Here is a 41,447-nt window from a genome sequence, read left to right as displayed (position 1 = left end):
AATTATTTTAAAGGAAAAGGAGCTTTTTCATGAAACACGAACTTCCTATTGTACATGCACTTCAACGTCACTTAGATCGAACGCCCATCTCATGGCATGTTCCTGGACATAAGAATGGAACTCTGACACCTCTTCCTGACTTTTTTAAATGGGACGTCACAGAATTACCTGGTCTAGATGATTTTCATCATCCGGAAGAGGCTATTGCAGACGCAATAGCTTTGCTTCAAAAAGTCTACGATGCAAAAGCGAGTCATTTCCTTGTGAATGGTTCGACTGTTGGGAACTGGGCGATGCTTGCAGCTGTAGCAATAAGAGGAGAGCGTGTTTATGTACAGCGTAATTCGCATAAATCGGTATTTAATGCACTCGAATGGTTAGGAATCGAACCGATCTTTCTTGAACCAGATACCCATAAAGAAACGGGAATCAGTGGTCATGTTTCACGTGAAACATTAAAGGAAGCGTTTACGAAATATCCAGGAGGAGTTGGCGTGTTTATCACTTCACCGACATATTACGGAGAAGTGGCTGATATCACGTCACTCGTTCAGCTCACGACGTCGCACGGACTCCCTTTATTAGTGGATGAAGCACACGGTGCACACTTCGGTAAAGCATTTGGTGTTCGTTCTGCATTTGAATTAGGAGCAACCGCTGTTGTCCAGTCTGCCCATAAAACGCTTCCTGCACTGACGATGGGAGCATGGATGCACGAGCGATTTTCGGAAAAGATGAGAAGAAAGTTACAGCGAGCGCTCCAAGCGTTTCAAACCTCAAGTCCTTCGTATTTGTTACTGGCTTCATTAGACTATGCCCGTTCCTATCGTGAACAATGGACAGTTGAAGGTATGTCAGATATTCAGGTTAGTCACGATGCGTTTATCGAATCACTTCAACGGTTCGATCATATGACCGTCCTTCGCTTTGATGATTGGTCACGGATGACATTAACGTATGAGGGATATTCAGGAGATGCGTTGTTGCACGCGTTACGAGCTGTTCAACTCGATGCGGAATTTGCTCTAGGAGATCACGTCGTCTGTATTTTGCCACTTCGTCCGCTAGCAAAGTCTGAGCAGGATGACTGGGTTCATCGTGTCGAACGCGCTATTCAAATGATGAAATCAGAAGGAATTCCTTTGAAAAGGTATATCGAGCAACCAATTATGGGTAAAATACAGGTATCTGCTTTAGCTTGTTCTTATGAACAGTTAGAACAAGCAACAGGTACGTTCCGTCAGCTGGATGAGTGTATCGGTCATGTTTCACTCGAAACCATTATTCCGTACCCGCCAGGCATTCCATTGATCGTCAGAGGCGAACGCATTACGGCGGAACAGGTACTACGTTTACGACATTATCAAACCGTAGCCGTTCATTTGCAAGGGGGCGAACAATTGCAACAAGGAGCGTTACGCGTCATAGAGGAAGGGTTTGAAAGATGAAAGGTACGTTCATTACTGTCGAAGGACCGGATGGTGCCGGGAAAACGACACAACTACAATTGCTTAATGATGTGTTAAAAGAAAAGGGCTATAATGTCATGATGACCCGTGAGCCAGGTGGCACACGCGTTGGGAACGAAATTCGTTCATTGATTTTAAATCCTGATTTTGAAGAAATGAAAGAGATGACGGAAATTCTGCTGTATGCAGCGTCTCGTGCCCAGCATGTCGAAGAATTGATTCGACCGGCGTTAGAGGCAGGCACAATCATCTTATGTGACCGATTCGTTGATGCCTCACTTGCCTATCAAGGATATGGGCTTGGACATCCGATTGATCTCGTGCGTCATATTAATGATTCTGCAACAGGTGGATTAGCGCCAGACCGGACGTATTTATTTGATTTAACGGTAACGGATTCTAAAAAACGAATGATGGACCGGGGAGCACTTGATCGAATCGAGCAACGAGATGATGCGTTTCGTGCCCGTGTCTATGATGGTTTCAAACAGATTGCGGCATCGGACCCAGAACGGGTACAGATTGTACAAGCCAATCGATCGATTGAAGTGATTCATCAGGACTTAGTGGAAGATGTCATTACGTATTTAGAAGAAAAGGAGAGATTCTCATGAAAATGGTCATTACGATTGTTCAAGATAAAGACAGCTTACGTTTGGCGGAAGCGCTTGTCGAGCATGATTTCCGAGCAACGAAACTAGCAACGACAGGTGGTTTTCTTAAAGAGGGAAACACGACGTTCATGATTGGTGTACAGAGTGAGCGTCTCGATGATCTGTTAAGATTGATCAAAAAGAATTGTTCGAGTCGTGAACAGATGGTCTCTCCAATCTCACCAATGGGTGGTCATGCCGATTCTTATATCCCGTACCCTGTTGAAGTCCAGGTAGGCGGGGCAACGGTCTTCGTCTTGCCAATCGAAGGGTTTCACCAATTCTAATGCAGACGTTTCATGAACTGGAACAGACACAATCGGTCATTTCGACGATTCTTCAAAATTCGTTACGAAACGATCGAATCAATCACGCTTATATCTTCACTGGAGACTATGAGCCGCTTCTACTTGAAGCGGCTCACTTGTTCGCGAAAAGCCTTTTTTGTGAGACCCCGGTCGATGTAGAGCCGTGTGGTGTCTGTCGTAGCTGTCGGCGGATGGAAAGTGGTAACTTGGTCGATTATTATGAAATCGAACCAGATGGCGCGACCATCAAAAAAGAACAGATTCAACAATTGATGCATGATCTCTCACTCCGAGGACTTGAAGGCGATCGTCAGATTTATGTCATTACACAGTCCCATAAGATGACTCCCCAAGCAGCGAACAGTTTGCTGAAGTTCTTTGAGGAACCAGGAGAAGGAAAAGTGGCCTTATTGTTGACGAATCAACCTCAACTCCTTTTACCTACGATTCGATCGCGGGGACAGTTATTAAGTTTTCGTCCAGCGGATCGTCAAATGATTGGCGAGGTTTTATCTGAAAAAACGGGACGGGACCACGAGTTGACGCAACTGGCAGCGCGTGTCTATCCAAAAGTCGAGGATGCAGAAGAAGCATTACTCGAAGACTGGTTTGTAAATGCGCGAGCGTCAGTGTTACAATTGATGGAGGAATTAGCGAATCGTCCGGCTGATTTACCACTGTTCGTACAAGAGAAATGGATGGGACAATTCAAGAACCGTCAGGATGTCCGAATTGGCCTTGAACTCGTCACTTGTTTCTTCGAGGATGTCTTACGCCTGAAACTGAATCCGGCGTGGGAAGGTATGACCTATACGAATAGTAAACCCCAACTTGAACAGATGGGGTCCAAGAGCCAGACGACGATCACCCGCTGGTTACAAGCTGTGCTTGCCGCAGTCCGACGGGTCGAAGCGAATGTTAATCCCCAATTAACAGTTGAGCGTCTCATGTTTGACTTACAGAAAGGGTAGAGCGACATGCTAGAAGTAGTAGGCGTTCGCTTTAAAGAAGCGGGCAAAATTTATTATTTTGCACCTGGACAAGAGTCATTATCACGAGGACAAGCAGTCATCGTTGAGACGGTACGGGGCATTGAATATGGCGAAGTGGTCATCGCCGATAAACAAATGGACGAAGAAGATGTGGTGTTGCCACTGAAATCCATTCTTCGAATTGCTGACGATAAAGATGCAATGATCGTCCGCGAAAATAAAGTCGCAGCGCTTGATGCGCATGCGGTATGTGTCGAAAAAATCCGTGAACATAAACTCGATATGAAATTGGTCGATGTCGAGTACACGTTTGACCGCAATAAGGTCATCTTCTACTTCACGGCAGAAGGACGTGTTGACTTCCGTGAGCTCGTCAAAGATTTAGCGGCTGTTTTCCGGACACGCATCGAACTCCGTCAAATCGGTGTTCGAGATGAAGCGAAGTTACTTGGAGGCATTGGTCCATGTGGTCGTGTCTTATGTTGTTCATCTTTCCTTGGTGAGTTCGAACCGGTCTCGATCAAGATGGCAAAAGATCAAAACCTGTCGTTGAATCCGACGAAGATTTCAGGGGTGTGTGGTCGTTTAATGTGCTGTCTAAAATATGAGAACGATACGTATGAAGAGATGCGCCGTGACTTGCCGGACTATGGAAAACGTTTGACGGTACCTGAAGGCGAAGGACGCGTCGTTGGCTTGAACATCCTCGATCAAGTCGTTCAAATTGAACTGAAGGATCGTTCCCGCGTCTTGACGTATTCGATGGAAGAACTATTATCCGTTGGTGCCGTAAAACCAAAACGACCAAAAGAATAACGGGGTGCATACGCGTGGAGAGAGTCGATAAAAAAGAAATCATTACGCGTGTCGATGCGATTGAGCAACAGATTCATTTGCTGACTGAGCATCTGAGCGTGTTAAAGGATCAGCTGGCTTACATGATGGAAGAGAACCAACATCTGTATCTGGAGAATCATCATCTTCGGGAAAAAGTCGAACGCGATGAACAACAGCCGGTCACGGAAGCGGAAGAAGCGGAAGCAGGCGTTGGTGCGGGCTATGACAATCTCGGACGATTGTACCAGGAAGGGTTCCACATCTGTAACTTGCATTATGGACAAGTGCGAAAAGACGGCGATTGTCTCTTCTGCTTATCCATGTTAACGAAACATTGAGAGGCTGACTTCTACATGAGTCAGTCTTTTTTTCGGAAAGGAAGGCACGACATGTTTGAACTATTACCAGACGAACGACTTGATTATCTCTTAGGACAAGAAGGGAAAATCATTCAAAGTCCATCCGTCTTCTCCTATTCACTCGATGCGGCATTGCTCGCACGATTTGCATGGGTTCCAATTCAACAGGGGCGGATTGCCGATCTTTGCTCTGGGAACGGTGCGATCCCACTCTTTTTATCCTACCGGACGAAAGGGCAGATCACGGGTCTTGAAATTCAGCCGCGACTAGCGGAGATGGCGCGACGTAGCATTAACTTGAATGAACTGAACGATCAGATTGAGATGATTGATGGTGACGTCAAAGAGGCGGGGGCACGTCTTGGATACGGCATCTATGATGCTGTCACCTGTAATCCGCCTTATTTTTTAGCCAACGAGACATCAAACCAAAACCAAAGTGAACATTATACGATCGCAAGGCATGAAGTCCTCTGTACACTTGAAGACTGTATTCGTGGTGCATCTGATTTGTTAAAACAAGGCGGAAAGGCAGCGTTCGTCCATCGACCGGAACGACTGCTCGATATCGTCACTTTGATGCGAACATACCGCTTGGAACCGAAACGGATGCAGTTGATTTATCCGAAGGCAGGGAAGGAAGCGAACATGCTTTTGATCGAGGGGATCAAGGATGCAAAACCTGGACTGAAGGTTCTTTCCCCGTTCATCGTCTATGAAGCGGACAACTCGTATGCGGCTCAGATGAAGGAACTGTTCGATGTCTGAGCATGCAGTCTATATCGTTCGTTGCCAAGATGATACGTATTATACGGGTTACGCAGTAGACGTCACGCAACGCATCGCAACACATAATGCAGGCAAGGGGGCGAAGTATACACGTGCCCGTCTGCCGGTCGTCCTCGTTCATGAGGAAATTTTCGCGACAAAATCAGAAGCGATGAAGCGGGAATACGCGATTAAACAATTGACACGTTCACAGAAAGAGCGTTTGATTCAAGGAGGAACCTCATGAAAGCGACAAGTAGCTATCAACAGCAAGGAGTCGGTCTCTATATCGTCCCGACACCAATCGGCAATTTAGAAGACATGACGTATCGAGCTGTCCGGATCTTACAGGAATCTGATATCGTCGCAGCAGAAGATACCCGGCAGACGATGAAACTGTTTCGGCATTTTTCGATTGAGACGAAGCTGGTCAGTTACCACGAACACAATAAACAAACAAGTGGCGAACGACTACTCGCTGATTTAGAGGCGGGAAAGCAAATTGCCCTCGTCTCCGACGCCGGGATGCCCGGTATTTCGGACCCGGGAAGCGATTTGATCCGCCAAGCGATCGCAGCAGATATTCCTGTCATCGTTCTTCCGGGTGCGAACGCTGCATTGACAGCCCTTGTCGCGTCCGGTCTGTCGACAGAACGCTTTTTGTATTATGGTTTTTTGCCACGAAAGAAAAAAGAACGCCGCGAAGCGTTAGAGCAATTGAAATACGAATCAGGAACACTCATCTTTTATGAAGCACCGCATCGATTGAAAGAGATGTTGCAAGGGATCGAAGAAATACTTGGTGATCGCCAGGTGACGTTAGCCCGAGAACTAACGAAACGGTATGAAGAGTATATTCGTGGAAGTGTGAGTGAATTACGCGCTTGGGCAGCAGAAGACGTTCGAGGTGAGTTCGTCGTCCTTGTCGAAGGATCAAACGAAGAACGACCGGATGCCGTCATTCAAGACAGTGATCCGCTCGAGCAAATCCGTCGGTATATCGAAGAGGGCGAAAAGCCGAATGCAGCGTTGAAGCGTGTCGCAAAAGAACGAGGACTGGATCGTCAGGAACTGTACCTCGCGTTTCACGAAGCAGATTAAAAAAAGAAGCCCCGTTAAGGAGCTTCCTTTTTTGTTTATTCGTTGCTTGCGTAATGACGATCGAGGAAATCTTTTAATTCAACGAGAACGCGTTGTGCGCCATCTGGTGAAAGAATCAATTTACCATCAGCCAATTTGAAGTTATCTTCTGATACTTCACCTGTCACTTGGCAAGTCATGTTTGGTTTATATTTTTTAAGGATGATCTGTTCGTTGTCGACATAGATCTCGAGGGCATCCTTTTCTGCGATTTGAAGTGTACGGCGTAATTCGATTGGAATTACGACACGACCGAGCTCGTCTACTTTACGTACAATACCTGTTGATTTCATTTTGTTGTTCCTCCTTTGATGTCATGGATCTCTTTTTCTTTTGAAAAATCGTCAAAATTCGACATCGTTTCTATAGAATGTAGAATACTAGACTTTCCAAAAGTAGTCAACCAATCTGAATAGCTTGAAATCAAAATGTCATTTATTTCTCAAAAAACCCATATTTGAAACGATTTATTAATATATTTTCCCTTTTTAAAGGAAATGAAACTATAGAGTGTGTTTTTTTGTAATTTGATGTCTGATGTCAAAAAATGTTTCGATTCGACAAAAAGTGAATTTCGACATCAGTCCCGTAACAGCGTATAATAGCCTATAATGAAGATGGAAATAAGAGAACGGAGGAATAACATGGCAAAGACATTTTATATCACGACCCCGATTTATTATCCAAGTGCAAAACTACATATCGGTCACGCGTATACGACGGTGGCTGGAGATGCAATGGCACGGTACAAACGACTTCAAGGATTCGACGTCCGGTATTTGACAGGTAGCGATGAGCACGGTCAAAAGATCCAGGAAAAAGCAGCAGAAGCAGGTATCTCGGAACAGGCATTCGTCGATGGTGTCGTCGAGCAGATTAAAGTCTTATGGGATCGTCTCGACATCTCGTACGATGATTATATCCGGACGACAGAACCACGTCACAAGAAAGTCGTCGAAAAAGTGTTCGAGACACTTCTTGAATCAGGCGATATCTACCTAGGTGAATACGAAGGTTGGTATTCGATTCCGGATGAGACGTACTATACGGAATCACAACTCGTCGACGGAAAGAGCCCCGATAGTGGACACCCAGTCGAACTCGTTCGCGAAGAATGTTACTTCTTCCGGATCAGCAAGTACGCGGACCGTCTGCTTGAGTACTTTGAAGCGAATCCGTCATTTATCTTGCCAGAATCACGTAAACACGAAATGATCAATAACTTCATTAAACCGGGTCTCCAAGACTTAGCGGTCTCACGGACGACATTCAACTGGGGTGTACAAGTCCCATCGAATCCGAAGCACGTCGTCTACGTCTGGATCGATGCGTTGACGAACTATATCTCGTCACTCGGTTATGGTACGGACGATCATGGTAATTTCGATAAGTACTGGCCAGCAGATGTTCATCTCGTCGGAAAAGAAATCGTTCGTTTCCACACGATCATTTGGCCGGCACTCTTGATGGCACTTGATCTCCCATTACCGAAGAAAGTCTTCGCACACGGTTGGTTGTTGATGAAAGACGGAAAAATGTCGAAATCAAAAGGGAACGTCGTTGATCCGATCCCATTGACGGATCGTTACGGTCTTGACGCCCTTCGTTATTACTTGTTACGCGAAGTTCCATTCGGTTCAGATGGTATGTTCACACCTGAAGCATTCGTTGAGCGGATGAACTACGATTTAGCAAACGACCTTGGGAACTTACTCAACCGAACGATCGCGATGGTCACGAAATACTTTGACGGTGAGATCCCAGCCTATACAGGCAATGTGACACCGTTTGATGCGACACTCTCGGATCTTGCAAAAGAAACGGTCACGAAAGTCGAAGCATCGATGGAACACATGGAATTCTCTGTCGTGCTATCGAACATTTGGCAATTAATCAGCCGTGCCAATAAATACATCGATGAGACACAACCGTGGGTTCTTGCAAAAGACGAATCCAAAACGGCGGAACTCGGTTCGGTCATGGTGCATCTCGTCGGCGTCTTACGTCACGTGGCGATCATGTTGCAACCGTTCATGACGCGTTCACCAAAAGAGATCTTCGCGCAACTTGGTCTCTCCGGACAAGCGATGGACTGGGCAGCGCTCGAGAAATTCGCAGACATCACACCAGGAACAAAAGTTGGTACAGCGACACCGATTTTCCCACGTCTTGATGTCAAAGAAGAGGTCGAAGCAATCGTCGACATGATGCATCAAGCTTCTGCAGCACGTGTGGAGGAAGAGGAAGTCGAAGAGGCTGATGAAGACATTCGTCCGGAAACGACGATCGATGTCTTTGATCAGATCGAGTTACGTGTCGGTGAAGTCGTGACGGCTGAAAAGATCAAGAAGGCGAAAAAACTACTGAAGTTACAAGTCGATATGGGCAAAGAAACACGCCAAATCGTCTCTGGTATCGCGCAGTGGTATGAGCCGGAAGATTTAGTCGGACGTAAGGTCATCGTCGTAGCGAACTTAAAACCGGTCACGTTACGTGGCGAACTCTCACAAGGAATGGTCCTTGCTGCTGAGAAAGCAGGAAAACTTGAACTCGCGACGGTCCCATCAACGATGGCAAACGGCGCAAGCGTAAAATAAAACCGATGCCTGTGGACTTCATGTCACAGGCATTTTTTTAAAGAAGGAGTCGAATAAGATATGTTAATCGATACACACACTCACTTGAATGCAGACCAATTCGCGGAAGACGTTCATGAAACGATCGAGCGGGCACGTGCAAACGGCGTTTCACCGATGATCGTCGTCGGATTTGATCATAAGACAATCGACCGCGCGATGGAACTCGTCGAAGCGTACGATGATCTTTATGCGGTCATCGGATGGCATCCCGTCGACTCGATTGATTTTGATGAGGAAGCCTATCAAAAGGTCGAACGATTGATGGATCATGAAAAAGTCGTTGCGCTTGGAGAAATCGGACTCGACTACCACTGGGATACGTCACCGAAAGACGTCCAACAGGAAGCTTTCCGCAAACAGATCCGTCTCGCGAAGCAGAAGAAAAAACCGATCGTCATCCATAACCGGGAAGCGACAGAAGATACGTTACGAATCCTTGAAGAAGAGGATGCAAAAGAAGTCGGTGGTATTTTGCATAGCTACAGTATGAGTGCTGAATTGTTACCGCGTTGCCTAGCGATGAACTTCTATATTTCACTTGGTGGACCTGTTACGTTCAAAAACGCGAAAATGCCAAAACGTGTTGCACAGGAAGTACCGCTCGATCGTTTACTCGTTGAGACGGACTGTCCGTATCTGACACCAACACCACACCGCGGTAAACGCAACGAGCCGGCTTACGTTCGGTTCGTCGCTGAAGAAATTGCGCAGCTCCGTGGCATGATGTATGCCGATGTGGAAGCAGCAACGACGGAAAATGCAAAACGGGTCTTCCGTTTGCCATGATGCGTTCGTTGACGTTCATTACAATCGGGTGCAGCCTGCTACTTGCGGCTGCACTCGTCTATGGGATGATGGATCATCCACGAACCGTGACAGTTTTGATTGATGGACAAGAGCAGCAGGTGAAGACAACGGCTGATTCTGTTTATGGCGTTCTCAAAGAAGCCGGCATTACGACGCGTGACAATGATGTGATTGAACCGGCTCTTAGTGCCGACCTGCCGAAAAAACGATTAATCGTCATTCAGCGGGCAAAAGAAATCACATTGATCATGGGCTACGGTGAGTCCCGTCGCGTCCGGACGCAGGCGCGTCAAGTAAAGGATCTACTTGCAGAGCGCGGTATCAAGAAAGCCGACACGGATGATATCTATCCGTCTTCTGACTCTGTATTGACGAGTGGTATGACGGTGCGGTACCGCGAAGCTTTTCCCGTTGATCTCGTCGTCGGGGGAAAAGCCCGACAACTCTACACGTATGAAACGACGGTCCGCGAATTGTTAGGACGGGAAGGAATCCGTCTTCAAAAGGAAGATCGGGTCGCTCCAAATCCCGATACCCGCGTGACGGAAGGGACGTTGATTACGGTCAACACGACACGTCGTGCGATGTTGACTCAGGATCAACTCGTTCCGTTTGAGATCGAAGAAGTCGAGGATCCGACCTTACCGGAAGGCGAGCAACTGGTGACGACATCAGGTCGTCCGGGTGTCCGAACGAAAAAGTATCAATTGACGTTAGCTGACGGTCTTAGTAAAGAGAAAAAACTGATTGATGACCAAGTGACACGGACGCCGATCAAACAAGTCGTCAAAGTCGGGACAAAACCGATTGAGACACCAATCGAAGCGCCCGTCTTCAACGAAAAACAAGCGACCAATCCGCTAACTGAAACACCGAAAGCCGATGCGGATCTTGATTTTGAGAGTGCGAAGAGCTTGATGGTCGAAGCGACAGCGTATACGAACGACCCAGCTTCGAACGGCAGTCGTTTGTACAATGGTCGTGCCTTGACAGCGACCGGGTATGACGTGACCGATACGATCACCTATCAAGGTTTGCCGATCATCGCGGTTGATCCGAAGGTCATTCCGCTTGGCACGAAGGTCTACGTCGAAGGGGTTGGTCTTGCGATCGCTCTCGATACAGGTGGTGCCATTAAAGGCAATAAGATTGATATTTTAGTCGATGGTGAACAAAAAGCAAAGACGTTCGGTCGAAAACAACTGCAAGTCTGGGTCATTCCTAGTGCAACGGAAGCGGACACGTGACGCTTCCTTGTTTTTTTCGTGGAAACAGGTACAATTACGAGAGTGTTTGAAGAAGGTGGAGAGATCATGCGGAAACGCTTAAAAGAAGTCATCGTCGTCGAAGGACGAGATGATACGACACGATTACAAGAAGTTTTTGATGTCGATACAATTGAAACGAACGGTTCAGCCGTTAATGAACAGACGATGCAACGCATTGAGAAGGCCCTCGAACGACGCGGTGTCATCATTTTCACGGATCCTGATTTTCCAGGAGATCGTATCCGTGCCCGAATCAATGAACGTGTACCAGGCTGTAAACATGCCTATCTTCCGCGTGCTCAAGCAAAAGATAAGCGCGGTAAAATTGGTGTTGAACATGCCTCACCTGCCGCAATCGAAGAGGCGCTCGCTGCTGTCTATGAGACGGAAGAAGCACCGGTTGCCGAAGTGACACGTGAGATGATTTTGGCAGCTGATTTGATTGGTGGACCAGCAGCCTCGATCCGTCGTCGTCGTCTCGGTCAGATTCTTGCGATTGGTGAACCGAATGCAAAACAACTCGTCAAACGTGTCGCATCGATCCGAATCACGCTGGCGGAATGGGAAGCAGCGTTGAAACAACTAGAGGAGGAAGAAGTTTGAAAGACATTGCTACATTGCACCGGACGAAAGAAATTTTAGCGAAACATGGCTTTTCGTTTAAAAAATCGTTAGGGCAAAACTTTTTAATCGATTTAAATGTATTAGGAAACATCGTCGGAGCAGCTGGATTAACGCCTGAGAGTGGTGTACTCGAGATCGGACCAGGAATCGGCTCATTGACGGAACAATCGGCGAAACAGGCGAAAAAAGTCGTTGCTCTTGAAATTGATCAACGATTGTTACCGATTCTTGATGATACACTTGCACCATATCCCCATACGAAGGTCATTCACGGTGATGCTCTTGAACTCGATCTTTCGACGATCGTTGCTGAAGAGTTCACGCAAGAAGGCATCACCGACATTGCCGTCGTCGCGAACCTCCCGTATTATGTCACGACACCGATTATCATGCGGATCCTTGAAGCGAAAGCACCGTTTCGGACGCTCGTCATGATGATTCAAAAGGAAGTCGCTGAACGAATCGGTGCAAAACCAGGCACGAAAGCATATGGATCTCTATCGATCGCGATTCAATACTATGCGGAAGCTGAAGTCTGCTTCACGGTCCCAAAACAAGTCTTCATTCCAGCACCAAACGTCGATTCAGCAGTCATCCGCTTGAACATTCGAAAAGAGCCGGCGGTACAGACACAGGATGAGGCACTCTTCTTTGAAATCGTCCGAGCAAGTTTTGCACAACGTCGGAAAACGATTTTAAACAACTTGACGACACACTTCGGGAAAACGGAAAAAGCGGCGGTCGAAGCAGCGTTGTTAGAAGCTGGAATCGAACCGCGTCGTCGCGGAGAAACGCTCAGCCTGCAGGAATTCGCACAGTTAGCGGATGCACTTTTGCCAATTAAAAAACGTTGACGGATACGAGTAGAACAGATATAATATTTCCCCTTTCTAATATTTATTTAATATGCTATAATAAATATTAGTGAGGTGAAGCGTATGCCAAAGACGTTGAACGAAATCAGACATGTTTTCGAAACACATGTTGGTGAAAGACTGACGCTAAAAGCAAGCGGCGGTCGTAAAAAGGTCGTAACCCGAATCGGAACGCTCGTTGAGACGTATCCTTCGGTGTTTGTAGTCAAGCTAGACGCAGAGCGCCACAATGTCGAGCGAGTTTCTTATAGCTACGCCGACGTGCTAACAGACTCCGTACAAATCGAATTTGCGAATTCGTAAACTTACCTTCCGAAGCGGACAAAATGTTCGCTTCTTTTTTTGTGGAAAGGTTGATACAATTCCTACAGGAAACGAACTAGAGGAGGAACGGCACGATGACGATTATTGTAAAGGCTCCGGCCAAGATCAACCTAGTCCTGGATGCGACGGCAAAGCGCCCGGACGGCTATCACGATGTACATATGGTGATGACGACAGTCGATTTGGCAGACCGTCTAGAATTGACGGAGCTGCCGTCAGGAGAAATTCGAATGAATGCCCAGCATGCTTACGTTCCGAACGACGAACGTAATCTTGCTTATAAAGCAGCAGCGATCTTAAAAGAAAAATACGACGTCAAGACAGGAGTAGAGATCTTCTTAGAGAAACACATTCCAGTTGCAGCCGGACTCGCTGGTGGATCCAGTGACGCGGCAGCGACGTTACGCGGATTAAATGAGTTGTGGCAACTCGGTTTGACGCTTGAAGAGTTGGCGGAAGTCGGCGCAGCAGTGGGCTCTGACGTCCCGTTTTGTGTCATGGGTGGAACAGCGATTGCAACGGGTCGCGGAGAGAAGCTAGAAAAACTTGTCTCACCACCCCCATGCTGGGTTGTTCTTGCTAAACCGACGATCGGTGTTTCAACAGCTGACGTCTATGGTGCCCTCGATTTGAACACGGCAAAACGTCCGAACGTCGAAGCAATGATTGATGCGGTGAAGGCGCAAGATTTCCAAGCCATCTGCCAATCACTCGGTAATGTTCTCGAAGCGGTCACGTTGCCGATGCACCCAGAAGTCGAGCAAATCAAGGAATTCATGGCAAGTTGTGGCGCAGAAGGCGTCTTGATGAGCGGAAGTGGTCCGACGGTCTTTGCTCTAACGGAGCATGAAAATCGGGCACAACGTCTCTATAATGGATTACGCGGCTTTTGTAACGAAGTCTACGTCGTTCGTCTTTTAGGCGAAAACCATTGATAATATCCGTATGAAAATGATATATTCACTATTGAATATTCGGAATTACGGAGAGGTGGAACGAAACAAATGAAAATTCGGAGAAGTGGTCGATTGGTCGACATGACGCGGTACTTGCTTGACCATCCCCATCATCTCGTCTCATTGACGATTTTTGCAGAACGTTATAAATCGGCGAAATCGTCGATCAGTGAAGATTTAGATATCGTCAGCGAGATGTTAGAACATGAGGGAACAGGTCGTCTCGTTACAGTACCAGGTGCTGCGGGTGGCGTCATGTTCATACCGACGTGGAGCAGTAAGAAGGCGTTACCGTTCATCGATGATCTATGTGAACGTGTCGCTCGTCCAGACCGACTGTTACCGGGGGGATACCTTTATTTGACGGACTTACTTGGAGATCCGAAGATGGTCAAACAAATGGGACAAGTGTTTGCATCTGTCTTTAGCCAAAAGAAAGTCGATGTCGTCATGACGATCGCAACGAAGGGGATTCCACTTGCTTATGCAGTCGCTGAGCAACTTGGTGTACCGTTCGTCATCGTGCGTTCAGATAGTCGTGTTACGGAAGGATCAACAGTCAGCATCAACTATGTCTCGGGTTCTTCAAAAGCGATCCGGACGATGGCACTCGCGCGTCGAAGTTTACCACGTGGAGCGAATGTCTTATTGATTGATGACTTCATGAAAGCCGGCGGAACGATTCGCGGAATGATGAGTCTCTTAAGCGAGTTTGAAGCAAAGGTCGCAGGTGTTGGTGTTTTGATCGAGGCAGAAGGTGCTGAGAAGAAGATGGTCAACGAATACGTCAGCTTAATGAAATTAGCGGACGTCGACGTCGATCTTGGTCAAATCCAAGTCAAGCGTGGAAACGTCGACCACTATTTCTCGGAAGCTGAGACTACCTGAAATTGACAGCCGCATGGATTGTAACTATACTGTAATTATCAAACTTTTGGAAATTATGCGTAAAAAGATTGGGAAAGACTAAACCTTTGTTTGTTTTAAGCCGTAAGTAGAAGTAGACAACGAAGAGTTGTGACAACGGTTAAAGGGGTGCGGACAAAATGAACGTTACGGACGTTAAAATTCGTCGCGTCGTAGCAGAGGGTCGAATGAAAGCACTTGCCTCTATTACGCTCGACCACGAATTCGTGGTACATGATTTGCGTGTCATCGAAGGGAACAGTGGTCTCTTCGTCGCCATGCCAAGCAAACGAACGCAAGAAGGTATCTTCCGGGATGTCGCTCATCCAATCAATGCATTAATGCGAAAAAAGGTCGAAGATTCAGTACTCGAAGCCTATGCGGCACGTGAGGATCAAGAAGAAGGCGTCTGTTACGAAGTCTCTTCTGCCCAAACGACAGATCAAGCATAAGAAAAAGACAGGTTTCTCTTCTTGGGAAAACCTGTCTTTTTCTCGTTTTTTCATCGATTCCGCTTCGTCCCATCATTGAATAACGATGCCATTTTCGTTATAGTTGGAACGAGTGTACTATTTCAGAACGAAATCAACACTAATTTACGTGGAGGAGCGACAAGGATGAATCATTTCGCGGTAATTCTAGCAGCGGGTAAAGGAACTCGGATGAAATCTAAGCTTTACAAAGTACTTCACCCAGTCGCTGGGAAACCTATGGTACAGCACGTCGTCGATCAATTAGCGACGCTCGGCGTCAAGCGACAGGTCGTCATCGTCGGTCACGGTGCGGAATCCGTCAAAGAAGTGCTTGGCACATCGGTGGAATACGCACTTCAAAGTGAGCAGCTTGGCACAGGACATGCTGTTCAAATGGCAGAACCCGTACTCGGGAACGAACAGGGAGCAACGCTCGTCGTCTGTGGCGATACACCACTCTTGACGAGTGACACACTGGCTTCATTGTTACAACATCATGCGGAGACAAACGCAAAAGTGACCGTCTTGACGGCACTCGCTGACGATCCGACAGGTTACGGACGTATCGTTCGTGGCGAAGACGGAAACGTCTCGAAAATCGTCGAGCATAAGGATGCGAATGCAGAAGAGCTCGCGATTCGTGAAATCAATACCGGTACGTATGTATTCGATAATGAGATGTTGTTCGCGACGCTGAAGCAGGTTAAGAATGATAATGCGCAAGGTGAGTATTACTTACCAGACGTGATTGAGATTGCAAAGGCAGCAGGCGAGACGATCGCAGCGTATGCGGCACCTACGTTCGAAGAGACGATCGGTGTCAATGACCGCGTCGCACTTGCACAAGCAGAAACATCGATGCGCAAGCGAACGAATGAGTACTGGATGCGTCAAGGTGTCACGTTCGTTGATCCGTCTTCGACGTACATCGGACCAGACGTCACGATTGGTTCAGATACTGTTCTCTATCCTGGTACGCAGTTGCTCGGTCAGACGGTCATTGGTTCAGAATGTACGATTGGTCCGAACTCGGATATCCGTAACAGTGAAGTGGCAGATGGCGCCATTGTTCGTCAATCCGTCGTCACGGATAGCAAGATTGGTCCAGCGGCACAAGTCGGTCCATTTGCGCATTTACGTCAGCAAGCGGTTCTCGGTGCGAACACACGCGTCGGAAACTTCGTTGAGATCAAGAAATCAACATTTGGCGAAGGTAGCAAATCAGCCCACTTGAGCTATGTCGGAGATGCAACAATCGGAGCGAACGTCAACCTCGGTTGTGGATCGATCACGGTCAACTATGATGGAAAAAATAAATTCCAGACGATCATTGAGGACGATGCCTTCATCGGCTGTAACGTCAACTTGATTGCACCGGTCACGGTCGGCAAGAATGCCCTTGTTGCTGCCGGATCAACCGTCACGGATGATGTGCCGGAAAACGGTCTCGCGATCGCAAGGGAACGTCAAACGACGAAATCCGATTATCGTTAATTCATTACTTGTCGCTCTACTCGTCTAAACCCAAACAAATGGAGGCCACCTACACATGTCTACTGTCTTAGAACATGAAATTCGTATTTTCGCACTCAACTCGAACAAACCACTGGCAGAGGAAATCGCTAAAGTCATCGGAATCCCGGTGAGCGAAAGTTCAGTCAAACACTTCAGTGATGGCGAAATTTCGATGAACATCGAAGAAAGTGTCCGGGGGGATGATATTTACATCATTCAATCGACAAGCCAACCAGTCAACGAAAACCTGATGGAACTTCTCATCATGATCGATGCACTGAAACGGGCGTCTGCACGGACGATCAACGTCGTCATTCCGTATTACGGTTATGCGCGTCAAGATCGCAAAGCACGTTCACGTGAGCCAATCACGGCGAAACTCGTTGCGAACTTGCTTGAAGTAGCAGGGGCGACACGCGTCGTGACGATGGATCTCCATGCAGCACAAATCCAAGGGTTCTTCGATATTCCAGTAGATCAATTGATGGGTGTACCGCTTCTCGCTTCATATTTCGAGAAAAAGAACATCGATCCAAACGAACTCGTCATCGTTTCTCCAGACCATGGCGGTGTCACACGGGCACGTAAATTAGCAGAGCAATTAAAAGCACCAATCGCGATCATCGACAAACGCCGTCCGAAACCGAACGTCGCAGAAGTCATGAACATCGTTGGTCAAGTCGATGGCAAGATTGCCATCATCATCGATGACATCATCGATACAGCGGGTACGATCACACTTGCAGCGAACGCTTTGATCGAAAACGGAGCGAAACAAGTCTATGCATGTTGTACACACCCTGTTCTTTCAGGTCCGGCAATGGAGCGAATTGAGAACTCAGCGATCGAAGAACTCGTCGTCTTGAACACGATCGATTTAACACAACGCGAATGTGCAAGCAAAATCAAACAAATCTCTGTGGCACGCTTGCTTGCAGAAGCAATCATCCGTGTACACGAACAGAAATCAATCAGCCCGCTCTTCAGCTGATTGCTTATGCATACGAACGATGTGGTCCGGTTTATTGAAATCGGACCCTTGTTCGTTTACTTTTTTAAACAGAAATGAGGAATCGATATGAAATGTATCGTCGGATTAGGGAATCCTGGCGCGAAGTATGCGAATACGCGCCACAACATCGGTTTTCTTGCGATCGATGCCTTAGCGGAGAAACACGGAATCACGCTTTCAGAATCGAAGTTTAAAGCCCTCTTCGGAACGGGAATGATAAACGGAGAACGTGTCGTGCTCGTCAAGCCATTGACGTATATGAATTTATCAGGTGAAGCGGTGCGACCGTTACTTGATTTCTACAAGATCGCGGTCGAGGATGTGCTCGTCATCTATGATGATCTGGATTTACCACTTGAGAAATTGCGCTTGCGTTCGAAAGGCAGTGCAGGCGGTCATAACGGCGTCAAGTCGTTGATCCAGCACCTCGGTACGCAGGAAATCAAGCGTCTTAAACTCGGTGTTGGTCGACCACCGGCACCAATCCAAGTCATCGACTGGGTGTTAATGAATTTTTCGAAGGCGGAACAAGGAAGTCTGCAACACGTACTCAATGCGTCTGTCGATGTAGCGACGGACTTTATAGACACACCGTTTCTCGCTTTGATGAACCGGTATAACTGAACGCAACGCTTTGGGGGTTCCAAAGCGTTTTTGCTGTCGTGTTTTAGGAGGAAGAAGATGAAACAATTACAAGAACTCTTATTAGCGATTCCTGAAATCAAGACGGTTCGGGAACGCTTCCGGGACGGTGTCAACGCTCAGTTGATCACTGGTCTGATGAATAGTGGAAAGGCATTGTTCGTCGCCGGGATTTATCAGGAGACGAAACGTCGATTCGTACTCGTGACACATAATATGTTCCAAGCGCAAAAGTTGTACGATGATTTGATTGAACTCGTGCCGGAAGAAGACGTCATGCTCTATCCGGTCGATGAGACATTAGCCGCGGAACTTTCTTACGGGGCGAGTCCGGAACTGCGAGCAACGCGGATCGAAACCCGTCATCGTTTATTGACGACGGACGATGGGATCCTAATCATTCCGCTCGTTGGCTTACGCCGATATGTTCCGGGTGCAGAGACGTTCTTGTCGCACGTTAAACAGGTGAAGCCAGGCGACATCTTATCGATTCCAGACTTCGTCCAGGATTTAGTTGATGCGGGGTATGAGCGGACAGCGACCGTGACGACACCAGGTGAGTTTGCCGTTCGCGGGAGTATCATCGATATTTATCCGCTCACGGTTGAACGCCCGTACCGGCTCGATCTATTCGATGAGGAAATCGACTCGATCTATACATTCGATGCGGAGACTCAACGTTCGCTCGGTGTTGTCGCAGAAGCATGTTTGATGCCAGCAGCCGAACACTTCGCGACCAAGGATCAGTTAAAGGAGGCTGGCGAAAAAGTCCGTCGTCTTTATGAGGTGACGAAAGAGCGCGTCCAAAGTACGGAAGTCCTCGCGGCACTCGAAGAGGGGATCGCTTACGACGTCGAGTTGTTAGAAAACGGCGATCGTCCGAAACAGTTCGCGAAGTATGCACCAATCCTCTACACGTCGACGTTACGTCAAGACGTGACGGGCAGCGTCTTGATCGTCGATGAAGTCGCGCGGGTTGAAGAAGCGGCAGAAGTCCAGGATGCAGAGGAAGCAGAATGGATGGCGTCGCTCATTGAACGCGGACAAAGCGTCAGTGATTACGTTCTGTCCGTTCCGATGACACATGTCTTTGAAGGACAACCATTGTTGTACCTCTCGCTCCTTCCGACTCGTCGGAGCGGTGTACCGGAGAGTGCGGCAATCCATTTCAGCATCAAACCGATTGCACCGTTCCATGGTCAGATGGAACGCCTGAAGCAAGAAGTCGAGCGATATCGTCGTGCTGACATGTGGATGGTCTTCTTAGCGAGTAACCGAGAACGTGCCGAGCGGATGCGCCAGACGTTATCCGATTATGGGGTTGAAGCCTCGATCGTAACTAAAGAGGGCATCACTCGTGGTCAACCAGCGATCCTGATTGGCGGAATTCATGGTGGATTCGAGATGACGAATGCGCGCCTCGTCGTCATCACAGAAGAAGAAGTCTTCAAGCAACCGGCGCGTCGCCGGAAGCAGACGACGAAGCTGACGAACGCTGAACGGATCAAGAGTTACCAAGAATTGAAGACAGGTGATTACGTCGTTCATATTCATCATGGAATTGGGCGGTACCATGGCATCAAGACGATTGATGTAGCCGGTAATCATCAGGATTATCTCCATCTCGTCTACGCAGGAGAGGACTCGTTGTATGTTCCTGTCGATCAGATCGACTTGATTCAAAAGTACGTCGGGGCTGAAGGGAAAGAGCCGAAAATCTATAAACTCGGTGGAACGGAATGGAAAAAGGTCAAAGCGAAGGTTCAAAAATCGGTCGAGGATATCGCTGATGAATTGATCAAGCTCTATGCAGCTCGTGAAGCTGCCGTCGGTTTTGCTTTCCCAGAGGATGACGATAACATGCAAGCGTTCGAGGCTTCCTTCCCATATGAGGAAACGGTCGATCAATTGCGATCAATTGCCGAGATCAAGAAAGATATGGAACGTCCGCGTCCGATGGATCGTCTATTATGTGGTGACGTCGGGTACGGGAAAACGGAAGTGGCGATTCGTGCAGCCTTTAAAGCAGTCATGTCTGGAAAACAAGTCGCGTTGCTCGTACCGACGACCGTCCTTGCGCAACAACACTACGAAACAATGCTTGAGCGATTCAGTGAATGGCCGATTCGAGTGTCGGTCATGAGCCGGTTCCGTTCGCCAGCAGAATTGAAGGCAACGAAACAAGGGTTAAAAGAGGGAACGATCGATGTCGTCGTTGGGACACACCGTGTGCTGTCGAAAGACGTCCAATTCGCTGATATCGGATTGTTGATCATTGATGAAGAGCAACGATTCGGTGTTAAACACAAAGAACGTCTGAAACAGTTGAAGACAAACGTCGATGTCTTGACGTTGACAGCGACACCGATTCCGCGGACATTGCACATGTCGATGATCGGAATCCGTGATCTCTCTGTCCTTGAGACACCACCGGAAAACCGTTATCCAGTCCAGACATACGTCATGGAATACGACGGAATCGTCATGCGGGAAGCACTCGAACGGGAACTCGGACGTGGTGGACAAGCATTCTTCCTCTACAACCGTGTCGAGGGCATCGAGCGAAAGGCAGAAGAGATTCGCGCCCTCGTACCGGAAGCACGAATTGTCACGGCTCACGGTCGAATGACGGAAACCGAACTCGAAAGTCAGCTAATCGCCTTCTTCGAAGGAGATGCCGACGTCCTTGTCAGTACGACGATCATTGAGACGGGGATTGATATCCCGAACGTCAATACGTTGATCGTTCATGACGCCGATCAAATGGGCTTATCACAGCTTTATCAATTACGTGGTCGTGTCGGTCGGTCAAGTCGCGTCGCCTACTCGTACTTTACGTACCGTCCGCAAAAACGATTGACGGAAGTGGCAGAAAGTCGTCTACAGGCGATCAAGGAGTTCACGGAGCTCGGTAGCGGTTTTAAAATCGCAATGCGTGACTTGTCGATTCGCGGTGCCGGGAACTTACTCGGTTCGCAACAATCTGGATTCATCGATTCTGTTGGTTTCGATCTCTATTCGCAGATGCTTGCAGAAGCAGTCGAGGAGCGGAAAGAACGGATGAAAGGTAAAAAACGCATCCAGAAATTCGTTCCTGAGTTCACATTCAGCCTTGATGCCTATATTCCATCGCACTACATGGCAGACTCCGAGCTGAAAATCGAGTTCTACAAACGTTTGAAATATGTTGATACCGTCGATAGTCTCGAACAACTCGAAACGGAAATGCTTGAACGATTCGGTGAGTTTCCGGATGAGGTCGCGCGTTTGATCCAGTTGACGCGAATGCGCATTTTCGCTGAACGGGCGCGTGTCGAGCGTGTTAAACAAACCGATCCGAAAATTGAGATCGTCTTATCGCTCCAATCGACACAACAACTCGATGTGGCGGACTTCGTTAAATGGACTGTTCCACTGGGACGTGGTCTTGGAATGGGACAACAAGAGCAGAAACTCGTCTTAACCCTCAACCGCAACAAACAGTCGACGCAACAGATGACGATGCAGGCAGAACAATTATTGGCGGAACTTGATCGCCGGCTCGTTGCGCGATGAATAGACGAACGATTGCGCAAGGCGCAGCACTGCTTGCGATCTCTAGTTATATCTCAAAATTGCTCAGCTTCTTTTACCGGATTCCGTATCAGAACCTCGCTGGTGATTTCGGATTGTACGTCTATCAGACCGTCTATCCATTATTTGCGATTGCGGCAGCGCTCGGCATTTATGCGCTGCCTGTCATCGTGGCGAAGTTGACGCTTCACCACCCGGATGAGAAACGAGAAGTTCTCTGGTCGATTTTTTATGTCTTACTTGCCATGACCGTCTTTTTCGGTCTGCTCGGATGGTGGATCGCCCCGACGCTCGCTGGGTGGTTCGGGGATGCAAAACTGGTTGTGCCCCTGCGTGCGGTAACATGTACGTTTTATTTACTACCCGTGATTGCAGTTCTACGAGGAATGTTCCAAGCAGATCTTGAGATGCGACCGACGGCTGTATCTCAAGTCTCTGAAAATGCCGTCCGTGTCGGACTATTGTTGCTCGTGACGTATATCGGTGTCTCGATGCAGGCGGACCCCTACTGGATTGGTGCGAGCGCTCATTTAACGGCGATTGGTGGCAGCATCGCTTCGTTATTCGTCTTGTTACGCTTTGCGAAAGGAAAAATCGGTCGTCCGGTATTTTCGAGTATTCATATAAGACGTGTCGGAAAAGTGCTGGTGACAAGCGGTGTAGCAGTTAGTATCGCGTCACTTGCCTTGTTGCTGATGCAATTGATTGATGGATTAACGTTCGTCAATCTACTTGGCAATACGACGGAAACAAAAATCGAAAAAGGAATACTCGACCGTGGGTATCCGTTACTGCAATTCGCGATTCTGTTTGCGACGTCGATGAGTCTTGCGAGTGTGCCAGCCTTGTCGACCGCATACCGGAAACACGATCCACAGATGATGCGTCAACAACTCGAGACATTACTCCGTTCCGGTTTATTGATTGCCGCTGCAGCGACGATCGGGCTAATGGGTGTGATGCGTCCGCTCAATATTGCGTTATATCAAAATGATCAAGGAACAGCGGGATTGATTTGGCTCGCAGCGACGGCATTTGCCGCATCGATCGCGATGATGATCGTCTCTTGTCTCCAGTCGGTTGATGCCGAGAAGTATGCGCTTGTTGGTGTTCTTATCGGATTAGGGGCGAAGCTTACTCTGAACCTCTATTTCATTCCCCGATATGGTATGATCGGGGCGGGTATGGCGACATTTGGCGGTTTTGCCGTCATGGCGGCAGCACAATGGATTTTATTGAACCGGAAGTTCGGTCGTGTATCTGCGGGAACTGTTTTTTATCGAAGACTGGTCTTACCTGTGCTTACCATGGGTGTGTTTCTGTATCTGATCGAGACGTTTTTCCAGCTGTTTGAGCTTGAGACACGAATCGGTGCGGCACTCGAAGTCGGCGTTCTTGTCGTCGGTGGTGCCATCATTTATGGCAGTATGGCGTTACGCTTTCGTGCCTTATCAGAACAAGAGTGGGCGTTATTGCCTTTAGGAGATAAGTTATATCAGATGTACCAACGTAGGAGGAGCATATGACACACCGAATTACGATCGTCGGCCTTGGCGTCGGCGAACTCGAACAATTGCCGTTTGGCATCTATCGATTATTAAAAAACACGACACAACCTGTCTATTTGCGGACAGTGGATCATCCAGTCGTTTCAGAACTTGCAGCAGAGGGAATGAACTTTACATCATTTGACTCAGTTTATGAACGACATAGTCGGTTTGAAGACGTATATACAGAAATCGTCGAGGAATTGCTTCGTCTTTCTGAAACGACGGATATCATCTATGCCGTTCCAGGACATCCATTAGTCGCTGAGAGTACTGTGCAACAGTTGTTGCAACGGACAGACAATGTCGATGTCGTAGGGGGACAAAGTTTTCTCGATCCGATGTTCGCTGCACTTGGCGTGGATCCGATTGAAGGATTCCAGTTACTTGATGCAACGGCATTTGCTGTCGATGAAGCACAGATTCGTCAACATCTACTGATTGGGCAAGTCTATGACGCGCTCGTCGCTGGCGACTTAAAAGTCCAGTTGATGGAACGGTATCCGGACGAACATCTCGTCACTCTTGTCACAGCAGCAGGTACGAGTCAGCAAACCGTTCAAAACGTACCGTTATATGAACTCGATCATGTGACGACGCTCAGTAACTTAACGACGGTCTATGTACCACCGGTTACGGATGAGCAGACGTTGAATCGTGACTTCGCGACTTTAAAAGAGATTATCGCGCGATTACGCGGTGAAGGTGGTTGTCCGTGGGATCAAGAGCAGACGCATGAGTCCTTAAAACGACATTTAATCGAAGAATCTTACGAATTACTGGAAGCAATCGACCTTCAGGACGATAACTTAATGATAGAAGAACTAGGAGACGTCCTCTTACAGGTTATGCTCCACGCACAAATTGGTCTAGATGAAGGGTATTTTGATATTCGAGACGTCATCGGAAGCGTCAGCGATAAGATGATTCGTCGCCATCCCCATGTCTTCGGGGAAACGACTGTTGATTCTTCAGCAGACGTTGTGTCGAACTGGCAAGACATCAAAGCACAAGAAAAACCGGAGCGGACTTCTTTACTTGATGGTGTGACAAAAGGAGCACCTGCTTTGATGCGCGCAGAAGACATTCAAAAGAAAGTGGCGAAAGTCGGTTTCGAGTGGGCAGATGTCGAGGGGGCACTTGGAAAAGTGATCGAAGAGTTACGTGAATTGAAAGAAGCCGCCCCAGAAGAACGACTCGGAGAATTTGGAGACGTCCTGTTCTCGATAACACTCGTCGGAAAATACCTCGGTCTATCGGCAGAAGAAGGATTACAACGAACGAATGATAAATTTATTCGCCGTTTTACACGGATGGAACAACTAGCGGATCGACCGCTCGTTGAGATGACGCTTGAAGAGCAAGATTTACTCTGGCATCAAGCGAAGCAGGAGGAACAGTCATGAGACTTGATAAATTTTTAAAAGTATCGCGTCTGATCAAACGACGGACGCTTGCGAAAGAAGTTGCTGATCAAGGTCGGATTACGATCAATGGTAATGTAGCGAAAGCAAGTAGCACGGTAGCAGCAGGTGATGAGATGACGATTCGGTTCGGAAATAAGATCGTGACAGTTGCGATTTCAAGCATTAAAGAACATGCGAAAAAAGAAGAAGCATCTGATATGTATGAAATCATCCGTGAAGAAAAGGTGAATTCCGAAGAATCGATGTAATTTACCGGAAAAAGGAAGTATACTAAAGAGTGTCAGGGATGACCACTCAGAAAGAGGAGGGATGATATGCCAACACCGCTCGAATCAGGGCGTCAAACGCCAAAGATCAAGCCGCTCAATGACCGTAAGAAGCAATTGAGTCAGAATGCTATTGAAAACCGTCGACGTCTCAAAAATCGCTTTTTCTTGTGTCTGACCGTCTTTTTGCTCATCTTTTCCCTCATGGGGTGGTCATACATGGAAAAACGGCAATTGATCGCAGAACAAAAGCAGTCATTTCAAGTAGCTGAACAGGAGCAGACGAAAGCAAAAAAAGAGACTGCTCGTCTGAAAGAAGAAATCAATCGTCTCAATGATAAAGAATATGTGGCGAACTTAGCCCGGAGTGAGTTGCTCTATTCGAAAAAAGGAGAAACGATCTTCTACTTTTCACCTGAAGACTAATTGAAGGTTGCCGATTGATTGAAAAAAGAATGAATCACTCGTATAATAAGAAACGAATCAACTAAAAAGGAGCAATACAATTTATGTCGATTGAAGTAGGCAGCAAAGTGCAAGGGAAAGTAACAGGCATCACGAATTTCGGAGCGTTCGTTGAGTTACCAACAGGGAAAACTGGTCTTGTTCACATTAGTGAAGTGGCAGATTCTTATGTTAAGGACATCAATGATGTATTAACGGTTGGTCAAGAAATCACCGTTAAAGTCTTAAGTGTTGAAAACGATGGTAAGATTGGTCTTTCCATTAAAAAAGCCGTCGATCGTCCAGAAGGTGAACGCCCACGTCCAGCACGTCAGTTCGATCGTGGACCACGTCCAGCAGGACAAGATCGCGGACCACGTTCGTTCGATAACAAAGGACCGCGTGGAGGCGGTAATCGTGGAGGCTTCAACAAAGGTGGCCGTAATACACCACCACCGCGCAAAGAACAATCGTTCGATACGTTGATGTCTAGTTTCCTGAAAGATAGTGAAGATCGTCTTGCTACATTGAAACGTCAAACGGATTCAAAACGTGGCGGGCGCGGCGCAAAACGTCAATAACTTGCTGACCTGTTCTTTATAAGAATAGAGATGGAATGACGCCGTTCATTCCATCTTTTATTTTTTTAAAATTATTTTTATAAAAAGCGTTGACTTTCATTTGACCTGCCCGTATTATAGAAAATGTGCTTAAGACGCACGAGTTAAAAATATGGCGGTGTAGCTCAGCTGGCTAGAGCGTACGGTTCATACCCGTGAGGTCGTGGGTTCGACTCCCTCCGCCGCTACCATATTTTTTTTGGCCCGTTGGTCAAGCGGTTAAGACACCGCCCTTTCACGGCGGTAACACGGGTTCGAATCCCGTACGGGTCATTCTCAAAAAGCTATCTCTATTATATAGAGATAGCTTTTTTTAGGTTTTAACGGAAAGGGGTGAAGTCGTAATGGAAGGTGTGCCGTTCGAACCGCTCCTAGTCGGAGTGTCTGGAGGATGTGACTCGATGGTACTCGTCGATCGGTTGTATCGAGAAGGGTATGACATTGCAATTGCACATGTGCATCACGGATTACGAGAAGCATCCGACGAAGAAGCACATTTTATCGAAGACTGGGCAGCAACTCGAAAGATTTTGTTTTTCATGACGCGTTTAGACTGGGCAGGACGTACGAGCTCTCAAGCAGCATGTCGTGAGGAACGGTATGCATTTTTTGAGCGCACCATGGAAGAGACCGGACGCTCGCGTCTTGTTCTCGCCCATCATCAAGATGATCAAATCGAGACGTTGCTCATTCAGCTCGTTCGAGGAGAAGCACAAGTTGATGGGGTTCCTGTCATTCGTCCGTTTGGTAACGGCTGGTTACATCGACCGTTACTACATGAATCGAAGCAAGCATTACTCGATTATGCATGGCAACATGAGGTACCGTGGCGAGAGGATGCATCAAATGCAGAAACGACCTATTTACGAAATCAAATTCGGCATAAGATTCTTCCGCCACTACGAGACATTCGTCCTGGTTTTGAACAGGCAACAGCAGCAGCAGCACATGCGCGACAGCAAATCATGCGTGAGCAGGCAACATTCGTCGCGACCTATCTCGACCGGTGTAAGGAAACAAACGGAATTCCGGTCGCACGTATTTTAGAATTGCCGACGGATTTACAACGGCTCGTCTTGCCGACGTTAACGGGCGATACGTTTTCTTCCGAAACGATTCGTCACTTTGTTACATGGCTTCGGGTGGATAAGGGCTCGGACGAAGTGTATTATGGAAACTGGAGGATGCGACGTGCATATGGCTTTTTGATGCAAGATCATGTGATACGGTCAATGAATGACGATTTACCGTTTCAAGTAGGGGAGAATTTGGGAACGTATCATTATGGTGAACAAATGCTTCGCTTCTCAATTGGAACGCACGGGATCCCACTGGACGCGATTACGTTTCCGTTGACGGTACGTCCGCCACGTCCGGGAGATCGGATTCAACTTGCTGTTGGTTCGAAAAAAGTCAGTCGAATTCTGATTGATGCGAAGGTTCCACGTTATCTCCGGGAACAAGTGCCGGTCGTCGTCGATGCAAATGGAGTGATTTTAGCCGTCATTGGACATCGAATTGCAATATTCGGGTCATTTGAACTCCTCGCAAAATCTTATTTAATGATAGAATGGTAATGTAGTGTTTATTATGGAGGAGGAATACCTAGCATGACCTTGATGAACGATATGGAAAAAGTATTGATTTCAGAAGAAGAGATCCAAAATAAAGTGGGCGAACTCGCCGGCGATTTGACAGCGGATTATCACGATCGTTTTCCGTTGCTTGTGTGTGTCTTAAAAGGCGCAATGCCTTTCATGTCCGATCTTGTCAAAAAGATGGATATGCATCTTGAAATGGACTTCATGGACGTTTCGACGTATCACGGTGGGACAACATCAACCGGTGAAGTCAAGATTGAAAAAGATTTGAACACATCGGTAGAAGGACGCGACATCTTGATTGTCGAAGATATCATCGACAGCGGATTGACGCTTGGTTACCTCGTAGACCTCTTCAAGTACCGGAAAGCGAAGTCCGTTAAAATCGTGACATTGCTCGACAAACCGACAGGACGGAAAAATGACTTGCATGCAGATTACAGCGGCTTCGTCATTCCACACGAATTTGTCGTCGGGTATGGTCTGGATTACGAAGAGAAATACCGTAACCTTCCGTATGTAGGTGTCTTGAAACCTGCAGTCTACGGTGGCTAATTATTTTTAATCTCGTCTGTCCCATGATAAGATGAAACCAATTACAAAGCGCGCCCTGTCGCGCCAGGATTCGTATTCATCCATTAGAAAAACGAGATGGATGCGGAGAGGAGGCATAAGATGAACCGAGCAGTGAAGAATACCCTCGTGTTTGGGGTCATTTTTCTAGCTTTGATCTTGTTTCTGCAATACTTGCAGAGTCCAGTGAACAAAAGCAAAGAAATCAATTACACACAGTTTGTCGAGTCTGTTGAAAAAGGTGAAATCAAGACGGCTACCTTCCAGTATGAAGGCCAGACGTATAATGTGACAGGAGATTTGCGTGCAAAAGATTCGACGTATGAAACAGTCGTACCGGCTGTTGATACGGAACTAACGGATCTCTACACGCAATTGAAAAGCCAAGGAGTCAAGATGGACTTCAAGGCAGCAGAAACGAATGGTGGTTGGATCGCGTTACTAACGACGATCGTTCCATTCATCATCATATTCATCCTCTTCTTCTTCTTGATTAATCAAGCACAAGGTGGCGGTGGTGGCGGTCGCGTCATGAACTTCGGGAAATCGAAGGCACGCCTCTACGATACAGAGAAGAAAAAGATTACGTTTGATGATGTAGCCGGCGCAGACGAAGAGAAACAAGAACTCGTCGAAGTCGTCGAATTCTTAAAAGATCCGCGTAAATTCGCGAAGCTCGGTGCCCGTATTCCGAAAGGGGTTCTCCTCGTGGGTCCTCCAGGTACAGGTAAAACGTTGCTCGCGCGTGCTGCAGCTGGTGAAGCTGGCGTACCATTCTTCTCGATTTCAGGTTCTGACTTCGTTGAGATGTTCGTTGGTGTCGGGGCATCACGTGTTCGTGACTTGTTCGAAAACGCGAAGAAAAACGCACCATGTATCATCTTCATTGATGAAATCGATGCTGTCGGTCGTCAACGGGGCGCAGGTCTCGGTGGTGGACATGATGAGCGTGAGCAGACATTGAACCAACTTCTCGTCGAGATGGATGGATTCAGTGAAAACGAAGGCATCATCATGATCGCAGCAACGAACCGTGCTGATATTCTTGACCCTGCGTTACTCCGTCCAGGTCGTTTTGACCGTCAAATCACGGTTGATCGTCCAGATGTCGTCGGTCGTGAAGCAGTCTTGAAAGTACACGCGCGGAACAAACCGCTTGATTCAACGGTTGATTTAAAAGCCATCGCACAACGGACGCCTGGATTCTCGGGTGCGGATCTTGAAAACCTTCTAAACGAAGCAGCACTTGTTGCCGCTCGGGCAGATCGTGATAAGGTCTCGATCGTTGATCTCGAAGAAGCGATTGACCGTGTTATCGCTGGACCAGCGAAGAAGAGCCGGATCATCTCGCCGAAAGAGAAAAAGATCGTCGCATGGCATGAAGCTGGACATACGATCATCGGTGTCACGCTCGACGATGCGGACGAAGTACACAAAGTAACAATCGTTCCTCGTGGTAACGCGGGCGGATACGTCGTCATGTTGCCAAAAGAAGATCGTTACTTCATGACGAAGCCGGAACTCGAAGATAAGATTACTGGATTGCTCGGTGGTCGCGTTGCAGAGGACATCGTCTTCGGAGAAGTCTCGACTGGAGCAAGCAATGACTTCCAGCGTGCGACAGGTCTTGCACGGAAAATGGTCATGGAGTTCGGAATGAGTGAAAAACTCGGACCGCTTCAATTCGGATCAGGTCAAAGCGGTAACGTCTTCCTCGGCCGTGATTTCCAAAACGAACAGAATTACTCGGATGCGATTGCACACGAAATCGATACGGAAATCCAAGCGATCATCAACCGCTGTTACCAAAAAGCGAAAGATATCTTGACTGAGAAACGCGATCAGCTCGACTTGATTGCAACGACGTTGCTTGAAGTCGAAACACTTGATCAAAAACAAATTCACCATCTCTTAGAGACAGGCGAATACAAAAAACATGAACCAGAAGCAACGACTCCAAAAGCAGAAGAGAAAGCACCGGAATCGACAGATGCAACCGTCGATCAACCGACAGAGTCTCCAACGCAAATGGGTTCAGTCGTTGACGAAGGACAAAATGTAGATACGGATACACCAGATACGCCGCGTCGCGACGATCAAGTGTAAACGGATGGAACGGATTCGATCTCGCATCGAATCCGTTCTTTTTTGTTACAGACCGAGCGAATACACATCGGTAGGTGTGACCATACGAGCATGGTATAATCACAACGTATATCATTCCGAGCGTGAAACAACGGAATATAAAAAGAAGCATGAAAATCGAGAAGAAGCGGGGAAATAAGCAAATGATTTTAGTCATCGATGTCGGAAATACGAATATCGTCTTAGGTGTCTATCAAGGACAAGAGTTGATCGAGCATTGGCGGATTGCGACAGACCGGACACGGACGACGGACGAATACGGTATGCTCGTCAAAGCGTTGTTTCGTGACGCAGAGCTAAACGTGGAAGAAATCGAGGGAATCGTGTTATCATCTGTCGTACCCCCCGTCGTGTTTCCACTAGAAAATATGTGTGTGCGTTACTTTAAACGCCGTCCGTTTTTGATTGGACCAGGAATCAAGACAGGACTCGATTTAAAAGTCGATAATCCACGGGAAGTGGGAGCCGATCGAATCGTCAATGCAGTAGCGGCGACGGCGAAATACGAGGGACCGATGATCATCGTCGATTTTGGAACAGCGACGACGTACTGTTACATCGATGCACAAAAACGGTATTACGGCGGCATCATCTCACCGGGTGTGATGGTTGCGACCGAGGCACTCTATAATAAGGCAGCAAAATTGCCGCGAATTGAAATTGCGAAACCGCAGTCAACCATCGGACGAAATACGATCCATGCGATGCAATCGGGTACGTATTTCGGATATGTGGCGCAGGTGGACGGACTCGTTCACCGGATGAAAGAAGAAATGGGTGAAGCGAAGGTCATTGCGACCGGTGGTTTAGCCCGACTAATCAGCGAGGAATCCACGATGATTGAGATCGTCGATCCATTCTTGACGTTAGATGGATTACGGATTATCTACGAACGAAATAAGTGAGGGATTAAGATGAAACGGGAAGAATTATTAGCACAATTAAAAGATGACTATTTAGTACGGGCGTTAGGCTTCAACGGAGAAGTTCGTGCATTTGCGATCCGTTCGACAAAAACGGTCTATGAAGCACAACTTCGTCACCAGACGACACCGGTCGTCACGGCAGCGCTCGGTCGGACACTAACAATCGGCGCGATGATGGGTACGATGCAAAAAGGCGATACACGTGTCACATTGAAAGTCGAAGGCGATGGACCAATCGGAAAAATCATCGTCGATGCCGATGCAAAAGGGGTCGTTCGTGGATATGTCAGTCGTCCCCGCGTCGAGATGGATACGTACGTCAATGCAGACGGTCTGACGAAATTAAAAGTCGGTGAAGCGGTCGGTCGCGGAAACATCTCTGTCATCAAGGATCTCGGGTTGCGTGACTTTGTCGGTGGTCAATCTCCGATTCAAACCGGTGAGATCAGCGAAGACTTCACGTATTACTTCGCTGTATCGGAACAAAGTCCATCAGTCGTTGGAGCTGGCGTTCTCGTTTACCCAGAAGACGAATCGGTCATTGCAGCAGGTGGGTTGATCGTTCAATTGATGCCGGGTGCATCGGAAGAGACGATCGCAGCGCTTGAAAAACGTGTCGGAGCTCTTAAACCAATCTCCATTCTCGTCGGTGAGGAAAAAACACCCGAAGAAATGTTAGAACTCGTTCTCGGTGACTACGAACATCTTGATACGATTCCGGTGTCATTCGAATGTACGTGTGACCGCGACAAATTAGCAACAGCGATTATTGCCCTTGGACCAGATGAGATTCAAGCGATGATTGATGAAGATGGTGGCGCGGAAGCTGTTTGTCACTTCTGTTCAGAGCATTATCACTATGATGTTCCAGAATTAGAGGAACTTCGCGAAAAATCACTCGAAAGAGCATAAGAGGGATCCGATATGGGGAATGTACAACCTAAGTACTTGTGGATGTTGATCTTCATCTTATTGTTGACGAATTTCATGACCGGCGCTTATGCCTTCATGGGTGAGCTCCCTAAGGTCGATTCTCCTAAAATCGTTCAGGACAGTATTGGTGGTCCGCTTGAGGATGTCATCGCCGAAGTCGGTGATGAAAAAATCACCCGAGCAATGGTCTATCAGACGATGCGAACGGAACAAGAGAAGCAGACAATCGATCGTTTGATTCAAGAAGCGGTCGAGCGCCAGACAAAGGATGGAAAAAAGCCGGAAGTTAAACGCTTTGATTGACAGATTTCATCCAGTCCGCTGATAATTAATCTATCGGATTACTTGGAATTCAAGCGGTTCACTAATGAGGAGGAATGGTCATGCGTATTGCGAATTCAGTATTAGATTTAGTCGGTCGGACACCGATCGTCAAGTTACATCATCTAACGGGTCCTGAGGATGCAGATGTATATCTGAAACTGGAGTACATGAACCCTGGATCGAGCGTAAAAGACCGGATCGCGTTATCAATGATTGAAGCGGCAGAAGAAGCAGGTCAACTTAAAGAGGGAGATACGATCATCGAGCCGACGAGTGGGAACACGGGTATCGGACTAGCGATGGTCGCTTCGGCGAAGGGATACCGTTCCATCCTCGTCATGCCGGAAACAATGAGCATGGAACGTCGGACGTTGCTTCGCGCCTATGGTGCGGAATTGATTTTGACGCCAGGTCCTGAAGGGATGAAGGGTGCGATCGCTCGCGCGACAGCGGAAGCGGAAGAGCACGGTTACTTCATGCCGCAACAATTCAATAACGGTGCCAATCCAGTCGTTCATGAAAAAACGACAGGTCCTGAAATCGTCGAAGCGTTCGAAGGTATGCAACTCGATGCGTTCATCGCGGGAATCGGAACCGGTGGAACGATCACGGGTGCTGGTAAAGTGTTGCGCGATGCTTTCCAAGGCATTGAAATCATTGCTGTTGAACCAACGGATTCACCGGTCTTATCAGGTGGTAAACCGGGGCCGCATAAACTGCAAGGTATCGGTGCTGGATTCGTACCGTCGATTCTCGATACAGATATTTATGATGGTGTCGAGCAAATCACGACGGAAGAAGCATTTGATCACGCACGCCGAGCAGCGAAGACGAACGGTGTCTTAGGCGGTATCTCGTCAGGTGCTGCGATTGCAGCGGCACTGAAGACGGCGAAACGTCTCGGTAAAGGGAAAAACGTTCTCGCGATCATTCCTTCGAACGGTGAGCGGTACTTAAGTACACCGCTGTATCAAGTCGAGGAAGAAGCGGATCAATCGAAGTAATCCATCATACGTACACGGAAGTCATTCGGCTTCCGTGTACTTTTTTGCGTATAATGAGAGCAGAATAGTGCGAAGTGGGGGACGCGTATGCGACAGACGAAATATAAAGCAATACCATGGACGAAAGAACAATTCTACAATCGGTATGTCGAACAGACGAATGGCACAACGGGACACGTCTGGCTCGAAAGCGGTCGAATCGGACGGTATACGATGGCGGCGACTCGTCCTGTCGGATACGTCCGGACAAAGGACGGGATGACGACGATTGAGACAGATGGAAAAGTCGAGACGTCGACGGCAAACCCGTTTGATCTACTCGAACGACTCCGCGTCGAACGTGAATCCATCCGACCGGATGGAATGCCGCCATTCTTTGGTGGATTTGCTGGATATGTCAGTTATGATGCTGTCCGTTATTTAGAAAAGCTACCGGAGCAAGCGATGGATGATCTACAAACACCTGATCTATCGTTCTACTGGTACGATGAAGTTGCCGTGTTTGATGAGGAGACGAAGCAGTTGTTCATTGCCGTAACGCGAGACACAGCAGAGGAAGCGACACAGATTCTTGAAGAAGAAGTCGCACGTTGGTGCGTCAAGACAAATAGACCGCAGTTTACAACAACCGGTTCATCCGGCGAACGAGAACGAGCTTTCGGACAGGAATCGTTCATGACAGCGGCACACCGGATTAAATCGTATATTGAGGATGGTGACGTCTTCCAAGTCAATTTGTCCGTCCGTCAACAAGAACCGCTTGGGACGACAGCGGAACATCTGTATGATGTATTACGACAAATTAATCCTTCTCCATACATGGGTTACTTCGCAGATGAGGATTTAACACTTGTGTCAGCCTCACCTGAGTTGCTCGTCGAAAAAATCGGTGATGCGTTAGCAACGCGTCCGATTGCGGGAACACGGCCACGTGGGAAGGATGAAGCGGAGGATCTACGACTCGCGAAAACCTTACTCGATAACGAAAAAGAACGGGCAGAGCATGTGATGCTCGTTGATTTAGAGCGTAATGATTTAGGGCGCGTTAGTCGTTATGGTACGGTCCATGTCGATGAGCTGATGGTGATCGAGAAATACTCCCACGTGCAACATATCGTCTCAAATGTCAGAGGCGAAGTGGCTCCGGAACACTCCGGGAGTCAAGTGCTCGCCGCAATGTTCCCAGGTGGGACGATCACCGGCGCGCCAAAAATCCGGACGATGGAAATCATTGAAGAACTGGAACCGGTCCGGCGTGGCATCTACACTGGATCGCTTGGCTTCATCAGTTGGGCGGATGATGTCATTTTCAACATCTTGATTCGGACACTCGTTGCAAAAGATGGGATGGCATATGTTCAAGCAGGTGCTGGAGTCGTCACGGACTCGGACGCAGCACGTGAATACGAAGAGTCACTTACTAAAGCCAAAGCGTTATGGGTGACAAAAGAAACGGCGGAGGGAACACGATGATTGTATTGATTGATAACTATGATTCCTTTACGTATAACTTAGTCCAGTATTTCGGCGAACTTGGACAAGACATCCGGGTATTTCGCAACGACGCGATTACGCTTGCAGAAATCGAAGCGTTGCAGCCTGATCATCTCGTCATCTCACCGGGTCCCTGTACACCGAATGAAGCGGGGATCAGTTTAGAGGCGATTGCTTACTTTGCGGGGAAGGTACCGATCCTAGGAGTTTGCTTGGGTCATCAAGCGATTGGGCAAGTATTCGGTGGTAAAGTCGTCCGAGCGAAGGAATTGATGCACGGAAAAGTCTCGCCACTGACGCATGACGGACAAGGGATCTTTGAACGGATCCCACAAGCGACACCGGTGACGCGTTACCATTCACTTGTCGTTGAACGTAAGACATTCCCGGAAGTACTCGAAGTGACAGCGGAAGCCGGCGGAGAGATCATGGCACTCCGTCACCGGACGTTACCGATTTTAGGTGTCCAGTTCCACCCGGAAGCGATTTTGACACGAGACGGTAAACAGATGTTAAAAAATTTCTTGGAGTTGACGCATTATGTATCTCTGGCATGACGGAATCATCAAACGAGAAGAAGAGATAAGAATCTCCCCACTTGATCATGGATTCGTCTACGGGATGGGGATATTCGAGACGTTTCGGACGTATAACGGACATCCGTTTTTGTTCGATGATCATATCGAACGTATGCGGATGAGTTGTGTCGCACTCGGGATACAGTTAGCGTATGACCGGGAAGCCTTACGGCAAGCAATCCAAGATTTATATGAAGCATATGAGGCGAACGATCTCTATATCCGGTTGAATGTTTCGGCTGGTCCGCGTGAGATTGGGTTATCAATTGACCCTTACGATACGCCAACCGTGTTGATCTATGCGAAACCAATCGCTCCGCGAAAACGGGCGGAACGTGCACTCGAGACGATTCGTTTGCCGCGCAGTACGCCGGAAACGACATATCGCTTAAAGTCACATCATTACATGAACAATCTAGTCGCGAAACGTCAATTGTTCAATCCAGAAGCAGAAGGGCTGTTCTTGACGAAGGAAGGTCATGTCTGTGAAGGCATTACGTCAAATATCTTTTGGCGTTACGGAAGTACATGGTATACGTCACCGCTTGAGACCGGTGCATTGAATGGGATTACCCGTCAGTTCCTCATGCAACATTTACCGGTCGAAGAACGTCTGGCATATTTACCACAGCTCGAAGAGTCAGATGAGATCATCTATACGAATTCCGTTCAGGAAGCGGTCGCCATTTCGTCACTTGACGGACGCCCTTTCCCCGGAATCAACGGAACAGGGTATGCGGAGATTATGAAACTCTTCGATCAATCTGTCGAACATGTGACAACAAGGAGGGAACAACCATGACCTACATCATGGGTATTTTGAACGTGACACCGGACTCTTTTTCGGACGGTGGACAATATGTTGATATCGAGCAAGCGATGCGGCAAGCGCGTCAGCTTGTCGCGGATGGAGCAGATGCGATCGATATCGGTGGAGAATCGACACGACCGGGTGCGGCGTTCGTGTCAGTTGAAGAAGAACTCGCTCGTGTTTTACCGATTATTAAACGCATTAAACGAGAGCTGAACGTCCTCGTGTCGATCGATACGTATAAACCGGTCGTCGCAGAAGCTGCTATTCAAGCAGGAGCGGACATCATCAATGACGTCTGGGGTTCGAAGTGGGGCGATCGTTCGATGGTCAAGGTCGCTGCGCAGTATGAAGTACCCATCATTTTAATGCATAACCGGGAAACGGCGCATGGAACAGATATGCTTGCGGAAGTCCGGGCTGACCTTGAGGAATCGATCCGGTTAGCGAAACAGGCAGGCGTGGCGGAAGAGCACATTTGGCTCGACCCAGGGATTGGATTTATGAAAACGCAGGAAGAGAACTTGTACTTGATGCGTTACCTGTCTATCGTCACGGACTTCGGGTATCCGGTTTTACTCGGAACGTCCCGTAAATCGATGATTGGTCTCGCGCTTGGATTGCCAACGGAAGAACGACTTGAAGGAACGATTGCTACGGTTTGCTACGGGATTCAACAAGGATGTGACTGGGTGCGCGTGCATGACGTCAAAGAAGTCAAACGGGCAGCGCAGATGATGGACATCATGTTAGCTGCGACGAAAGGAGAATGACGGTGGATCGAATTCATGTAACAGGAATGCGTTTTTATGGGTATCACGGTGTATTTGCAGAAGAGACGAAACTCGGTCAACGCTTCAATGTCGACTTATCGATCGGACTTGCATTGGCAGAAGCCGGTCGGACGGATGATTTGACGAAAAGTGTCAATTACGCTGAATTGTATGAAGCGACAAAACGTGTCGTCGAAGGAGAACCGCTCCAACTCGTCGAAGCCTTGGCGGATCGTATTGCAAAAGAAGTCTTTGCGTTAGACGGGCGGATTGAAGAAGCATCGATCAAAGTTATCAAACCGGATCCGCCGATTGCTGGTCATTATGAACATGTGGCAGTCGAGATCAATCGACTCCGGGGGGACTATGCATGAAGGAAGCTTACATTGCACTCGGTTCAAACATTGGTGATAAAGCGGCTCACTTAAGAGCAGCGATCGCTCGCCTGAGAGCCTTATCGTCTGTTCATGATGTAAAGGTCTCTTCCATTTATGAGACTGTACCTGTCGGGTATCTCGATCAGGATTTATTTTATAATATGGTCGTCGGGATTCAAACGACGGACGAGGCGGATGTCTTACTTGAGCGACTGCAGGAAATCGAACAGTTAGAAGGACGCGAGCGTCTGTTCAAAAATGGACCGCGGACGCTTGATTTAGATATTTTGTTATATGGGGGAGAACGTATTGACCTTGAAGGATTAACCGTTCCGCATCCGCGGATGCAAGAGCGGGCATTCGTCCTCGCGCCATTACGGGAACTAGCAGCAACATGCGTCATACCTGGTCTTGGGCAAAGTGTCGAGCAATTGTACCAGCAGTTACCAGAGACAGAACGAAACGGTGTGCGACGCTTAGGTGGTCTTTTAGAAGCGGAGGAACAATAATGGAATTTAACATTGGTGATGTCAAATTGAAGAATCAAGTCATCTTGGCACCGATGGCAGGCGTCTGTAATCCCGCGTTTCGATTGATCGCAAAAGAATTCGGCGCGGGACTCGTCTGTGCGGAGATGGTCAGCGATAAAGGGATCTTGTACGAGAACGAACGGACGCTACAGATGCTGTACGTGGATGAGCGGGAAAAACCGCTGAGTCTTCAAATCTATGGTGGTTCAAAGGAGACACTCGTTCAAGCAGCGCGATATGTCGATGCGAACACGAATGCCGACATCATTGATATCAATATGGGGTGTCCGGTCCCGAAAGTCACGAAAAGTGATGCTGGAGCGAAATGGTTGCTTGATCCGGATAAGGTCTATGAGATGGTCCATGCGGTGACACAAGCGATCGATAAACCGGTGACGGTCAAAATGCGGACCGGCTGGGACAGTCATCACATCTATTGTGTCGATAATGTCAAAGCGGCAGAAGCAGGTGGCGCGAAGGCTGTTGCCATTCACGGACGGACACGTTCACAAAAATATGAAGGTGTCGCAGACTGGAACATCATCGGTGAAGCAAAAAAAGCGGTTAATATTCCAATCATCGGAAACGGGGATGTTCAAACCCCACAAGATGCTAAACGAATGATTGATGAGATTGGTGTCGACGGTGTCATGATCGGACGGGCCGCTCTCGGAAACCCTTGGATGTTGTATCAGACAATCCAGTATCTCGAATCAGGAACGCTTCCGGCAGAACCGACGGCGCGCGAGAAGATTGATATTTGTCTCTTGCACGCTACACGACTGGTCGCGCTAAAAGGAGAAGAACTCGCCGTGCGCGAAATGCGGACACATGTCGCCTGGTACTTGAAAGGAATGAAGGGGAACGGTCGCGTTCGCAATGCGTTATTTAACATCGACACGCATACGGGACTCGTTGAACTGTTACAGCAGTACTTGCAGACACTCGAAGAAGACGTAGCGTATGCCTAACAGGTAAAGTATAGTCGGACAGAGTCGTTTTGTGGTACGCTAGTTGCATTGAAGATGAGCGTATCGGTTTTCTAAAGGGCTGTCGGTCATTCCGGCAGCTTTTTATTCGAGAGAATCGTCGTGAACCATTATTAAAAGGAGTGAAGACAGTGAGTCAGGATATGGAAATGAACGATCAAATGCAGGTGCGTCTCAGTAAGATGAACGCCATGCGTGAACAAGGTCTCGATCCATTCGGCGCACGTTTTGAACGTTCGACGGATACTGCGAGCATTCGTGCATCATTTGGTGAACATACAAAAGAAGAATTGGCTGAACTGAAACCGGAAGTTGCCATCGCAGGTCGTGTCATGACGACACGTCGTAAAGGGAAGGTTGGCTTTACGAATGTTCAGGATGTACAAGGTCAAATTCAGTTGTATGTTCGTAAAGATGACGTCGGTGAAGAGGCGTATGAGATCTATAAGACATGTGACTTAGGTGACATCGTCGGGATCCAAGGATACGTGTTCAAGACGAATGTTGGTGAACTCTCTGTTCACGTCACAGCATTTACGTTATTGACAAAAGCGTTACGTCCGCTTCCGGATAAATATCATGGATTAAAGGATATCGAGCAACGCTACCGTCAGCGCTATCTCGACCTTATTACGAACCAAGAATCACGTGAGACATTCATCGCGCGAAGTAAAGTCATTCGTGGAATCCGTCAATATCTTGATAACCTCGGATACTTGGAAGTCGAAACACCAATGTTGCATACGATCGCGGGTGGAGCATCGGCGCGTCCGTTCATCACGCATCATAATGCACTCGACATGACGCTTTACATGCGGATTGCGATTGAGCTTCATTTGAAACGTTTGATCGTCGGTGGACTTGAGAAAGTCTACGAAATCGGTCGTGTATTCCGTAATGAAGGAATCTCAACACGTCATAACCCAGAGTTTACGATGATCGAACTCTATGAAGCGTATGCGGATTATAAAGACATCATGAACTTAACAGAGAACCTGATTGCTCACGTCGCACAAGAAGTACTCGGTACGACACAAGTCACTTACGGAGAAGACGTCATCGATTTATCTGTCGGTTGGAAACGAGCGCACATGGTAGATCTCGTTAAAGAAGCAACAGGTGTCGACTTCTTCGAACAGATTTCGAACGAACGTGCCCTTGAACTCGCGCATGAACACGGTGTTGAAGTCCAGTCGCACATGACGACGGGACATATCTTGAATGAGTTCTTCGAACAAAAAGTAGAAGAAACACTCGTTCAACCAACATTCGTCTATGGTCATCCTGTTGAAGTATCACCACTTGCGAAGAAAAATCCAGAAGATCCACGCTTTACGGATCGTTTTGAATTATTCATCGTCCGTCGTGAGCATGCGAATGCCTTCACGGAATTGAACGATCCAATCGATCAACGTGAACGTTTCGAAGCACAACTCGTCGAAAAAGAAGCAGGAAACGACGAAGCGCATGAAATGGATACAGACTTCATTGAAGCACTCGAGTACGGTATGCCGCCAACGGGTGGTCTTGGGATCGGGATCGATCGTCTCGTCATGTTGTTGACGAATGCGCCATCGATTCGTGATGTATTACTCTTCCCAACGATGCGTCACCAACAAAATTAATGAGTAGAGCTCTGTTCTTTCTATACTGTATAGAAGGAACGGAGCGTTCTTTTTGGAATCAACACAGGAATAAACAAGTCAAAAAACGGGTAAACAAAAGTTTTTAAATGTTTTTCTAATAAAATGCTTGTACGATTCAAAAAGCCATGGTATATTACTTCTTGTGCCGCGAATGGTCGTGACACACAAAAATAAATATCAAAAAAAGTTGTTGACAATCGGGTTGATAACTTGTTAAGATATTAAAGTCGCTGAAAACGACACGACGAACTTTGAAAACTGAACGATGAGGCAAAAATCGTATTCTACGGAATACAAAA

The 41,447-nt window shown here is 47.7% G+C and carries 43 protein-coding genes and 2 tRNA genes; 44 read left to right on the top strand and 1 reads right to left on the bottom strand.

Annotated features, from left to right (window positions below):
- Positions 1-29 precede the first annotated feature (29 nt).
- From Q7C19_RS15465 to rsmI, 9 genes are read left to right on the top strand one after another with little or no spacing between them, the layout of a single operon-like run.
- Entirely contained in the window at positions 30-1,448 is a 1,419-nt protein-coding gene (locus Q7C19_RS15465; RefSeq protein ID WP_375092405.1) for an aminotransferase class I/II-fold pyridoxal phosphate-dependent enzyme, read from the top strand.
- The gene (tmk, locus tag Q7C19_RS15460) at positions 1,445-2,083 is read left to right on the top strand and encodes a dTMP kinase (RefSeq protein ID WP_035413201.1); all 639 of its coding nucleotides are present in this window, start codon (positions 1,445-1,447) and stop codon (positions 2,081-2,083) included. Before Q7C19_RS15465 ends, tmk begins: the two co-directional genes overlap by 4 nt.
- Positions 2,080-2,409, top strand: a complete 330-nt coding sequence (locus tag Q7C19_RS15455; protein WP_023466519.1) for a cyclic-di-AMP receptor — start codon at positions 2,080-2,082, stop codon at positions 2,407-2,409. The genes tmk and Q7C19_RS15455 overlap by 4 nt, the downstream gene beginning before the upstream one ends.
- Complete coding sequence (locus Q7C19_RS15450) at positions 2,409-3,401, top strand: DNA polymerase (RefSeq protein ID WP_035413204.1); 993 nt, start codon at positions 2,409-2,411, stop codon at positions 3,399-3,401. The genes Q7C19_RS15455 and Q7C19_RS15450 overlap by 1 nt, the downstream gene beginning before the upstream one ends.
- 6 nt (positions 3,402-3,407) lie before the next feature.
- Positions 3,408-4,238, top strand: a complete 831-nt coding sequence (locus Q7C19_RS15445) for a PSP1 domain-containing protein (RefSeq protein ID WP_029343044.1) — start codon at positions 3,408-3,410, stop codon at positions 4,236-4,238.
- A gap of 8 nt (positions 4,239-4,246) precedes the next feature.
- Positions 4,247-4,597, top strand: coding sequence for a DNA replication initiation control protein YabA (gene yabA, locus Q7C19_RS15440; protein WP_119182633.1), 351 nt, complete (start codon positions 4,247-4,249; stop codon positions 4,595-4,597).
- Between the two features lie 51 nt (positions 4,598-4,648).
- Positions 4,649-5,386 carry a tRNA1(Val) (adenine(37)-N6)-methyltransferase gene (locus Q7C19_RS15435; RefSeq protein WP_056061982.1) on the top strand — a complete coding sequence of 246 codons (738 nt, stop codon included), beginning with the start codon at positions 4,649-4,651 and terminating at the stop codon, positions 5,384-5,386.
- The gene (locus Q7C19_RS15430) at positions 5,379-5,633 is read left to right on the top strand and encodes a GIY-YIG nuclease family protein (protein WP_035413209.1); all 255 of its coding nucleotides are present in this window, start codon (positions 5,379-5,381) and stop codon (positions 5,631-5,633) included. The genes Q7C19_RS15435 and Q7C19_RS15430 overlap by 8 nt, the downstream gene beginning before the upstream one ends.
- Positions 5,630-6,487: a 16S rRNA (cytidine(1402)-2'-O)-methyltransferase gene (rsmI, locus tag Q7C19_RS15425; protein ID WP_375092404.1), complete on the top strand. Its 858-nt coding sequence runs from the start codon at positions 5,630-5,632 to the stop codon at positions 6,485-6,487. Before Q7C19_RS15430 ends, rsmI begins: the two co-directional genes overlap by 4 nt.
- A 35-nt stretch (positions 6,488-6,522) precedes the next feature.
- Here the strand turns inward: rsmI and Q7C19_RS15420 are convergent, their stop codons facing one another.
- The gene (locus Q7C19_RS15420) at positions 6,523-6,819 is read right to left on the bottom strand and encodes a transition state genes transcriptional regulator AbrB (RefSeq protein ID WP_023466531.1); all 297 of its coding nucleotides are present in this window, start codon (positions 6,817-6,819) and stop codon (positions 6,523-6,525) included.
- A 324-nt stretch (positions 6,820-7,143) separates the two neighbouring features.
- Here Q7C19_RS15420 and metG point away from each other — a divergent pair, with 324 nt between their 5' ends.
- From metG to lysS, 35 genes are all read left to right on the top strand, one after another.
- Entirely contained in the window at positions 7,144-9,123 is a 1,980-nt protein-coding gene (gene metG, locus Q7C19_RS15415) for a methionine--tRNA ligase (protein ID WP_255344378.1), read from the top strand.
- A gap of 60 nt (positions 9,124-9,183) precedes the next feature.
- Entirely contained in the window at positions 9,184-9,951 is a 768-nt protein-coding gene (locus tag Q7C19_RS15410) for a TatD family hydrolase (RefSeq protein ID WP_035413217.1), read from the top strand.
- Positions 9,948-11,219: a ubiquitin-like domain-containing protein gene (locus Q7C19_RS15405; RefSeq protein ID WP_375092403.1), complete on the top strand. Its 1,272-nt coding sequence runs from the start codon at positions 9,948-9,950 to the stop codon at positions 11,217-11,219. Before Q7C19_RS15410 ends, Q7C19_RS15405 begins: the two co-directional genes overlap by 4 nt.
- A 66-nt stretch (positions 11,220-11,285) precedes the next feature.
- Entirely contained in the window at positions 11,286-11,843 is a 558-nt protein-coding gene (gene rnmV, locus Q7C19_RS15400) for a ribonuclease M5 (RefSeq protein WP_035413223.1), read from the top strand.
- Entirely contained in the window at positions 11,840-12,718 is an 879-nt protein-coding gene (gene rsmA / locus Q7C19_RS15395) for a 16S rRNA (adenine(1518)-N(6)/adenine(1519)-N(6))-dimethyltransferase RsmA (protein WP_290772530.1), read from the top strand. Before rnmV ends, rsmA begins: the two co-directional genes overlap by 4 nt.
- Positions 12,719-12,802: 84 nt before the next feature.
- Complete coding sequence (locus Q7C19_RS15390) at positions 12,803-13,042, top strand: Veg family protein (protein ID WP_012368950.1); 240 nt, start codon at positions 12,803-12,805, stop codon at positions 13,040-13,042.
- 95 nt (positions 13,043-13,137) lie between these two features.
- The gene (gene ispE / locus Q7C19_RS15385) at positions 13,138-13,998 is read left to right on the top strand and encodes a 4-(cytidine 5'-diphospho)-2-C-methyl-D-erythritol kinase (protein WP_035413228.1); all 861 of its coding nucleotides are present in this window, start codon (positions 13,138-13,140) and stop codon (positions 13,996-13,998) included.
- 69 nt (positions 13,999-14,067) lie between these two features.
- Positions 14,068-14,907: a pur operon repressor gene (purR, locus tag Q7C19_RS15380; protein ID WP_023466544.1), complete on the top strand. Its 840-nt coding sequence runs from the start codon at positions 14,068-14,070 to the stop codon at positions 14,905-14,907.
- Positions 14,908-15,065: 158 nt separating this feature from the next.
- Positions 15,066-15,377, top strand: coding sequence for a septation regulator SpoVG (spoVG, locus tag Q7C19_RS15375; RefSeq protein ID WP_035413231.1), 312 nt, complete (start codon positions 15,066-15,068; stop codon positions 15,375-15,377).
- Positions 15,378-15,542: 165 nt separating this feature from the next.
- Positions 15,543-16,892: a bifunctional UDP-N-acetylglucosamine diphosphorylase/glucosamine-1-phosphate N-acetyltransferase GlmU gene (gene glmU, locus Q7C19_RS15370; protein ID WP_375092402.1), complete on the top strand. Its 1,350-nt coding sequence runs from the start codon at positions 15,543-15,545 to the stop codon at positions 16,890-16,892.
- A 55-nt stretch (positions 16,893-16,947) separates the two neighbouring features.
- Positions 16,948-17,904, top strand: coding sequence for a ribose-phosphate diphosphokinase (locus Q7C19_RS15365; RefSeq protein WP_012368955.1), 957 nt, complete (start codon positions 16,948-16,950; stop codon positions 17,902-17,904).
- 87 nt (positions 17,905-17,991) lie between these two features.
- Positions 17,992-18,549 carry an aminoacyl-tRNA hydrolase gene (pth, locus tag Q7C19_RS15360; protein ID WP_035413235.1) on the top strand — a complete coding sequence of 186 codons (558 nt, stop codon included), beginning with the start codon at positions 17,992-17,994 and terminating at the stop codon, positions 18,547-18,549.
- 57 nt (positions 18,550-18,606) lie between these two features.
- The gene (gene mfd, locus Q7C19_RS15355; RefSeq protein ID WP_375092401.1) at positions 18,607-22,122 is read left to right on the top strand and encodes a transcription-repair coupling factor; all 3,516 of its coding nucleotides are present in this window, start codon (positions 18,607-18,609) and stop codon (positions 22,120-22,122) included.
- Positions 22,119-23,666, top strand: coding sequence for a putative polysaccharide biosynthesis protein (locus Q7C19_RS15350; protein WP_375092400.1), 1,548 nt, complete (start codon positions 22,119-22,121; stop codon positions 23,664-23,666). The genes mfd and Q7C19_RS15350 overlap by 4 nt, the downstream gene beginning before the upstream one ends.
- Positions 23,663-25,093 carry a bifunctional methyltransferase/pyrophosphohydrolase YabN gene (gene yabN, locus Q7C19_RS15345; protein ID WP_375092399.1) on the top strand — a complete coding sequence of 477 codons (1,431 nt, stop codon included), beginning with the start codon at positions 23,663-23,665 and terminating at the stop codon, positions 25,091-25,093. The genes Q7C19_RS15350 and yabN overlap by 4 nt, the downstream gene beginning before the upstream one ends.
- Positions 25,090-25,362: an RNA-binding S4 domain-containing protein gene (locus tag Q7C19_RS15340; protein WP_023466556.1), complete on the top strand. Its 273-nt coding sequence runs from the start codon at positions 25,090-25,092 to the stop codon at positions 25,360-25,362. Before yabN ends, Q7C19_RS15340 begins: the two co-directional genes overlap by 4 nt.
- A 66-nt stretch (positions 25,363-25,428) precedes the next feature.
- The gene (locus tag Q7C19_RS15335; RefSeq protein WP_035413247.1) at positions 25,429-25,806 is read left to right on the top strand and encodes an FtsB family cell division protein; all 378 of its coding nucleotides are present in this window, start codon (positions 25,429-25,431) and stop codon (positions 25,804-25,806) included.
- 83 nt (positions 25,807-25,889) lie between these two features.
- On the top strand, positions 25,890-26,405 hold the full coding sequence (locus tag Q7C19_RS15330) for a S1 domain-containing RNA-binding protein (RefSeq protein ID WP_035413250.1): 516 nt from the start codon (positions 25,890-25,892) through the stop codon (positions 26,403-26,405).
- 153 nt (positions 26,406-26,558) lie between these two features.
- A tRNA-Met gene (locus tag Q7C19_RS15325) sits at positions 26,559-26,635 on the top strand.
- A 10-nt stretch (positions 26,636-26,645) separates the two neighbouring features.
- A tRNA-Glu gene (locus Q7C19_RS15320) sits at positions 26,646-26,717 on the top strand.
- A gap of 71 nt (positions 26,718-26,788) precedes the next feature.
- Positions 26,789-28,021 (top strand): tRNA lysidine(34) synthetase TilS, encoded by a 1,233-nt coding sequence (gene tilS / locus Q7C19_RS15315; RefSeq protein WP_375092398.1) that lies wholly within the window; start codon positions 26,789-26,791, stop codon positions 28,019-28,021.
- Between the two features lie 33 nt (positions 28,022-28,054).
- Positions 28,055-28,600: a hypoxanthine phosphoribosyltransferase gene (hpt, locus tag Q7C19_RS15310; RefSeq protein ID WP_035413256.1), complete on the top strand. Its 546-nt coding sequence runs from the start codon at positions 28,055-28,057 to the stop codon at positions 28,598-28,600.
- A gap of 120 nt (positions 28,601-28,720) precedes the next feature.
- Positions 28,721-30,724 carry an ATP-dependent zinc metalloprotease FtsH gene (gene ftsH / locus Q7C19_RS15305; protein ID WP_035413259.1) on the top strand — a complete coding sequence of 668 codons (2,004 nt, stop codon included), beginning with the start codon at positions 28,721-28,723 and terminating at the stop codon, positions 30,722-30,724.
- Between the two features lie 182 nt (positions 30,725-30,906).
- Positions 30,907-31,668: a type III pantothenate kinase gene (locus Q7C19_RS15300; protein ID WP_035413293.1), complete on the top strand. Its 762-nt coding sequence runs from the start codon at positions 30,907-30,909 to the stop codon at positions 31,666-31,668.
- A gap of 9 nt (positions 31,669-31,677) precedes the next feature.
- On the top strand, positions 31,678-32,601 hold the full coding sequence (hslO, locus tag Q7C19_RS15295; protein WP_023466563.1) for an Hsp33 family molecular chaperone HslO: 924 nt from the start codon (positions 31,678-31,680) through the stop codon (positions 32,599-32,601).
- A 12-nt stretch (positions 32,602-32,613) separates the two neighbouring features.
- Positions 32,614-32,925, top strand: a complete 312-nt coding sequence (locus Q7C19_RS15290) for a hypothetical protein (RefSeq protein ID WP_035413262.1) — start codon at positions 32,614-32,616, stop codon at positions 32,923-32,925.
- 80 nt (positions 32,926-33,005) lie between these two features.
- Positions 33,006-33,950, top strand: a complete 945-nt coding sequence (cysK, locus tag Q7C19_RS15285; protein ID WP_056062013.1) for a cysteine synthase A — start codon at positions 33,006-33,008, stop codon at positions 33,948-33,950.
- Positions 33,951-34,037: 87 nt separating this feature from the next.
- Positions 34,038-35,423 carry an anthranilate synthase component I family protein gene (locus tag Q7C19_RS15280; RefSeq protein WP_375092397.1) on the top strand — a complete coding sequence of 462 codons (1,386 nt, stop codon included), beginning with the start codon at positions 34,038-34,040 and terminating at the stop codon, positions 35,421-35,423.
- A complete protein-coding gene (locus Q7C19_RS15275) occupies positions 35,420-36,001 on the top strand; it encodes an anthranilate synthase component II (RefSeq protein ID WP_035413271.1) in 582 nt (193 codons plus the stop codon). Before Q7C19_RS15280 ends, Q7C19_RS15275 begins: the two co-directional genes overlap by 4 nt.
- The gene (locus tag Q7C19_RS15270) at positions 35,985-36,824 is read left to right on the top strand and encodes an aminotransferase class IV (protein ID WP_035413274.1); all 840 of its coding nucleotides are present in this window, start codon (positions 35,985-35,987) and stop codon (positions 36,822-36,824) included. The genes Q7C19_RS15275 and Q7C19_RS15270 overlap by 17 nt, the downstream gene beginning before the upstream one ends.
- Positions 36,821-37,606 (top strand): dihydropteroate synthase, encoded by a 786-nt coding sequence (gene folP / locus Q7C19_RS15265; protein ID WP_035413278.1) that lies wholly within the window; start codon positions 36,821-36,823, stop codon positions 37,604-37,606. The genes Q7C19_RS15270 and folP overlap by 4 nt, the downstream gene beginning before the upstream one ends.
- Positions 37,607-37,608: 2 nt before the next feature.
- Positions 37,609-37,980 carry a dihydroneopterin aldolase gene (folB, locus tag Q7C19_RS15260; RefSeq protein WP_035413281.1) on the top strand — a complete coding sequence of 124 codons (372 nt, stop codon included), beginning with the start codon at positions 37,609-37,611 and terminating at the stop codon, positions 37,978-37,980.
- Positions 37,977-38,492 (top strand): 2-amino-4-hydroxy-6-hydroxymethyldihydropteridine diphosphokinase, encoded by a 516-nt coding sequence (folK, locus tag Q7C19_RS15255; protein ID WP_056062018.1) that lies wholly within the window; start codon positions 37,977-37,979, stop codon positions 38,490-38,492. The genes folB and folK overlap by 4 nt, the downstream gene beginning before the upstream one ends.
- Positions 38,492-39,484: a tRNA dihydrouridine synthase DusB gene (dusB, locus tag Q7C19_RS15250; protein ID WP_290787821.1), complete on the top strand. Its 993-nt coding sequence runs from the start codon at positions 38,492-38,494 to the stop codon at positions 39,482-39,484. The genes folK and dusB overlap by 1 nt, the downstream gene beginning before the upstream one ends.
- A gap of 161 nt (positions 39,485-39,645) precedes the next feature.
- The gene (gene lysS / locus Q7C19_RS15245; protein WP_155960241.1) at positions 39,646-41,127 is read left to right on the top strand and encodes a lysine--tRNA ligase; all 1,482 of its coding nucleotides are present in this window, start codon (positions 39,646-39,648) and stop codon (positions 41,125-41,127) included.
- The last annotated feature ends 320 nt before the right edge of the window (positions 41,128-41,447 follow it).

The sequence above is a fragment of the Exiguobacterium sp. PHA03 genome (genome assembly GCF_041945985.1).
Lineage (GTDB): Bacteria > Bacillota > Bacilli > Exiguobacteriales > Exiguobacteriaceae > Exiguobacterium_A.
The sequence above is the reverse complement of the archived record's forward strand: the minus strand, read 5'-3'. Positions and strand labels throughout refer to the sequence as shown.

Bases quoted from the DNA above. Each gene is read 5' to 3' on its own strand.
- metG (WP_255344378.1), top strand. From the start codon at position 7,144: ATGGAAATAAGAGAACGGAGGAATAACATGGCAAAGACATTTTATATC.
- Q7C19_RS15350 (WP_375092400.1), top strand. From the start codon at position 22,119: ATGAATAGACGAACGATTGCGCAAGGCGCAGCACTGCTTGCGATCTCT.
- Q7C19_RS15300 (WP_035413293.1), top strand. From the start codon at position 30,907: ATGATTTTAGTCATCGATGTCGGAAATACGAATATCGTCTTAGGTGTC.
- Q7C19_RS15290 (WP_035413262.1), top strand. From the start codon at position 32,614: ATGGGGAATGTACAACCTAAGTACTTGTGGATGTTGATCTTCATCTTA.
- tilS (WP_375092398.1), top strand. From the start codon at position 26,789: ATGGAAGGTGTGCCGTTCGAACCGCTCCTAGTCGGAGTGTCTGGAGGA.
- Q7C19_RS15280 (WP_375092397.1), top strand. From the start codon at position 34,038: ATGCGACAGACGAAATATAAAGCAATACCATGGACGAAAGAACAATTC.
- purR (WP_023466544.1), top strand. From the start codon at position 14,068: ATGAAAATTCGGAGAAGTGGTCGATTGGTCGACATGACGCGGTACTTG.
- Q7C19_RS15335 (WP_035413247.1), top strand. From the start codon at position 25,429: ATGCCAACACCGCTCGAATCAGGGCGTCAAACGCCAAAGATCAAGCCG.
- dusB (WP_290787821.1), top strand. From the start codon at position 38,492: ATGGAATTTAACATTGGTGATGTCAAATTGAAGAATCAAGTCATCTTG.
- Q7C19_RS15455 (WP_023466519.1), top strand. From the start codon at position 2,080: ATGAAAATGGTCATTACGATTGTTCAAGATAAAGACAGCTTACGTTTG.
- rsmI (WP_375092404.1), top strand. From the start codon at position 5,630: ATGAAAGCGACAAGTAGCTATCAACAGCAAGGAGTCGGTCTCTATATC.
- folP (WP_035413278.1), top strand. From the start codon at position 36,821: ATGACCTACATCATGGGTATTTTGAACGTGACACCGGACTCTTTTTCG.
- hslO (WP_023466563.1), top strand. From the start codon at position 31,678: ATGAAACGGGAAGAATTATTAGCACAATTAAAAGATGACTATTTAGTA.
- hpt (WP_035413256.1), top strand. From the start codon at position 28,055: ATGACCTTGATGAACGATATGGAAAAAGTATTGATTTCAGAAGAAGAG.
- Q7C19_RS15420 (WP_023466531.1), bottom strand. From the start codon at position 6,819: ATGAAATCAACAGGTATTGTACGTAAAGTAGACGAGCTCGGTCGTGTC.
- folK (WP_056062018.1), top strand. From the start codon at position 37,977: ATGAAGGAAGCTTACATTGCACTCGGTTCAAACATTGGTGATAAAGCG.
- Q7C19_RS15405 (WP_375092403.1), top strand. From the start codon at position 9,948: ATGATGCGTTCGTTGACGTTCATTACAATCGGGTGCAGCCTGCTACTT.
- spoVG (WP_035413231.1), top strand. From the start codon at position 15,066: ATGAACGTTACGGACGTTAAAATTCGTCGCGTCGTAGCAGAGGGTCGA.
- Q7C19_RS15365 (WP_012368955.1), top strand. From the start codon at position 16,948: ATGTCTACTGTCTTAGAACATGAAATTCGTATTTTCGCACTCAACTCG.
- Q7C19_RS15410 (WP_035413217.1), top strand. From the start codon at position 9,184: ATGTTAATCGATACACACACTCACTTGAATGCAGACCAATTCGCGGAA.
- cysK (WP_056062013.1), top strand. From the start codon at position 33,006: ATGCGTATTGCGAATTCAGTATTAGATTTAGTCGGTCGGACACCGATC.
- Q7C19_RS15340 (WP_023466556.1), top strand. From the start codon at position 25,090: ATGAGACTTGATAAATTTTTAAAAGTATCGCGTCTGATCAAACGACGG.
- Q7C19_RS15450 (WP_035413204.1), top strand. From the start codon at position 2,409: ATGCAGACGTTTCATGAACTGGAACAGACACAATCGGTCATTTCGACG.
- Q7C19_RS15430 (WP_035413209.1), top strand. From the start codon at position 5,379: ATGTCTGAGCATGCAGTCTATATCGTTCGTTGCCAAGATGATACGTAT.
- Q7C19_RS15330 (WP_035413250.1), top strand. From the start codon at position 25,890: ATGTCGATTGAAGTAGGCAGCAAAGTGCAAGGGAAAGTAACAGGCATC.
- lysS (WP_155960241.1), top strand. From the start codon at position 39,646: ATGGAAATGAACGATCAAATGCAGGTGCGTCTCAGTAAGATGAACGCC.
- ftsH (WP_035413259.1), top strand. From the start codon at position 28,721: ATGAACCGAGCAGTGAAGAATACCCTCGTGTTTGGGGTCATTTTTCTA.
- ispE (WP_035413228.1), top strand. From the start codon at position 13,138: ATGACGATTATTGTAAAGGCTCCGGCCAAGATCAACCTAGTCCTGGAT.
- yabN (WP_375092399.1), top strand. From the start codon at position 23,663: ATGACACACCGAATTACGATCGTCGGCCTTGGCGTCGGCGAACTCGAA.
- Q7C19_RS15445 (WP_029343044.1), top strand. From the start codon at position 3,408: ATGCTAGAAGTAGTAGGCGTTCGCTTTAAAGAAGCGGGCAAAATTTAT.
- Q7C19_RS15390 (WP_012368950.1), top strand. From the start codon at position 12,803: ATGCCAAAGACGTTGAACGAAATCAGACATGTTTTCGAAACACATGTT.
- Q7C19_RS15275 (WP_035413271.1), top strand. From the start codon at position 35,420: ATGATTGTATTGATTGATAACTATGATTCCTTTACGTATAACTTAGTC.
- Q7C19_RS15465 (WP_375092405.1), top strand. From the start codon at position 30: ATGAAACACGAACTTCCTATTGTACATGCACTTCAACGTCACTTAGAT.
- mfd (WP_375092401.1), top strand. From the start codon at position 18,607: ATGAAACAATTACAAGAACTCTTATTAGCGATTCCTGAAATCAAGACG.
- pth (WP_035413235.1), top strand. From the start codon at position 17,992: ATGAAATGTATCGTCGGATTAGGGAATCCTGGCGCGAAGTATGCGAAT.
- tmk (WP_035413201.1), top strand. From the start codon at position 1,445: ATGAAAGGTACGTTCATTACTGTCGAAGGACCGGATGGTGCCGGGAAA.
- Q7C19_RS15270 (WP_035413274.1), top strand. From the start codon at position 35,985: ATGTATCTCTGGCATGACGGAATCATCAAACGAGAAGAAGAGATAAGA.
- Q7C19_RS15435 (WP_056061982.1), top strand. From the start codon at position 4,649: ATGTTTGAACTATTACCAGACGAACGACTTGATTATCTCTTAGGACAA.
- rnmV (WP_035413223.1), top strand. From the start codon at position 11,286: ATGCGGAAACGCTTAAAAGAAGTCATCGTCGTCGAAGGACGAGATGAT.
- glmU (WP_375092402.1), top strand. From the start codon at position 15,543: ATGAATCATTTCGCGGTAATTCTAGCAGCGGGTAAAGGAACTCGGATG.